This is a genomic window from Pseudodesulfovibrio piezophilus C1TLV30 (genome assembly GCF_000341895.1).
In the GTDB taxonomy this organism is placed as follows: Bacteria; Desulfobacterota; Desulfovibrionia; order Desulfovibrionales; family Desulfovibrionaceae; genus Pseudodesulfovibrio; species Pseudodesulfovibrio piezophilus.
Genome location: NC_020409.1, coordinates 1175073 through 1232743, shown reverse-complemented (window position 1 = coordinate 1232743; position 57671 = coordinate 1175073). Strand labels below are relative to the sequence as shown.

At 51.6% G+C, this 57671-nt stretch carries 54 protein-coding genes (1 of these 54 only partly in view); 21 read left to right on the top strand and 33 right to left on the bottom strand.

All coding sequences use genetic code 11. The features are described from left to right. Both BN4_RS05910 and BN4_RS05905 read left to right on the top strand, forming a co-directional pair. On the top strand, window positions 1-311 hold the 3' portion of the coding sequence (locus BN4_RS05910) for a 4Fe-4S dicluster domain-containing protein (RefSeq protein ID WP_015414460.1). It extends 250 nt beyond the left edge of the window; only the last 311 of its 561 coding nucleotides appear in the window; its start codon lies beyond the left edge, outside the window; the stop codon is at window positions 309-311. Between the two features lie 2 nt (window positions 312-313). After that, window positions 314-1105 carry a dimethyl sulfoxide reductase anchor subunit family protein gene (locus BN4_RS05905; RefSeq protein WP_015414459.1) on the top strand — a complete coding sequence of 264 codons (792 nt, stop codon included), beginning with the start codon at window positions 314-316 and terminating at the stop codon, window positions 1103-1105. Between the two features lie 316 nt (window positions 1106-1421). On the opposite strand, the gene BN4_RS05900 is transcribed toward BN4_RS05905, so the two are convergent. The 18 genes from BN4_RS05900 to BN4_RS05800 all read right to left on the bottom strand — a co-directional run bounded on the left by BN4_RS05900 (window position 1422) and on the right by BN4_RS05800 (window position 20455). After that, the gene (locus tag BN4_RS05900; protein ID WP_015414458.1) at window positions 1422-2318 is read right to left on the bottom strand and encodes a YitT family protein; all 897 of its coding nucleotides are present in this window, start codon (window positions 2316-2318) and stop codon (window positions 1422-1424) included. After that, complete coding sequence (ablB, locus tag BN4_RS05895) at window positions 2287-3126, bottom strand: putative beta-lysine N-acetyltransferase (RefSeq protein ID WP_041720152.1); 840 nt, start codon at window positions 3124-3126, stop codon at window positions 2287-2289. Before ablB ends, BN4_RS05900 begins: the two co-directional genes overlap by 32 nt. Then, window positions 3116-4429, bottom strand: coding sequence for a lysine 2,3-aminomutase (kamA, locus tag BN4_RS05890; RefSeq protein WP_015414456.1), 1314 nt, complete (start codon window positions 4427-4429; stop codon window positions 3116-3118). Before kamA ends, ablB begins: the two co-directional genes overlap by 11 nt. Window positions 4430-5279: 850 nt before the next feature. Further along, a complete protein-coding gene (locus tag BN4_RS05880) occupies window positions 5280-6494 on the bottom strand; it encodes a PAS and helix-turn-helix domain-containing protein (protein ID WP_015414453.1) in 1215 nt (404 codons plus the stop codon). A gap of 227 nt (window positions 6495-6721) precedes the next feature. Further along, window positions 6722-8884: a xanthine dehydrogenase family protein molybdopterin-binding subunit gene (locus BN4_RS05875; RefSeq protein WP_015414452.1), complete on the bottom strand. Its 2163-nt coding sequence runs from the start codon at window positions 8882-8884 to the stop codon at window positions 6722-6724. 9 nt (window positions 8885-8893) lie between these two features. After that, window positions 8894-9346 (bottom strand): (2Fe-2S)-binding protein, encoded by a 453-nt coding sequence (locus BN4_RS05870; RefSeq protein ID WP_015414451.1) that lies wholly within the window; start codon window positions 9344-9346, stop codon window positions 8894-8896. 593 nt (window positions 9347-9939) lie between these two features. Then, window positions 9940-10365 carry an arsenate reductase ArsC gene (locus BN4_RS05865; RefSeq protein WP_015414450.1) on the bottom strand — a complete coding sequence of 142 codons (426 nt, stop codon included), beginning with the start codon at window positions 10363-10365 and terminating at the stop codon, window positions 9940-9942. Window positions 10366-10386: 21 nt separating this feature from the next. After that, a complete protein-coding gene (locus tag BN4_RS05860) occupies window positions 10387-10845 on the bottom strand; it encodes an arsenate reductase ArsC (protein ID WP_015414449.1) in 459 nt (152 codons plus the stop codon). A 9-nt stretch (window positions 10846-10854) separates the two neighbouring features. After that, complete coding sequence (arsB, locus tag BN4_RS05855; RefSeq protein ID WP_015414448.1) at window positions 10855-11958, bottom strand: ACR3 family arsenite efflux transporter; 1104 nt, start codon at window positions 11956-11958, stop codon at window positions 10855-10857. Window positions 11959-11975: 17 nt separating this feature from the next. After that, window positions 11976-12323 carry an ArsR/SmtB family transcription factor gene (locus BN4_RS05850; protein ID WP_041720709.1) on the bottom strand — a complete coding sequence of 116 codons (348 nt, stop codon included), beginning with the start codon at window positions 12321-12323 and terminating at the stop codon, window positions 11976-11978. A 325-nt stretch (window positions 12324-12648) separates the two neighbouring features. Beyond that, entirely contained in the window at window positions 12649-13347 is a 699-nt protein-coding gene (locus BN4_RS05840; protein WP_015414446.1) for a cytochrome c biogenesis CcdA family protein, read from the bottom strand. A gap of 7 nt (window positions 13348-13354) precedes the next feature. Then, complete coding sequence (locus BN4_RS05835) at window positions 13355-13774, bottom strand: thioredoxin family protein (RefSeq protein WP_015414445.1); 420 nt, start codon at window positions 13772-13774, stop codon at window positions 13355-13357. 286 nt (window positions 13775-14060) lie between these two features. Next, window positions 14061-14291 (bottom strand): thioredoxin family protein, encoded by a 231-nt coding sequence (locus BN4_RS05830; RefSeq protein WP_015414444.1) that lies wholly within the window; start codon window positions 14289-14291, stop codon window positions 14061-14063. Between the two features lie 22 nt (window positions 14292-14313). Next, the gene (locus tag BN4_RS05825) at window positions 14314-15411 is read right to left on the bottom strand and encodes a permease (RefSeq protein ID WP_015414443.1); all 1098 of its coding nucleotides are present in this window, start codon (window positions 15409-15411) and stop codon (window positions 14314-14316) included. 33 nt (window positions 15412-15444) lie between these two features. Then, window positions 15445-15750 carry an ArsR/SmtB family transcription factor gene (locus BN4_RS05820; protein ID WP_015414442.1) on the bottom strand — a complete coding sequence of 102 codons (306 nt, stop codon included), beginning with the start codon at window positions 15748-15750 and terminating at the stop codon, window positions 15445-15447. 349 nt (window positions 15751-16099) lie between these two features. Next, a complete protein-coding gene (locus BN4_RS05810) occupies window positions 16100-17983 on the bottom strand; it encodes a TRAP transporter large permease (RefSeq protein ID WP_015414441.1) in 1884 nt (627 codons plus the stop codon). A gap of 30 nt (window positions 17984-18013) precedes the next feature. Continuing rightward, the gene (locus BN4_RS05805) at window positions 18014-19036 is read right to left on the bottom strand and encodes a TRAP transporter substrate-binding protein (RefSeq protein ID WP_041720146.1); all 1023 of its coding nucleotides are present in this window, start codon (window positions 19034-19036) and stop codon (window positions 18014-18016) included. 582 nt (window positions 19037-19618) lie between these two features. Further along, the gene (locus tag BN4_RS05800; RefSeq protein ID WP_015414439.1) at window positions 19619-20455 is read right to left on the bottom strand and encodes an amidohydrolase family protein; all 837 of its coding nucleotides are present in this window, start codon (window positions 20453-20455) and stop codon (window positions 19619-19621) included. A 143-nt stretch (window positions 20456-20598) separates the two neighbouring features. On the opposite strand from BN4_RS05800, the gene BN4_RS05795 reads away from it, so the two are divergent. The 4 genes from BN4_RS05795 to hpsH all read left to right on the top strand — a co-directional run bounded on the left by BN4_RS05795 (window position 20599) and on the right by hpsH (window position 26727). Beyond that, window positions 20599-21327 (top strand): sulfite exporter TauE/SafE family protein, encoded by a 729-nt coding sequence (locus tag BN4_RS05795; protein ID WP_015414438.1) that lies wholly within the window; start codon window positions 20599-20601, stop codon window positions 21325-21327. Between the two features lie 31 nt (window positions 21328-21358). After that, the gene (locus tag BN4_RS05790) at window positions 21359-22804 is read left to right on the top strand and encodes a sigma-54 interaction domain-containing protein (RefSeq protein WP_015414437.1); all 1446 of its coding nucleotides are present in this window, start codon (window positions 21359-21361) and stop codon (window positions 22802-22804) included. 395 nt (window positions 22805-23199) lie between these two features. Continuing rightward, window positions 23200-25695 carry a (2S)-3-sulfopropanediol dehydratase gene (gene hpsG / locus BN4_RS05785; RefSeq protein WP_015414435.1) on the top strand — a complete coding sequence of 832 codons (2496 nt, stop codon included), beginning with the start codon at window positions 23200-23202 and terminating at the stop codon, window positions 25693-25695. 102 nt (window positions 25696-25797) lie between these two features. After that, window positions 25798-26727, top strand: a complete 930-nt coding sequence (gene hpsH / locus BN4_RS05780; protein ID WP_015414434.1) for a (2S)-3-sulfopropanediol dehydratase activating enzyme — start codon at window positions 25798-25800, stop codon at window positions 26725-26727. A gap of 329 nt (window positions 26728-27056) precedes the next feature. On the opposite strand, the gene BN4_RS05775 is transcribed toward hpsH, so the two are convergent. The 5 genes from BN4_RS05775 to BN4_RS05755 are packed head-to-tail and all read right to left on the bottom strand — an operon-like array spanning window position 27057 to window position 32162. Further along, window positions 27057-27716: an ABC transporter ATP-binding protein gene (locus BN4_RS05775; RefSeq protein ID WP_051053231.1), complete on the bottom strand. Its 660-nt coding sequence runs from the start codon at window positions 27714-27716 to the stop codon at window positions 27057-27059. Further along, complete coding sequence (locus BN4_RS05770) at window positions 27709-28656, bottom strand: ATP-binding cassette domain-containing protein (RefSeq protein ID WP_015414432.1); 948 nt, start codon at window positions 28654-28656, stop codon at window positions 27709-27711. Before BN4_RS05770 ends, BN4_RS05775 begins: the two co-directional genes overlap by 8 nt. 7 nt (window positions 28657-28663) lie before the next feature. After that, a complete protein-coding gene (locus BN4_RS05765) occupies window positions 28664-29494 on the bottom strand; it encodes an ABC transporter permease (RefSeq protein WP_015414431.1) in 831 nt (276 codons plus the stop codon). After that, window positions 29494-30579 carry an ABC transporter permease gene (locus tag BN4_RS05760; protein WP_231856581.1) on the bottom strand — a complete coding sequence of 362 codons (1086 nt, stop codon included), beginning with the start codon at window positions 30577-30579 and terminating at the stop codon, window positions 29494-29496. The genes BN4_RS05765 and BN4_RS05760 overlap by 1 nt, the downstream gene beginning before the upstream one ends. Further along, window positions 30564-32162, bottom strand: a complete 1599-nt coding sequence (locus BN4_RS05755) for an ABC transporter substrate-binding protein (protein ID WP_015414429.1) — start codon at window positions 32160-32162, stop codon at window positions 30564-30566. Before BN4_RS05755 ends, BN4_RS05760 begins: the two co-directional genes overlap by 16 nt. A gap of 892 nt (window positions 32163-33054) precedes the next feature. Between BN4_RS05755 and BN4_RS17655 the strand changes: the two genes are divergently transcribed. After that, entirely contained in the window at window positions 33055-33201 is a 147-nt protein-coding gene (locus tag BN4_RS17655) for a hypothetical protein (protein ID WP_157871274.1), read from the top strand. Between the two features lie 944 nt (window positions 33202-34145). Here BN4_RS17655 and BN4_RS17650 read toward each other — a convergent pair. Next, a protein-coding gene (locus BN4_RS17650) for an IS3 family transposase (RefSeq protein ID WP_407635864.1) occupies window positions 34146-35311 on the bottom strand; the annotation gives its coding sequence in 2 pieces (ribosomal slippage) (window positions 34146-35033 and window positions 35036-35311; 1164 coding nt in all). A gap of 839 nt (window positions 35312-36150) precedes the next feature. Between BN4_RS17650 and BN4_RS05735 the strand changes: the two genes are divergently transcribed. From BN4_RS05735 to BN4_RS05715, 5 genes are all read left to right on the top strand, one after another. Further along, window positions 36151-37209, top strand: coding sequence for an alpha/beta hydrolase (locus BN4_RS05735; RefSeq protein WP_015414423.1), 1059 nt, complete (start codon window positions 36151-36153; stop codon window positions 37207-37209). Window positions 37210-37475: 266 nt separating this feature from the next. After that, window positions 37476-37880 carry a carboxymuconolactone decarboxylase family protein gene (locus BN4_RS05730; RefSeq protein ID WP_015414422.1) on the top strand — a complete coding sequence of 135 codons (405 nt, stop codon included), beginning with the start codon at window positions 37476-37478 and terminating at the stop codon, window positions 37878-37880. Window positions 37881-37900: 20 nt separating this feature from the next. After that, on the top strand, window positions 37901-38392 hold the full coding sequence (locus BN4_RS05725; RefSeq protein WP_015414421.1) for a (R)-mandelonitrile lyase: 492 nt from the start codon (window positions 37901-37903) through the stop codon (window positions 38390-38392). An 11-nt stretch (window positions 38393-38403) separates the two neighbouring features. Then, window positions 38404-39588 carry an aldo/keto reductase gene (locus tag BN4_RS05720; RefSeq protein ID WP_015414420.1) on the top strand — a complete coding sequence of 395 codons (1185 nt, stop codon included), beginning with the start codon at window positions 38404-38406 and terminating at the stop codon, window positions 39586-39588. A gap of 33 nt (window positions 39589-39621) precedes the next feature. After that, the gene (locus BN4_RS05715) at window positions 39622-40314 is read left to right on the top strand and encodes a flavodoxin (RefSeq protein WP_015414419.1); all 693 of its coding nucleotides are present in this window, start codon (window positions 39622-39624) and stop codon (window positions 40312-40314) included. Between the two features lie 90 nt (window positions 40315-40404). Here BN4_RS05715 and BN4_RS05710 read toward each other — a convergent pair whose 3' ends face one another. Further along, on the bottom strand, window positions 40405-41343 hold the full coding sequence (locus BN4_RS05710) for an AraC family transcriptional regulator (RefSeq protein ID WP_015414418.1): 939 nt from the start codon (window positions 41341-41343) through the stop codon (window positions 40405-40407). A gap of 258 nt (window positions 41344-41601) precedes the next feature. Between BN4_RS05710 and BN4_RS05705 the strand changes: the two genes are divergently transcribed. The 6 genes from BN4_RS05705 to BN4_RS05680 all read left to right on the top strand — a co-directional run bounded on the left by BN4_RS05705 (window position 41602) and on the right by BN4_RS05680 (window position 46700). Next, on the top strand, window positions 41602-42453 hold the full coding sequence (locus BN4_RS05705) for an aldo/keto reductase (protein WP_015414417.1): 852 nt from the start codon (window positions 41602-41604) through the stop codon (window positions 42451-42453). 38 nt (window positions 42454-42491) lie between these two features. Next, on the top strand, window positions 42492-43574 hold the full coding sequence (locus tag BN4_RS18055) for an alpha/beta hydrolase (protein WP_015414416.1): 1083 nt from the start codon (window positions 42492-42494) through the stop codon (window positions 43572-43574). Window positions 43575-43627: 53 nt separating this feature from the next. After that, complete coding sequence (locus tag BN4_RS05695) at window positions 43628-44611, top strand: aldo/keto reductase (protein WP_015414415.1); 984 nt, start codon at window positions 43628-43630, stop codon at window positions 44609-44611. A 5-nt stretch (window positions 44612-44616) separates the two neighbouring features. Continuing rightward, window positions 44617-45615, top strand: a complete 999-nt coding sequence (locus tag BN4_RS05690; RefSeq protein WP_015414414.1) for an alpha/beta hydrolase — start codon at window positions 44617-44619, stop codon at window positions 45613-45615. 12 nt (window positions 45616-45627) lie between these two features. Next, window positions 45628-46260: a flavodoxin family protein gene (locus tag BN4_RS05685; RefSeq protein WP_015414413.1), complete on the top strand. Its 633-nt coding sequence runs from the start codon at window positions 45628-45630 to the stop codon at window positions 46258-46260. 230 nt (window positions 46261-46490) lie between these two features. Then, window positions 46491-46700 carry a hypothetical protein gene (locus tag BN4_RS05680; RefSeq protein ID WP_041720144.1) on the top strand — a complete coding sequence of 70 codons (210 nt, stop codon included), beginning with the start codon at window positions 46491-46493 and terminating at the stop codon, window positions 46698-46700. A gap of 146 nt (window positions 46701-46846) precedes the next feature. Here BN4_RS05680 and BN4_RS05675 read toward each other — a convergent pair whose 3' ends face one another. Next, window positions 46847-48055, bottom strand: coding sequence for a hypothetical protein (locus tag BN4_RS05675; protein WP_015414412.1), 1209 nt, complete (start codon window positions 48053-48055; stop codon window positions 46847-46849). A gap of 66 nt (window positions 48056-48121) precedes the next feature. Next, window positions 48122-49144 carry a tyrosine-type recombinase/integrase gene (locus BN4_RS05670; protein ID WP_015414410.1) on the bottom strand — a complete coding sequence of 341 codons (1023 nt, stop codon included), beginning with the start codon at window positions 49142-49144 and terminating at the stop codon, window positions 48122-48124. On the opposite strand from BN4_RS05670, the gene BN4_RS17915 reads away from it, so the two are divergent. Further along, on the top strand, window positions 49143-49388 hold the full coding sequence (locus BN4_RS17915) for a hypothetical protein (RefSeq protein WP_173399601.1): 246 nt from the start codon (window positions 49143-49145) through the stop codon (window positions 49386-49388). The genes BN4_RS05670 and BN4_RS17915 overlap by 2 nt on opposite strands. 99 nt (window positions 49389-49487) lie before the next feature. On the opposite strand, the gene BN4_RS05660 is transcribed toward BN4_RS17915, so the two are convergent. From BN4_RS05660 to BN4_RS05650, 3 genes are all read right to left on the bottom strand, one after another. Beyond that, window positions 49488-50087, bottom strand: coding sequence for a tyrosine-type recombinase/integrase (locus BN4_RS05660; RefSeq protein ID WP_015414408.1), 600 nt, complete (start codon window positions 50085-50087; stop codon window positions 49488-49490). 581 nt (window positions 50088-50668) lie between these two features. Continuing rightward, complete coding sequence (locus BN4_RS05655; RefSeq protein WP_015414406.1) at window positions 50669-51253, bottom strand: hypothetical protein; 585 nt, start codon at window positions 51251-51253, stop codon at window positions 50669-50671. Window positions 51254-51351: 98 nt separating this feature from the next. After that, on the bottom strand, window positions 51352-51678 hold the full coding sequence (locus BN4_RS05650; RefSeq protein ID WP_015414405.1) for a helix-turn-helix domain-containing protein: 327 nt from the start codon (window positions 51676-51678) through the stop codon (window positions 51352-51354). Between the two features lie 140 nt (window positions 51679-51818). Here BN4_RS05650 and BN4_RS05645 point away from each other — a divergent pair, with 140 nt between their 5' ends. Then, on the top strand, window positions 51819-52124 hold the full coding sequence (locus BN4_RS05645) for a TM2 domain-containing protein (protein ID WP_015414404.1): 306 nt from the start codon (window positions 51819-51821) through the stop codon (window positions 52122-52124). 110 nt (window positions 52125-52234) lie between these two features. After that, window positions 52235-53044 (top strand): hypothetical protein, encoded by an 810-nt coding sequence (locus BN4_RS05640; protein ID WP_015414403.1) that lies wholly within the window; start codon window positions 52235-52237, stop codon window positions 53042-53044. 61 nt (window positions 53045-53105) lie between these two features. On the opposite strand, the gene BN4_RS05635 is transcribed toward BN4_RS05640, so the two are convergent. From BN4_RS05635 to BN4_RS05625, 3 genes are all read right to left on the bottom strand, one after another. After that, complete coding sequence (locus tag BN4_RS05635; protein WP_015414402.1) at window positions 53106-54830, bottom strand: DUF5906 domain-containing protein; 1725 nt, start codon at window positions 54828-54830, stop codon at window positions 53106-53108. 99 nt (window positions 54831-54929) lie between these two features. Beyond that, window positions 54930-55886 carry a hypothetical protein gene (locus BN4_RS05630; protein ID WP_015414401.1) on the bottom strand — a complete coding sequence of 319 codons (957 nt, stop codon included), beginning with the start codon at window positions 55884-55886 and terminating at the stop codon, window positions 54930-54932. Window positions 55887-56063: 177 nt separating this feature from the next. Further along, window positions 56064-56960, bottom strand: coding sequence for a hypothetical protein (locus BN4_RS05625; RefSeq protein ID WP_015414400.1), 897 nt, complete (start codon window positions 56958-56960; stop codon window positions 56064-56066). Window positions 56961-57671 lie beyond the last annotated feature (711 nt).

Genomic DNA, 57671 nt, shown 5'->3' with positions numbered 1-57671 from the left:
TCGTCGTTCATCACCAGGACAAATGCATTGGCTGCGGCAACTGTATCCGCTCCTGTCCTTATGGAGCGCCCAAGTATAATCCGGTGGAAAAGCGGGCAGAAAAATGCAGTTTGTGTCATGAACGCCTGGACGCGGACTTGCAGCCCGCCTGCACACAGTCTTGTCCGACCGGCGCCTTGCAATTGGTTGATCTGTCCACCATGGAACAGACCAGTCAGGTACAGTTCCCGGCCGGGTATCCCAAGATGCCGAAATTGAATCCATCCACACGGTTCTTATTGCCCAAATTCCCAAAGATGGTGAGGAGATAGATATGCAATCATTTGAATTGCCTTTGGTCTTTTTCACAGTGCTTTCTCAGGCGGCCATAGGAATTGCCCTTACGGCTGCCGTGCGTGCGAGAGGCGGAGTAGACAGTGACAATGCCCAGCGCCAGTGGCGTATGACAGCCGGTTTGATGGTTGTGGGACTCATCGCTTCACTCTTTCATCTCGGGCATCCTACTGGTGCTCCCAATGCATTGAAGCATCTTTCCACGGCGTGGCTGAGCCGGGAGGTTCTGTCTGCCGGGTTGTTTGTCGGTCTGGCTATTCTCGCTGCGTTCAGCGTTGGCAAAAAAGGAAATCCAGTGCTTGCCCTGCTTGGCGCGGTCCTCGGGCTCGTGGTTATTTTTTCTACTGGAATGACCTATGCGCCACCGGCATATCCCGCAGTGAACAATGCATTACCTGCCACCTTTTTCCTGACGACTGCCGTAATTCTGGGCGCGGGATTCGCCAGCTGGTTTGCCGGGGGAGAGCGTCAGCCGCTTCTGGCGCGTATTTTTACGACAGGGCTTGTTGTCGGGGTGGTTTTGTATCTTGTCGCGCCGTGTGTCTGGCTTTCTGGTGGAAAAGTCATGCGTTTGACCGGGCAGGCCTGGTTTGCATCGGGCCTGTATTGGACCCATGTGGGTGTGCTGGTGGTTTCTCTTGCCGTGATGGTGAAAACCAGAACCATTCCTGTGTGGCTCCCTATCCTTGTCCTCTTTGGCGAACTGGCGGGGCGGGCCGGATTCTTTGTCGATACTATCCATACTGCGGCCAACATGGGTGCTCTGTATTGACGACTCAAATTCTGTCATAAAAAAGGGGGGGGCATCCGCTCCTCCCCCTTTTGTCAATGCTGATTCGGAACGAGTTGCATTGGGTGTATTGCCAGCGACCCGGTAATATTGCTCTGTAAAAAAGATGATAAAAGTTCTCGCGAATTATCGCTGTCCATTCATATGGTGTCAGGGATCTCACCTCTTACCGTGCACCTCCTTCCGTGGGGTCCATGTGGAGAGTTTGGTGGAACATGCATGGTCAGTTGATGTTTTGTCGGGTGTGTGGTGCTTTCTGTGAGATGATCTTTGTTGATTGCAATCATTCGTCTGTTTCTCAGTATATCTTTCTGCGCGAGAAGCTTGAGCCGGTAACAGAGAAGGTGTTTTCAACTATGAAGAGTGCCTCGTCATCATGGGTAAATGTTATCTCTTCCAATTTTTTGAGCTGGACGTTGTTGACAACTGTCATCAGAACGTTTTTTTCCTTTCTCGAATATGCGCCAAAGCCCTTGAGGAATGTCGCGCTCTGTTTGAGTTGAGTCAGGATGTCGTTGCTTATCTCATTGGCAAAATTCGAAATGATAAAGACGACTTTGCGTTGGCTGAACAAGGAGAGGGTCTGGTCAATGATCATTCCGGTAATGAAGACCATGATGAGTGAAGCGATGATGACATCAAGTTGAAGTCGCATGAGGCTGCCGAAATAGAGAAGTGTGTTGAAGACGAGATACACCCTCCCTATTCCCATGTTGAATCGTTGGAAGAGGTAGACGGCTACAACGTCCAACCCTCCATTGGAGCCGAGGGATCGAAGAACAATCCCTGCTCCGAATCCCGTGACTACTCCACTGGCGACAGCTGCGTAAAGTTGGTTCTGAATCGGAATAGAAATTGATATGAATTCATAAAACAGGGTGGTGATAAGTGTTGCATAGAGGCTGTATAGGAAGAACCTGCGGCTGACTTTGAACCATGCGAACAGGAAGAGTGGAATATTCAACAAGAGGTTTATCCAGCCGGGATTCAGTTTCCCGGTCGTATAATACAGCAGCGAACTCAACCCGAAGATTCCGCCGGGAACAAGCTCGTGTGGAACCGCAATGCTTTTTATACCGATGGTGGCAATGAAGCCACCTACGGTTATGAGCAACAGGTTCCACCAGACAGTGTATGCTATATTAACTGTAAAGGTTGGTCCTTTACCGAGGTAGGATCTGCTTGTGCCAGACATTCATGCTCTCCAACTTGCCTGCTATTTGTGTGTTGTTGTGCAGGGTTCCGCCAAAGAGGTAGCCTGCACGGGCAAAAACTATGTTCATGCCAAAACTTTCAGCTCTCGCTATGGTGAAGAGTGTTTTGAGGGTGAGATCTTTGGCCGCATATTCCATGGCAAGCAAGAGTGCCCCCGCTGCTCCTGTGCCTCTGTGTTGCGGGAGCGTTGCGAAATCTGTCATTTCCGCACACTGCCACTCTGTGTCAATCTCCATGGAAGCGGCAGCCACCAGCCGCCCCTGTGAGATGATGCCGAAGAAGACAGTGTTCTCCTTCATGGATTCTTCAATGAAAGCAGCATCACTGACAGGGAACGGGTAGGTTGTGAAAACCTTGCCATAGAGTTCGGCCAGCTCGTCAGCATGTTCAAGACGGAGTCGAATGATCCTGTTGTCTGAAATATGACTTGAGTGTGTCCCTGCCTTTTGGTCCGCCAGCTCCAGCACCTCGGAGATTCGTTCGATATTTTGCGGTATGCCACGACGCTGATCCATGTACTTGCTCATGAAATATCCGGCAGTTTCCCCCTTATGCATGAAGGGAACCCGTGCTTCATCGATAAAGCCCAGTGCGGCAAAGTGAGCAACATCCTGGGCAGGAACTTTGGCAAACAGTTTGGTGTAGCCGTGTTGTCTCCCCAGTTCATAGATGTCGTTGACGATGTTGGGCAGGTCTGCCGAAGCGAGTTTCATCAGATAAACTCGATCATTGGCAGGCCCGTGTTGAATTGTTGATTCTCCCAGGTGTATGATTTCATCAGGCTGCATCGTCTCTCCTCTTGATGCGTTCATTGTTCTTCGGGGTGAGGCTTGTGGTATCATCCCAGTCTGATAGGAGCTTTTCGATCCCGATCGCCTTTTCTTCCGCATCATCTTCCATGAGCTGAAGATTGCAGTTGGAACATTCACGGTCACAGAAATTCGATTCGTATGAAGTCGGTTCATTATATGTCGTGATAACACCTTCATAGTTTCTGAGCACCACTTTGTTTGGTCCCCAGGAAACTATATAATTGGGCATGACCGGGATTTTCCCTCCACCGCCCGGTGCATCCACCACGTACGTGGGGACGGAAAATCCGCTGGTGTGTCCCCGGAGGCTTTCTATGATTTCGATTCCCTTTCCGATGGGTGTCCGAAAATGTGTCAGTCCTTCGGAGAGATCGCACTGGTAAAGATAGTATGGACGAACCCTGTTTTTCACGAGCTTGTGGTTGAGCGTTTTGATGAGGCGCTGGCAGTCGTTCACTCCGGCCAGGAGGACACTCTGGTTACCGAGTGGAATACCTGCGTCAGCCATTTTTTGCAGTGCGCGGCGTGAAGATGTGGTTAACTCGCGGGGGTGGTTGAAATGGGTGTTGATCCAAATCGGATGATGCTTCTTCAGCATGTTCACGAGTTCATCCGTAATGCGGTACGGGAGAACAACAGGCATGCGAGTTCCTATGCGAACGACCTCAACATGCTCAATCTCTTGGACTTTGGTGAGTATCCAGTCCAGCTTTTTGTCGGAGAGCATAAATGGATCACCGCCAGACAACAGGACATCTCGAATTTGCGGCGTCTTGCGGATGTATTCCAGAGCCTGTTCCAAATCATCTGAGCAGGGAATGGAATCAACATCGCCGACCTTGCGCTTTCGCGTACAGTGTCGGCAGTACATGGAGCAGGTGTTACTGATGTGAAAGAGAACCCGATCGGGGTAGCGGTGAGTAATTCCGGGAGCAGGACTATCTTCATCTTCGTGTAGTGGGTCTGCCATGTCATGCCTTTCAATTCTCAGTTCCTCGGGTGAAGGGACGGATTGTAGGAAGACCGGATCGTTTTCATAGTCCTCAACATCAATGAGAGAAAGATAATAAGGAGTTACAGACATAGGGAATTTGTTGATTGTCTGCTCAAGGGTTTTCTTCTTTTCTTCAGAAAAATTGATTCCGAGAACTCGTTCGATTTCATTGACGGATTTGATTGAATTGCGGATGTGCCATTTCCAATCAGTCCAATCCGACTTGGATGCGGATTCACGTAAGGTCTCTGCGACTTCCCGTTGGTGTTCGTTGAATATTTGCAATGTATCTCCTTGGTTAAAATATCTGGCTCAGGAATTTACGAGTCCGGGCTTGAGTTCGTTCGATGGGATCTCCTTCTTCAGGATTACTCCTTCGTTCATGAAGGGCACAGTCTCAGCGATTTTGCAGGCAAATCCCATTTCATGTGTGAATAAGCACGGTCTTAGGGGCCAAGACAGGGGGGGACTTTCCCCTTCTTCAGTCTTTTTTTGTCCCGAGCTTTTTGTATCGGATTGAGTCTCCCCAGTTGAACGACAGTTTCCTCGACATTGAGCCATGATTTGACAGGGCGAAAATTGTTGCCGGATGTTGCACTGCAAAGCAGGAGTAAGAGAACCGGTCTGAAGAACGTTAGAACTCCATTAACTCATTGCTGCTGTTGTAAAAAATGAATGAATGAGAGCTTTCACTCGTACCGAGGTTGATTTTTCCCGCTTCTTTGACTCGGACAAGTGAGTCCGTGCTCTCTTCAGAACGGCCAGCCGCACAATCAAGAAGAGCGTGACCGCGAGAACGGCCAGGAGTATATGAATCCGGTTTGTTCTGACTCCTAGGGGACTTTGAGGTAGCAGTTTCTCGGCATAATTATGAACTGCGCATTTTCCAGTTGGGAATTTGCACTGAGAGTCTCATTATGAAGTGAGACAATGAATGCTAGAAATAAGACTGCTAGAATTGGTACAATGAAAATGACTTTCTTCGTTGTACTGCATTTGTGTTTCATGGATAAAAATTGCATTGTTGATGCACGAGCAAGGTTAGAATTTGCTTTACGGCATCATTCAAACAGCTTCCAATACTCTCAACAAGGGGGGAAGACGGGTATGTTTCGGGTATTCAGGTATGCCTGATTTAGGAGAGGGAAGGTTTCTGGCGTAGGTATGTATAAAGGGAGGCTTTTCTTCCTCGAAGGCCCACTTTTTTGCGTATGTTTTTTCTGTGCGTTTGCACTGTTTCAAAGGCCATGTTGAGGAGGTGTGCTATTTCCTTTCCACTCCGTCCCAGTTGAATGAGTTGGCATACTTCCATTTCCCGTGGGGAGAGGCGCAACAGTTCGGAGTCGAATTCGCCGGAGGAGTCGTTGGCCAGGTCGACAAGTTGGTCTTCAATTAGGTTTTTGTATCCTTCGCGAATTTCCGGTGTATTTGAAGTGGTAATGCGTTCCAAAGCTGGGAGCATCTGTTTCTTGACTTGACTGGTCAATTGTTTCTGCATTTTTTTGCGATCTTCTTCGACTGATTTGATGACCTGCCTGAGTGCTATTTCTTTTTCTTTTACCTCGTCTTTTTGATCCTGGAGGTCCTCTTTGAGTTCCTCCTGCTCCGTCAGGTCATGGAGAATGAGTTGGTAAAGCGAGTATTCGGTAAAAGTGATTTTCCGCAGCGTGGCCTCTGCGGGAAAACCTTCATTCTCACCATCAATAGCAACGACATTCTGCTTCCATTCCTCTTTATTCTGAATGGTATACATGGCGTTGCGAAGTCCAGAGTGAAACCGCTTCCCGAGCAGGCACTGGAAGTTTTCCCCGGCAAGGTTATTCTCTGATCGGGTATGTTGTTTTTGAGCAGCCGTATTGGCTGCGATGATGATACCATGATCATCGATCAGGAATGTTGCATTGAGCGATGTGTCGAAAAAAGCATTGAACAAGGTTATGGAGTCTGCCCATGCTGTGATGTTATCTTCGAGTCGTTCTTCATAGCTTTCATAAAGCGCTTCCATGGGGCGGTTGTCAGTGGCGATGACAATATACCCTGTCTGTGAACCGTGTGTGAAAGGAAGAGGGATGATTCTGAGTAAAAAACTATTGCCCTCACAAGCGGTTATTTCGTGGATTTTGAGCGGTGGGTATTTGTGCAGGGCGTCGGCAAGCGAAGTTGCTTTTATGTCCAGAATTTTCCAGAAAGGAATACCTTTTGGCTCTATTGCGGGGAGATAGCTGATTCGGGCACCTGTGGCTTCAAGGACTTTTCCGCAGGTGTCGGTATAATAAATGGTATCCCTGAATGCTTCAACCACGCCCCCCGGATCAGAAGGTGGGGAAGTCCTTGTCATCGTATCATTCATGAACGAGAGATATCATGGAGGGTGATCAATGAAAACCTCACATGAGCAATGAAAGATCGTTGAGGTCTTCTTTATGAAATTTTTAATTCCTCGTCCTCTGTTTGGCCATGCTTGTGACGGTGTCCGTGCAATTTGAAAAATCCCCGGTTTGAGGGGGGCTACAAGGAGTCGGAACCAGTCCCCCCTCCAAGAGGCTCGGAGGGGGGCGAGAGATGTGGTTGGGCGGATCAGGACATGGATGCATCTGTCTTTTTTAGGATGTCTGTCTTGAACGGGAGGTCTCGCAAACGAATACCCGTGGCCGCAAAGATCGCATTGGCGATAGCTGGGGCTACGGAAGGAACGGAAGGCTCGCCTATGCCACCAGCTTTGGCTCCGCTATCCTCAATGAATATTTCAATTTCAGGTACTTGGGTCATGCTGAGTAATGGGTAATCGCTGTAGTTATATGTGCCGACTCCACCGTCAGCGAATCGCATGGCTTCGTTGAATGCCAGGCTCATGCCGATGACTGCTCCGCCTTCCATCTGGGCCGTGATGCCATCGGGATAAACCGAAGTGCCACAGTCGACGACGGCGACCAGTCGATGGACGGTTACCTGCCCATTGACGGGGTCAACAGAAACCTCGGCCATATGTGCAGCCACGCTTTCGAAGCAGCTGCATAAAGCCACGCCACGCCCCCGGTTTGCGGGGAGTGGGCTTTCCCAGCCACCTTTTTCAGTGAGGGTCATCAGAGCATTGTATGGCCGTGACCCTTTTTCCAGTCGGGCCAGGCGAAACTCAACCGGGTCCTTGCCTGCCTTCAGGGCCAGTTCATCCATGAAACTTTCGACAAAGAAGGTATTGTAGGAATAAGCCACGGATCGAAACCAACCCACACGCATGGGGAGGTCGATGAGGGAGTATTCAATTAAACGGTTAGGCAGGCTGTAGGGCATGTCCGGGAGTCCCTGTAGAGATGAGCTGTCTATGCCATCCTTCACGGAATCCGGCTGTACTCTTGAAAAGATGGATTGCGACGCAATCTTGTGACGCCAGGCAACGAGGTTGCCGTCTGCATCCAGACCTCCCTTGATTTCGCAGGTGCTGGCCGGGCGATACACGTCATCTGCGAAGTCGTCCTCACGGGTCCACATGACTTTGACCGGCCTGTTGGCGGCCTTGGACAGGGCGACCGCCTCCGTGACATAGTCTGCTTCAATTCTGCGCCCAAAACCACCGCCACAATAGGTGGTCATCAGCTCTATTTTGCTCAGGGGGAGTCCTGTCACCTCTCTGGCAGCATCCAAGGCAGCCGTCTGCCCTTGGGTTGGGGCCCAGATGCGGCAACGGTCTGCTTCCACATGGGCAGTACAGTTATTCGGCTCCAATTGGGCGTGAGCGACCCAGGGGACGGAATACGCAGCCTCTACTGTCGCGGCAGCCCCGGACAAAGCTTTTTCCGTATCGCCGAGGGCTTCGGCAATGGCTCCGGGAGAGGCCATCTTTTGGCGGAACAGAGCTGCAATGGATGCATCGTTTAGGTCCGGGTGAGAGCCTCGTGACCATTGGACGGCCAAGGCATCACGTCCCTTGATTGCGGCATAGGTCGTGGTTGCAAAAACCGCGACCTTGTCATCCAATGGCAGGACTTTTTCCACACCTTTGACTGCCATGGCCGCTTTTTCATCAAAGGATTCAGGCGTTGCTCCATATCTGGGAGGGCGAGCCAGGACAGCAATGAGCATGTCCGGGATCTGAATGTCCAACCCGAAAATCGTTCGCCCCTGCACCTTGTCTTCCATATCGAGACGTTGGCGATAGGTGCCCATGATGGAGTACTCGTCAACGGTCTTGAAGGCCGGTTTGGCTGGAATATCAAGTTTGGCGGCTTCTTCGGTCAACTCGCCGTATCCGAGAATGCGGCCGTCAGGAGCGACGATTTTACCTGAGCGAGCCGTGCAGTCCTGAGCCGGAATTCCCCATTTGGTCGCCGCAGCCTGAATGAGCATGAGCCGGGCAGCCGCTCCAACAGTGCGAAGTAGGTCCCAACGGTTTCGAATACTGGTACTTCCGGCAGTTAACTGAATACCCCACAGTGGGTCTTTGAAGGCGTCCGAGGCCAAAGCCATGCGGACTTTGACATCAGCCCAGTCCGCATCCAACTCATCTGCAATGATCATGGCGATTCCGGTGTGTGTACCTTGTCCCAGATTGGTTTGGCCCACCCAGATTGTTATACCGCCGTCCGGTGCTATTTCGAGAAAGGCATGGGGTTTGAATGGTGTGGCATCCTTGGCAAATGCAGGAGAAAGATTCATGAGGGCCATGGCACCCGGTGTGGCTGCAACGGCCAAGACAAGGAAACTTTTCTTCAGAAAATTCCGTCTGGTTATATTTTCTGTCATGATTTTCTCCTATTTTTTCATAGACTTGGCAGCCTGTTTCATGGCTGGGACTACCCTCGGATGGGAGCCACAGCGACAGGTGAAGTCGTCCATGGCCAAGGCCATTTCCTTTTCTGATATGGCCGTGTTTTTCGAGAGTATGTCTACCGCTTGCAGCATCATACCCGGTTGACAGTAGCCGCACTGTGGGACTTGCTTTTCAGTCCAGGCTACCTTGACAGGATGGTCTTCGGGCAGGCCTTCTATGGTCAGAATCTTGCTCCCTGCCGCGCTTTCCACGGAGATGGAGCATGACCGCTCGGCCGCATCATCGATGAGAACCGTGCATATACCACATATTCCCTCGCCGCAGCCATACTTGACGCTGGTGATGCCCAGGTTATCGCGCAGAACCCACAACAGAGGGGTATCAGGCTCGACGTCTACTTCATGGACTTTCCCATTGACATGTAATGAAATCATCAGACCTCCCTTATGCTATTCATTGATAAATATGACAATTCGACAAGCGGTTGCCATGCGTTTTATGCCGAGAGGACTCCTGTTACTCCTGGAAGTCCTATTCATGAAAGAGATCAACTGATTCTAACTCTCTTGTTTTATTACCTATCCGATGATGCCTATGACATGTTAAGCATACAATAAACTCTCTGGATTTGAGCACTATTATAAACAGCCTTTTTATGGGGGCTTCGGCTGTGGAGAGAGTCTCAGGGAGAATGCATCTGCAGGGAAGAAAAGTGTTGGGGCTTGTTGGCTGATACGTTTTGGAAGGGTGGGGAAAGAGAAAAAACATTTGCCATTTGGACAAATGTTTTTTCTCAGAGTGGGTAATGTTGATGATTTTTTGAATGTAAAGAGAATATCAAAGAGGAGGGCTGAATTTTATGAATACATTCGTGGGGCTTTGTATGTCTCAATATAGTGAGGTCTTCAGCCGGACAATTATGTTTTGAGCAATATTCTCCCATTCTCAGAGTGTGCGATGAAAAGCAGGGCCGTTTTGTTGACTGTGAGTCCGTGAGTATGGGCCCCTTGCGAGGGCAGCTTTTTTCTTATTCCATGAGTGCACTGGGCAATGTCAGGATGAACTCCTTGATTTCGTCACGAACACGGCGGTAAACATCGAGAATCTCATTTTCGTTCTTCATGCTTTTGGTCTGTGAAGGCGGATCGTCAAAACCGACATGAACAACCTTGCTCTTGGCCGGAAAGAATGGGCATGTCTCCTTGGCATTCCCGCAGACAGTCACAACGTAGTCAAATTCGATATCGTTCGGCAGGTCGGAGACCAGCTTGGACTTGTTGTCGGATATATCGACCCCACTTTCCTTCATGACAGTAACAGCTCTTTCATTCAGGCCGTGCGTTTCGACTCCGGCTGAATAAGCATGAAAGCTCTCGTCCTTGAGTTTCTTTGCCCAACCTTCAGCCATCTGGCTTCTGCATGAATTGCCAGTGCATAAAAAGAGAATATTCATGGTATGTCCTTTTTCGGCTTTTTAATTCCCGACAAGGTCCAAAGGATTCTGCATCCCAGACCTGCTCCATTCAATAAAGTGGATAATATTTCGTTCAATATCATCTCGAATGAGTCGAATTTGTGCCAGCTTTTCCTCTTTCGTCCCCTCGACTGCGGCAGGATCAGGGAAGGGGAGATGCAGTCTGTGAACCATTCCGGGAAAAACAGGGCATTGACCGTCTCCTTCACCGCAAACCGTCATCACAAAAGAGTAGATTTTGCCTGCTTTGAACAAGTCGAAAACCGACTGTGTCTTCTTTTCGGAGAGGTCTATTCCGACCTCTTGCATGACTTCGACGACAAAAGGGTTGATCTCTGTGGGTTCAAAGCCGGCGCTTTCAACTTCGATTTCGTCTTTGTTTGCATGCTTTTTGAGAAATGCCTCCGCCATTTGGCTGCGTGCGCTGTTGTGGACGCAAATGAACAATACCTTTTCCATGACAGGCTCCTATTTTATGACCGAGGTTTCGCATTTGACATGACACACGCCATTGATCGTTTCAATTGCATGAGGGAAGAATTTCTTCTTGAAGTAGATGGCGACATTAACCAAGGCGATCAGGACCGGGACTTCGACAAGTGGTCCTATCACGGCCGCGAATGCCTCACCCGAGTTGATGCCAAAGACGGCAATGGCGACAGCAATGGCGAGTTCGAAGTTGTTGGATGCAGCCGTGAAACTCAGCGTCGTGGCCTGCTCATAGGTCGCGTCCGCCTTGTAGGACAGATAGAAGGAAACAAGGAACATGAGCAGGAAGTAGATTGCCAGAGGCAGCGCGATACGGATTACGTCGAACGGCAGTTGGACGACTTTATCTCCCTTGAGAGAAAACATTACGAAGATGGTAAAAAGCAGGAAAACGAGCGTCAGCGGGCTAATCTTCGGGATAAAGACTGTTTCATACCATTCCCTGCCTTTGAGCTTGATGCCGATGAACCGGGAGATCATGCCAGCAAGGAAGGGAATGCCAAGATAAATAAAAACACTTTCGGCTATTTGGACCATTGATATGTCTACCACAACACCTTTGAGGCCGAACCAGCCTGGGAGGATAGTGATGAAAACATAGGCGTAGAGAGAGAAAAACAGAACCTGGAAAATTGAGTTGAATGCGACCAAGCCTGCGCAGTATTCGCTGTCGCCTTTGGCAAGGTCGTTCCAGACAATGACCATGGCGATGCACCGTGCGAGACCGATGAGAATCAGGCCAACCATATATTCATGGTACCCCGAGAGGAGCGTTATGGCGAGACCGAACATGAGCACCGGACCTATGATCCAGTTTTGGACCAGGGAGAGAGCCAGGACTTTGTAATTTCGGAAGACCTTTCCCAACTGTTCGTACTTTACCTTGGCCAGTGGTGGGTACATCATCAGGATGAGACCGATGGCTATGGGGATATTGGTTGTACCGATCTGGAATGAGTTGATAACATTTTTGATGTCAGGATAAAGAAAGCCGCCTCCAACGCCGATGAACATTGCCAAAAATATCCAGAGTGTCAGATAACGATCCAAAAAGGAAAGCCGTTTTACAACCGATTCGGACATGATTTTTCCTTGATTGGTTAGCCGCACGAGTCGGCGTTCTTGATTTTTAAGTATTGTTTCAGGCGTTCATGGTCTTCAGCCCCTACCGCAAGGTTGGGAAGGTATTCTCGCAGAGTCGTCAATATGGCGACTTGAAGTTGGTCGTCAGGATCGGCGAGTGTGTAATATACCCACTTTCCTTTTCGATGACTGGTCACCCATCCACTTTTTTTCAGAAATGACATATGCCTCGACACCTTGGATTGCGGGAGGCTCAAGGCTTCCATCAGGTCGCATATGCAGAGTTCTCCACAATCAAGCAGAGCCAGTAAACGAAGACGGGTTGGGTCGGAAAGACCTTTGAGGCGTTCAGCAAGTTGTTCCATGAGATGCATCGTATCCGCATATGCGGATATGTCAATAGGTAAAATGTTGAGTGGTTGATATTTTCAGAAACGAAAGGGAAGCGAGTATGATTTTATTCTGTTTTCAAGAAATATTCATATGGAGGGCCGGTCATGGCCTGCTGCTTTGGCAGGTGAAAGCCATGGGGCGGTGGCCTGTTGCATTTATGAAGACGGAGCTTGTCGCGTGAGCATGAAAGATGTTTTGGGAGCGATTTTTTCCCCTTTCCTTGACAATTTATTCATTGAATCAAAAATGTTGTTGTCTGAAATATACTCCCAGAATCAAAAGGTTCGCTCGTGACTCCTAGAAAAAAGGTTGGGCTATGAAATATATCCCCAAGAAGCCAATTGTCGTGCCTGCGATGCGTCGAAACAGCAAACCGCCTCGTTGCCATGCTGTATTGGCAAGGAGTTTTTTGACCATGGCTGTGGAACTTCCCGCCACAGCAATAGGGATGCAATGGCCTATGCCGAAGAGAAGAATAAAGGTGAGTCCCGTAAGAATCTTTCCCTGTACCGTGATGACAGCCAGGATAGGGGCGATGAAGCCGAATGTGCATGAACCCGAAAGGATTCCGTAGGCGAGTCCGATGATGAAAGCGCCAAGCATTCCCTTCACTTTCAACTTGGACATCATTCCGCCGGACATGGAGCACTTGGACACGCCAAGCATGTCCAGAGATACCCACAGGAGTATCAGGCCGACGACGAGAGTCCAGGAGGACCCCACATCACCCAGCATACGACCAAGGAGGGAGCAGATTATGCCTATGGACGCGATTGTGATGAACAGGCCGCTGGTGAAGAGGAGAGCGTACATTGTGGCCTGGCGTCCCTCAATGACCTTGTCTTGTCCTGCCACATAGCTGACGATAAGTGGAATTGAAGCCAGATGACAGGGGCTGAACAGAACACTGACCATGCCCCAAAGAAAGCACCCCAATGCTCCGAGCAGAATCCCGGATGTCATCCATTGATTGATGAGAACGAATATATGATCCACTGTGGACCTACTTAACGCCCAGTTCAGCCAGTTTTTTCACGATACTGTCTTTATCCAGAAAGCCGACGTGGCGAAAGCGTTCTTTGCCTTGAGCATCATAGAATATTTGCGTGGGGATTGAGCTGATGCCGTACTTTGAGCCTTCCGTACGATGTTCCCAGACATCAATGAATGCGATTACCGCCTTTCCTTCATATTGCTGGGATAGCTCTTCGATTATCGGTGTCATCATCTTGCATGGGATACACTCATGAGCACCGATGTCTACCATGGTAACCATCCCTTGAACCGGCAGGTCCTGTGGTTTGCCCGAAATCAGGTCAGATGATGAGACCTCCTTTTCCGGTATGGGTGTTTCCTGGGAGCAGGCAACAAGAAATACTCCCAGCAGCATGAGGCTGAGAGTGAGAGAAATGATTTTTTGCAAAACGAATTGTCTCCTTGGAGATGGTAAAAGGTTCTCTGTGGGAGAGTTTTTCTGGCTATCAAGAATGGTTTTTTGTCACTCTTAATCCGACAGTTTTATTGTTTTTTTTAGATATTTCTCCAGCTCTGACGAAACCGGTCATCTGAGTGTGCTACCGAGTCGCCGCCAGTCGGTTCTCTCGGGAAGTTCGCTCATGTCGGCAGTCTTCGGAGAGGCGACGATGAACTTTGTGCAGGCATGAGCGCAGATTTTGTCCGAAAGAACACAAGTCTGTCTTGTTGATGAATTATTTCAGCCACTCCAGCACTTCTTTTTTACTGGGAGCTTTGCCAACGACCTTGACTTGACCATCGATTGCCACGGCAGGTGTGGAGAAGACGCCGAAGGAAGCTATTTCCTGAAAATCAGAGACCTTCACGACTTCTGCTTCAAGACCGCTTTCTGCGACAGCCTCTTTGACGTTCTTTTCCGCTTCAGCGCATTTCGGGCACCCTGGTCCCATGACTTGAATTTTCATAATAATCTCCTTTGTTCTTTATTTAAATTATAGCGTTGAACAGGTAGCCGACAAACAATATGCCACAGCCCACAACGCCAATGAAGATGGCGATGAGACGAGGTTTTAGTACCTTGCGAAGGATGACCATTTCCGGGAAAGACAGCGCAATGACGCTCATCATGAAGGCTAAGACAGTGCCGAGGGCCGCCCCCTTGCCGAGCAATGCTTCTACCACGGGAATGACTCCTGCGGCATTGGTGTACATCGGGATGCCTATGACGACTGAAAGTGGCACCGACCACCATGTTGAATCGCCCATGATACCTGCCAGATACCCTTCCGGTACATAGCCGTGGATACCAGCTCCAACGGCGATACCAATGACGACAAATTTCCACACTCGTCCGACGATGTCCCTGACCGAATCAAGCGCAGAATGAAATCGTTGCTTCCAAGTCATCTGTTGATCATCAAGGCCACTTTCTCCCGCACGGATAGCCATGACCCAATCTTCGACATGAGCTTCCAACTTCATGCGCCCCATCACCCAGCCAGCAACGATGGCCACGCTGATGCCTGTGACAAAATACAGCGCGGCAACCTTCCACCCAAGCAAACCATAAAGCAGGACAAGAGCAATTTCATTAACCATTGGAGCTGAGATGAGAAAGGAAAAGGTAACGCCAAGTGGCACTCCGGCAGTCATGAATCCGATGAACAGGGGGACAGCCGAGCAGGAACAAAATGGTGTGACAACCCCAAGGAGCGCTGCGAGAATATTACCAATAGATTTCTTCTTTCCTGCAAGTATCCGTCGCGTCCAGTCGACCGTCACAAATGAGCGCACAATGCCAACGAAAAAGACCACCAACAAAAGGAGCATGAGTACTTTTGGCGTGTCGTAAACGAAAAATTGAATAGCGGAGCCCAGATGGCTTTGGGGAGAAAGACCCAGGAGGGAATATGCGAACCAATTGGCAAAAGGCAGTAGTTGACTGTATATTCCATACCATACAGCAACTGCGATACCCCCGAGTGCAAGCTGGAGCATTATCCCGCTCCCTTTGATTGCTATTTCTGGTTCGACGTTTTGTTCCGCTTCATTTGTCTTGTTTGATGGAGTCTTCACATCTTTCATTTGGTTATTCCGCCAAGTGTTTAGCTAAAAAAATTATTGCTTATTTGCGTCCAGAACAGACTCAATACAATGGAAAAAATTTAAAATGCAGGGAACTCGTAGACGATAATAAACTTGCTTCCCGCGACGGTCATCCTCCACGATGCCAGCCTTTTTCAAGACAGAGAGATGCTTGGAGACGGTTGACATGTCCGATCCAACAAGTTCCCGCAGGTCACACACGCACTTTTCTCCGTGGGAGAGAGCATCAACCATCATGAGTCGTGAAGGGTGTGCCATGGCCTTCATGATCTTCGCGCGTTCCTTGAATTGTTTTGTTATGACAATATCCGTGTGCATTCATTTGGCAATACTGCCAAGTGTTTTGCTTGTCAAGAACGGAATATTTCTTTGTGGATAATTCAACTTCTTTCGAAGGAGGGCCTGTGTTGGAAAGAAGGTTGGACGAGGCAAGAGGTCTGTGGGAACTTATGTCCAATATATTGGGGAGGGCTGTCTGTTTTGGTTTTTTGGATATACGTTGCAATAAGGATTTTTTCTTGGAAAGGAACATGAGTTCTTGCTTGTTTCAGTTTTGCCATGACCTCCATTGAGATGGACAACGAGGTCCATCCTCCTTGACGTGGGGCCGCATAAGAAGCCCCCCGAACAGTTCCTGTACGGAGGGCATGAGTGAGTTTGTGAATCGCTAGTCGCCGACGAATATCAACGATATTTCCGGGATGTAGGTGACCGCCAGCAAGACAAGGATCATCAATCCGAGGATCGGCAGAATCTGTTTGGAGATATCCTCCAGCTTCACTTTGGCGACACTTGAGGCCACGAATAGGTTGACGCCGACTGGTGGGGTCACGAATCCAATGGCAAGGTTGACGACCATGATGATACCGAAGTGGACAGGATCGACACCGACCTTGGTCACGATTGGAAGCAGGATCGGTACGAGAATGACGATGGCGGCCAGAGCCTCCATGAAGGTGCCGATGATGAGCAGCAGGACGTTGATGAGCAGCAGGATGACGATCTTGCTTTCCGTGACACCAAGGATGAAGGATGCGATCTTGGCTGGAACCTGCTCAACGGTCATAACGTAGCCGAACACGGTTGCCATGGCCATGAGGATGATGACGATGGCCGAGGTTGAGCAGACTTCCATGAAGGCGTCCACTATGTTGCCCATGTTGAGCCCCTTGTAGACGAAGAGACCGACGATCAGGCCATAGAAGGCTGCAACGGCGGCAGCCTCGGTGGGAGTCATCAAGCCGCCATAGATGCCACCGAGAACGATGACCGGAACCATCAGCGCAAGTTTGGCATCCCAAAAAGCCTTGGAGATGGAGGTGACGGAACGTTCTTTGGCTTCGCCCATCCATCCTTTTTTCTTTGAGTACCAATAGCTGAAGCCCATCAGAACAAGTCCGGTGAGTACACCGGGAACGACACCGGCGATGAACAGTTTGCCGATGGAACTTTGGGAGGCGACACCGTAAATGACGAACGGATTGGAAGGCGGGATCATGACCCCGATAGCACCAGCTGCGGCAACAATCGCGCAGGCAAAGTACTTGTCATATCCACGCTCGATCATGGCCGGGATAGTCAGCGAACCGATGGCCGCGACAGTGGCCGGGCCGGAGCCGGATATGGCCGCGAAGAACATGCAGGTAGCGATGGTTGCGAGAGCCATGCCACCGGGCAGGGGGCCGAGCAATTCGTCGGCCAGATTCAGTAGTCTGGTGGACAGTCCTCCGGACCCCATGAAGATACCCGCGGCGATGAAGAACGGGATCGCCATGATCGGGAATGAATCAATCGAAGTAAAGGAAACCTGGGCTATGTAATCGATGGGCAGCGTGCCGGAGCCGATCAGGGTGACCAGGGAAGCCAAGCCGAGGCTGATGCCGATGGGGACGCCGACTACCAGGAAGAGGGCGAAGTAGCCGAAGAGAATGGTGGTGGTAGCGATGTCAATGCCGAGGATCACAGGGGCGAAGATGGCCGCAGTGATCACGATGGCAGCTCCGAGGGATTTGATGCCAGCAGTCTTGATCTCCTTCATGATATCCTGCACGAGCCGGATACTCATGAGACCAAACCCGATAGGCAGGATCATATAGGGGATGTAGTAGGGGATCTGAAGGGCCGGGGCGATCTGCGGGAAGCGGATTTGGAAGCTGACAAGGTCGGTTCCCATGACCAAAACCACGATGCCCAACACCAGATAGCAGAGGTCATTGACGATCCAGAACGTTGGCTGCCAGCTCTTGGGTAGCCTGTCATAAATGAAATCGACGCGGATATTCTCACGGCGTTTGATAGCAATGGAAGCTGCCAGATATGAGATCCAGATGAAAATGAACCGTGCAAGCTCTTCGGTCCAGACTGCGGACCCCGCGCCATCGGTGAATTGTGTGATGACGTAGCGGTAAAAGGTTTGAAAGGTGATGATCAGGATGATGGAGAGTAACCCGATAAAAAGGAAGGGCTTCTCGATATTCTCGTCGATCCAGCTGATTAGCCCTTTTTTTGGCGCTTCTTCGGTAGTATGTGTCGGCGGTATTACGTGTTCCATGAGATATTCCTTATGTCTTTCGGGACCAGCCTACTGCTGGATTTCCTGGACCATGGTGAAAAGTTCGGGCGGAATCCTGTCGGCAAACAGGTCCCAGACAGGACGGGTCTTGGCTTTGTACTCGGCGAGTTCGTCGGGCGTCAGCTTATGGACCTTGATGCCCTGATCAAGGAATTTCTGTTCCACCTTCCTTTCAAGGGAAGCTGTGATGGAGCGCTGATAAATAAGAGCCTCGTGAGCGGCTTCATTGATGATTTTCTTGGCGTTATCAGGAAGATCGTGCCAGTAATCTTTGTTCACCATGAGGATGTGCATGGAGTAGTTGTGTCGGGAGTCGACAGCATAGCGGATAACTTCATCATGCTTGGCATCAGATAAAAGGGAGAAAGTGTTGCCTTCTCCATCGACAGTGCCTTGTTGCATGGCTGTGTATGTTTCGCCCCAGGCGATGGGAGTCGGACTCATGCTGAGAGCGTTGGCAACCTCAATCTCGACCGGAGAAGCAGTGACACGCACTTTGAGCTTTTTGAGAGTATCGACCGTGGAGATGGGCTTATCAGTGGTTACGAAGTTACGGTAGCCATATTCGCTGAACATGATAGGTTTGAGATTGATTTCTTCGCCGAGACGATTGAAAAAGGAGCCTAGCGGGCCATCGTCCAGAGCATTATAAATCTTCTGCTGATATTTGATGTCTGTGATGTATGGCAGATCGAAGATCATGAAGTAAGGTGAAAAATTAGCCATATTGGGCGAGGAGCTGGATGCCATTTCCAGCGAACCGCGCTGGACGGATTCCATGGCCACGCGGTCGCTGCCCAGCATACTGCTGCCGTATACCTCGACCTTGATGGTTCCGCCCGATTTTTTGTTCACGAGTTCCGCAAATTTTTCATAGCCCAGGGTCACATTGTTGCCCGGAGCCATGGGGTGGGCCAGGCGAATTTTTATGACGCCGTCGTCATGGTTCCTGCCGAATTTGCACCCAGTCACCAGGAGCAAAAGACAGGTTGCCAGGAACACCCGCTTTATTGTTGTACTGTTAAACACCATTCCCCCAAAAGGATAAAATACTGAAAGAATAATAGAAAACCATTACCTAACCCCATTTGAGCAAATGATGTGCCAGCTTTGTGAAACAATTCATTATCAGTGAAAAAATCTGACTAAAACAGTCATGATTTTTTAGATGACGTATCAATACCGGGTAAAGTTAAATGAAAACAAGCGGTAGTAGGGAGAGGGCGATTGGTGAAGACTATGTGATCCCGGTGCAGTGGATAAGACGTATCAATAACCGTCGGACGTTGCAAACCTGCATTGGTCACGATACATTTTTGTAGCATCTCGATTAAATACTTTAATTTACACAAGTTTTAAACTTGATGCAAAGTTGCAACATGGTGCGTTTTTGCATCGTCTGTCTTTTGGTGGGTAAGAAAAATATTTTGTGGTCAGACAGGAAGGCACTAAGCTTTTTATTCGCTGGCGGCCATGGGAGAGGGAGTGGTTTAATGAGCTTTTACGAGTCAGGAAAACAAGGATATTGGCTCTTAAAAGATGCCTTGGCCGAGCCTTTCGACCAAGGCATTGGCCTAACTGCATATGCCGTTTAGCCTGAGGGCAAGCAAAGTTTTACAGTCCGAGAATTCTGGCAGCATTGCCGTACATCACTTTCTCTCTGACATCGTCCGCAAATGGGAGTGCCGCATACTTTCCCAACTGCTCACGGTAATCGATGAATGGGTGGGCGCTGGCATACATGATCTTGTCTGGAATGGTGGTATTAGCTGCTTCGACATAGACATGACCCATGGGCCACAGCTCATATTCGGAGAATTCAATGAACACGTTCTTGTTGCGCTGAGCCACGATAATGGATTCATTGACCCACGGATACCCTCCGTGGCTCATGATGATTTTGAGATCAGGGAAGTCGCGGGCAACAAAGTCGATGTAGCGTGGGGCCACATGGTCGATGACCGCGCCCGGTACGAAGCTGGCAGTACCGGTGGTGAAAATGATGGGAATGTCGAGTTCACAGCACTTGGCGTAGACGGGATAATATTTGGCGTCATTGGGATAAATCTTAGCCAGGTACGGGTCTATGGCAGCTCCGTTGATGGTTTCATTCTCGGTCACGGCCTGTTGCAGGTCGTAAATGGCGTCCATACCCTTGTGTGGATCAATACCCCAGAATCCAAAGTATTTTTCAGGTGCTTTCGTGCAGAAGTCGAGCACGGCACTATTGCCGTTGGCCATGGATGCGTATGTGGTCTCGCAATCGCGGCCGGTAATGACGGCTTTGACCACGTTATGTTTATCAAGTCCTTCGATAATCTGGTCAAACGGTTCTGCTTTTTGTTTGTGGAAATCGATAGCTTCACACAAGTCCTTGAACATGGCGCTGTTGGCGATGCCGGTGATGACTTCTGGGGTATTGGGCCTGAATCTGAAATCAATAACCTTCATTGAAATAACTCCTTATGGTTGGCTGCGCGTTTGCGCACCCAGATAAAGCAAGGTCCATACCATGCATTTGATTCGAAGCTCTTTCCTTTTATCCGATTGCATCGCGCAACAGAACATGGCAGGTAATTTGCTAGTTTAAAACCATGTTCGATACAGTCATCTTTTGTGCTGCCTGGTTCGCTGCCGGAGTGGTCAATAATCTTGCCGGATTCGGTGCTGCAATGGTCGCCATGCCCGTGGTGACAACAGTCCTTCCCATGGAGACGGCGGTGGTCAGCGCCATGCCCATTATCATTATGCTCAATCTCCAGATGGCCTGGGTGTACCGTCATCACATCCCATGGCGAGCCATGCGCTTTGTCGCTTCGGGTGGCGTGCTCGGTGTGGCGGCGGGGATGCTGATAATGCAGTCCATACCGGATGAATGGCTCCGATTAGCCATGGGCCTGTTTCTCGTGTTCTACGGCATTGATTCTTTGTTGCGACAACGCATTGTGGTTCAGGGGCGGTCGTATGGCCGATGGGGAGTCGTTGCGGGGTTTTTCTCTACCATGCTTGGAGCGTTGTTCAGCTTTAATGGCCCGCCGCTTGCGGTTTATGTTTCCATGGGCGGTTGGGAACAGAAAACAGCTAAAGGAATGTTGGGGGCTTGCTTTGTGTTATCAGGCATTACTCTATTGGTAGGGCAGATTCTCACCGGCTCAGAGACTATGGAGACTCTGAACTATTCGGCCATGGGAATTCCCGCAACCCTTGTGGGCGGGGGTGTGGGGATACTGGCTTCACGATGTGTCACACAGGCGGTATACCGAAAAATCATTCTGGTCGTGATCATGACCGCCGGGGTATCAGTGATACTCTCCTGTTTCTGATGAAAGAACTCCCGAGTCGGAAAGGACGCACATGAAGAATAATACGGGAAAGCGGTCTCGCCGCATTGCATCAAAGAACAAATATTTGATTTCCAGCTATCTGTGTCAGGTCTTTGATACTATGCGGGACGGTTTGTATATTACAGACAACAAAGGCGAAACCCTGACTGTCAACGAAATGTACGAAAATCTGACCGGCCTGAAGTCCGAGGATATTGTTGGCAAGAACGTCAAAGACCTTGTTGAGAGTGGGGTCTTTGATCTCGCTCTGAACGCCAAGGTGGTGCAGACCAAGAAGGCAGCCACCGCAGTGCAAATGACCAATAAAGGGCGCAAGGTCGTCCTCATGGCTCATCCCATTTTTGATTATGACGAGGATGTGGAGTTGGTTGTCACATTTGTGCGCGATATTGCGTTGATCTCCCAGCTCAAGGAGCAGGTGGTCGCCCAAAAACAGCTCATCAATAAGTATAAACATGAGATCCAACAGCATAATGAGAGTCTGTATCAGCCTTCCAGTTCCGTTATGGTGGACCTCTATGATCAGGTGAGACGGGTGGCAAGGACTGATGCCACCATTTTGTTTCTCGGCGAGACCGGCGTGGGAAAGGATGTCATGGCTCGCGAGGTGCATGAGAAGAGCACGCGCAAGGGACAACCATTTCTCAAGGTCGACTGTACATCAATCCCGGAGAATCTCATTGAATCAGAGCTGTTTGGTTATGCGCCCGGAGCATTTTCCGGCGCAGATTCTCGAGGCAAGGCCGGGATGTTTGAGATGGCGGATAAGGGGACTTTGTTCCTCGACGAGATAGGTGAGTTGCCACTCTCCATGCAGAGCAAGCTTCTTCGGGTGCTTCAGAATAGTGAAATACAGCGGGTCGGAGCAACGAGGGCACGCCAGATCGATGTGCGCATCATCGCGGCTACCAACAGAGATCTGGAGGAAGAGGTCCGGCAGGGAAATTTTCGGAGTGATCTTTTTTACCGTCTCCATGTGGCGGTTATACGTATACCCCCTTTGCGTGAGCGTGGTGAGGATATCCATGCCATGCTCTTCTACTTTCGCAAACAGTTCAATACCAAATACAAGCGTAACCTCAAGCTCTCGGCCAAGGTGGAGGAGGCCATGCTCAATTATCGCTGGGATGGGAATATCCGCGAGATGGAGAACTTGATGCATAGCCTGGCTGTCACCACCCATGATGAGCGTGTGGAGTTGCGGCACCTCCCTATGCGGATGCTTGATTCCTCTGCCATGCAGTGTGAACCGGGGCAGATCGGATTTGATATCGAGAATGAGCAGGGAAAGGATTTCAAAACGATTATGGCGGAGGTGGAAGCTCAGTATTTATTGCACGCCATTGAACGGTACGGTTCGATGACCGAAGCCGCTGAGCGGCTCAAAATCAATCGGACAACAATCTTTCGAAAACTCAAGAAGGTTGGTTTGTCCGGCGATGAGCGTGAAAACTGATTTTTGAGTTAACACTGTTGTGTTCGAAGGCCGCCCTGTTTGACAGGACGGCCTTTTCTTTTGGGTGAGAGATGGTGGGTGGTGCACAATTGCATCACGATGCAATTGTGCACCGTTTTTATACTAATCTGAAATTATTGGAAATCTCTATTGCTGAGGTGGCACGATGCAAAACTGCATCTTGAGGATGTGGTCCAGCCTTGACACATGATTTGGTTGTGTGGTGGCGATTTGATTTTAAGTTTTTGATTCTAGCTACTTATGTGGATTTTGTTGTATTTGTGGAGTTTGGCACACCCTTTGCCAGTAGAGAGTTGTCGCCGGATGGCGAAGGGTTGCAACAGAGCTTTCCCATCGTGAAAGCACCCACATAGAACACACAAGGAGTAGGATCAATGTTGAATGTGCATTGCTGCGAGACCATGACCCCGCATGAACAGCGCCTGCAGGATCGTATAGAGGGCAAAGAGGACAAGTTCCGCAAGAATCATGCCCGCGTCTTCAGGATTCTCGATCGTATCGAAAATCTGAAGCCGCAGATCGACGTTGAGCGCGCCCTGTATTTCACCCAGTCCATGAAGGAAACCGAAGGCGAATCGCTCATTCTTCGTTGGGCCAAGGCCATGGAGCACGTTGCCGCGAATATCACTGTCTACATTGATGATGATCAGCTGCTGGCCGGTCGCGCTGGTTACCAGGGGCGTTATGGTATTCTGTACCCCGAGCTGGACGGCGATTTTCTGGATATGGCAGTCGAAGAATTGCCCAAACGCGAAGGTTCTCCCTTCTCCATTACCGAAGAAGACACGCGCATTGTTGTTGAGGAGATTGCTCCATTCTGGAAGGGGAAGACATATCACGAAGCCCTCAATGTTGCGCTGCCGGAAGAAATTCACAAGTTGACCTACGATGACCCTGACGGGCTGAATTCCCGTTTCATCGTTAATGAGACATCTTCCTTCCGTTCCTCTTTGCAGTGGGTACACGATTACGAAAAGATTCTGAAGCGTGGCTTCGGTGGTATTCGTGATGAGGCCCAGGAACACCTGGATGCCCTTGATCCCATGTCTCCTACAGATAACGCAGAGAAAAAGCCTTTCTACGAGGCTATTGTTCGCGTTTGCAATGCCGTCATCCTGTGGGCGAACCGTCATGCCGATCTGGCTGAAAAACTGGCCTCCGAAGAATCTGACCCGACCCGCAAGGCCGAGTTGGAAATGATTGCTGCCAACTGCCGTCGCGTTCCCGAGCACCCCGCGTGTAACTTCCGCGAGGCTGTACAGTCTCAGTGGATCACCCAGATGTTTTCCCGCATTGAGCAAAAAACCGGTACCATTATTTCCAATGGACGAATGGACCAGTACTTCTATCCCTACTACGTGCAGGATGTTGAAGCCGGAATCCTGACCGATGACCAGGCCATTGAATTAATTGAGTGCATGTATGTTGGCATGGCTCAGTTCATAGACCTCTATATATCTCCTCAAGGTGGTGCCTTCAACGAAGGATACGCCCACTGGGAGGCTGTCACTGTCGGTGGACAGACCAAGGATGGCATCGACGCCACCAATGAACTGACCTACCTTTTCCTGCGGTCCAAGCGGGAGTTCCCACACCATTACCCGGACCTTGCCGCCCGTATTCATGCCCGCTCTCCTGAACGTTTTCTTGCCGAAGTTGCTGAAACCATCAAGGAAGGCTCTGGTTTCCCGAAACTTATTAACGATGAAGAGGTCATTCCCCTGCATCTGTCCAAGGGAGCCAAGTTCGAAGAGATTTATGATTACGCCGTTTCCGGTTGTGCCGAGATCCGTATGCCCAATCGCGATACTTATACATCCGGTAATGCATACATCAACTTTGCCGCAGCCCTGGAGATGGCCATGTATAATGGCCGGATGCAGAAGTACGGCGATCAACTCCTCTCCATCGAAACTGGGGACCCTACTTCCTTTGAAACGTGGGAAGAGTTTTATACTGCCTTCAAAACCCAGCAGATTCACTTCCTGAAGACTGCCTTTACTCAGCAGTATCATGTTATCAATAATCGCAAAAATCATTTTGCGACGCCATTTGGCTCCGCCATGCATGACCTGTGCATGAAACATGCTGTGGATTTGCACCAGCCCAAAGTCCCCGAAGGCATTGACCTCGGTTATTTTGAGTTCATGGGTGTCGGTACTGTTGTAGACTCCCTGTCTGCCATCAAGAAGTTGGTTTTTGAAGAAAAAAAGCTGACTATGGAAGAAGTTATCGAAGCTTGCCGGAATAACTTCGAGGGCAAGGAAGATGTTCGTGCCATGCTGCAAAATGTTCCTTGCTTCGGAAATAATGATCCATACGTCGATTCGATTGCCAAGGATCTTGACCATACCTGCGTGGACTTTGCCAACAAGTATCAGCAGGAATTGGGTGTTCACCTCGATGTTCGTTATGTGCCGTTCACATCGCATGTTCCCTTCGGTAAGGTCGTTTCCGCCACTCCGAATGGACGTCAGGCATGGACACCTCTGTCGGACGGTTCCTCCGCTTCCCATGGCGCAGACAAGAACGGTCCCACCGCAGTTATGCTGTCGAACTATACAACCAAGAACTTCAACTTCCGTGAGCGTGCCGCTCGTCTGGTAAACATCAAGTTTACCCCCAAGTGCGTGGAAGGCGCTGAAGGCACTAAGAAGCTTGTGGATTTTATCCGTACCTTCTGCGACCTGCGTCTCTGGCACATTCAGTTCAATGTTATTAACGCCGAGACATTGAAGGCTGCTCAGCAGGAGCCGGAGAAGTACCGTAACCTGATCGTGCGTATCGCTGGTTACTCCGCATACTTCTGCGATCTGTCCAAAGACCTGCAGGACGATCTGATCCGTCGGACCGCTCACGAAACAATCTAGTGCATAGCAAGGCCTCCTAATCCTTGATGAAGCCGACAGGGGCGGCTATAAAAGCCGCTCCTGTCCCTCTCTTTCCCGCTCCAACCGTGCAAAGGTAAATGAATGAGCTCCCTTATTGACAAGAAAACAACCGGTACTGTTTTTTCAATCCAGAAATATTCTGTCCATGACGGTCCAGGTATTCGCACCATCGTCTTTCTCAAAGGGTGTCCTTTGCGCTGTAAGTGGTGCAGTAATCCGGAATCCCAGGCGTTCAAGCCTGAACTAGCCTATAACCGTAATAAATGCCTCGGCTTGGATAAATGTGTTCGCTGTACAGAAGTGTGCGCCATCGGTGCGATTACTGAGGGTGAGGACGGTAAGATCGACATCGATCGAGAACTCTGCGCACAGTGCCTCGACTGTGCCGAAGCGTGTCCTGCGGGCGCATTGATCACCTACGGTGAAGAGATGACAGTGGATGCCGCTCTGAAGCGCGTGGAAGAGGATGAAATGTTTTATGCCCGATCGGGTGGTGGGCTGACTCTGTCCGGCGGAGAACCGTTTCAGCAGCCCGAGTTTGCCACGGCCCTGTTGCGTGAGGCACGGCATCGTCATTTGGACACCGCAGTCGAAACGTGCGGCGTGACTGACTATGACGAAATGAAGAAAGCACTCCCATTTGTTAACACCCTCATGTTCGACATCAAATCAATGAATCCGGAAAAGCATAAGGCTTACACCGGAATGTCCAATGAACGTCCTCTTGAAAATCTGAAGCGGATTCGAGAAGATTTTCCTTCTCTTCAGGTGCGGGTTCGCACACCGATCATCCCCGGATTCAACGATACTGAGGAGGATGTGCACGAAATCATTGATTTCCTCTCTGGCCTACCTGGCGATAAAGTTGAATTTGAAATTCTCGAGTATCACAGAATGGGGCAACCAAAGTATGAAAATACAGGACGAGAATATCCGCTTCCTCTCGACCTCAAGCTTGATACCGCCGTTTTCGGTGGTCTCAAAAAAATTGTCGAAGCCTTCAACGAATAAAACAAGTCCGATTTTTTCATTTTAAAGAAGCACATGACCCTTTTTTGAAAAGGAATATTCGACAGGCACTCATGCAGAGGCTGAAGACTTCGCATAACGAATAGTGGCTTGGATAGGCGGTTTTGGTTCTTGTGAACTGTTTATCTGAAAGTGTTCTTGAGCAGCTTTATGCGCTTTAAGCCTTTGTATATCATAGACAAAGGACCGAGTCGTTCTATCGTTTTCAAGACAGATGATGGCCATAGGTCCCTCAGTTCCTGGTCGTGTGCGATGTTGTGTTTCTGACATAAGGCAAGAAATGTTTTTTTGTATACATTCTGTTGGTCGGATTAATTTTCTTGCCGGTTGAAAGTTGGGAGATCGGATTTGATACATGACTCTTGGCATGCCATTTCGAAATACGAAAGAGAACGTTCACAGATTCGCTTGAGGAGTGATGTATCATGGCTGATGACCAATAAACCGAGATTTCTCGCTTCCGCGATATTCAGCACGGCCTTCCAGATGGATGCTTGGGTCAGTGCGTCAAGCATGGAGGTCATTTCATCGCAGAGAAGGTATTTTGTTCTTGAGTCCAGCGCCCGTACCAGACAAATTCGTTGTAGTTCACCGCCGGAAAGTTCATGGGGGTATCGATCAAGCCATGATTGGTCGACTTGCAGAGTGTGCATTATCTCGTCAGAAGGTGTACCGGTTTCTTTTAGGATATCACGTATCTTCCAGCGTGGGTTGACCGCCAATTCAGGGTGCTGGAAAAGTCTTTGTACAGGGTTAAATCTTTTGTCATTTTTAGGGTGGTCATCAATGGTGACAATGCCTTCTTGTGGTACAAGGTAACCGGCGAGAACCTTTGAAAGGGTTGATTTTCCTCGGCCGCTGGGACCGGGGAGGCCTACTCGCTCCCCCGGAGCAATACATATATCCAGGGCTTGAAAAATCCATTCTTGCCGCTTGCCATATCGAAATGACAGATTCTTGCCCTCAAGCACGCCAACACCGTACCTTTCCCGAGTTGAGCGGAGTGAGCCTGGGAAGGTTGCATCGACAGTTGTCATCTGCGCGGTCGCAAAAGGCGTTGAACGTGCATCCTTTGTGAGATAAATGTGCGCCGTGGTCGAGAGCAACCTGGGTAAATTGGTTTTGGGGAAGCGCCATCCAGAGTGTCTGGGAATATGGATGACGCAGGCCACTTGAGCCAGTGTTCATATCCTGGACGGAGTTACTGAAGTCGCAGACATGTGCCTCTTCCACCGTCACTCCGCCACAAAATATCGATACCTTGTCAGCGACTTCCAGCGCTAATTCTATATCATGTGTGATGAGAACCACGGCCTTTCCTGTGTCCGCCAGTTCTCTTAGGTGACGCAAGGTCTCCCGTGCGGTCTGCATGTCCAACCCGTTGGTTGGTTCATCCGCCAGCAGAAGGTCTGCGGTTCCGATGGTCGCTGTCGCTGTGAGTACTCGTCGTGTCATACCGCCGGAAAGTTGGAACGGAAACCAACGGGAGACCTTGGGTGGCAATCCGTATCGATGAAGAGCTTTTCGCGATGTTTCACGGGCTTTTTGAAGGGAAAGTCCATTGAGTCGACCCGCACGGGCGATCTGCGTGCCAACCTTCAAAAGTGGGTTCAGAAAGGAAACAGATTGGGGAATGAGAGCTATTTCCCGGCCCCGAAGCTGACGAATTCGTTTTGGAGTCAATTCTGCACCCTTGAAATGGATTTCGCCGGAAAGATTCGAGTTTCTGGGGAGTATCCCCAGGACGGCATGTGCCAATAGGCTCTTGCCTGCTCCTGATTGCCCGACGATGGCGACGATCTCTCCAGCGTGAGCAGAGAGATCCAGACTCCGAATAACGGGAACGGTTCGTCGTTTTAGTCCCTTTGAGTAGCTGCTGAATTTTACTGACATGTTGGAGATTTCAAGCATGGTTACCTCATTCCCTGCATGTTCGGGGGTCAAGTATAGTGCGAACATTCATACCGAGTATATCGAAAGCCTTGACCGTGATCACCAAAGCTATGCCAGGCGCTACAGCAAGCCACCAGAGGCCCATGGAGAGAGAGCGCATGGATTCGGCCAGAAGCACCCCGACCGCCGGAGTGTGCGGCGACATGCCAAACCCAAGAAAAGTCAGTGCGGCCGCATGCAGGATCGCATGCGGGAACAAAAGCAGTAGGCCAACGGTGAACTGGGGTATGACATGGGGCAGCATGTGATGACGGGCTATGAAAAGCGTTCCTTTGCCCAATTGTTGTGAAAGTTGCACATATTCAGCGGTTTGCAGTTGCATTACCTCTGCTCGGATAATGCGCGTCAGGGCGGGCCAGTGCGATACTGCCACAGCGATAATTACTCCTTTGATCCCTCCGCCCAAGGCAAAGGAAATGAGAATGAGCAGCACGAGATGCGGAGTGGCGATGGTCACATCCACCAGCCATGTGACAACGGTGTCGACGGTTTTTCCCATGGTGGCGGCAGCGAGTCCCAGAAGCAAGGCGATGATCGAAGAGCAGCCGGCGGCAGAGAGGCCGACGAAAAGGCTGATTCGAAGTCCTTTTAGGGTTCTGGCAAGCATGTCACGGCCCAGCCAGTCCGTACCGAAGGGATGGTCGAAGGACGGTGGTAATTTGCGGAGCATAAGGTGTGTCAGTTCTCCTTGTTCGCCGTAGAGCCACGCACCGATAAATATCGCGCTGAAAAGCAGCAGGCAGCCGGTTATGGTCAGCAGCGTTGTAGATCTTCTGTCGAGATGTGGAATGGGCATCAGTGAGACCTCCTCATGTGACTTTTGCCGTGGCTTTGGCGCATGCGAGGATCGATCAGCAGATAAAGAAGGTCGGCAGTTGTATTGCCTATGTAGACGAAGATTGTGCTGAACAGTACAATACCAAGCAGCAATGGGATATCTCCCCGGAATCCAGCCTCAACGGTCGCCTTGCCCAGACCTGGGTATGCAAAGACCTGTTCTGCCAGCACGGCACCACCGAAGAGTTCTCCCAGTGAAGCGAACTGGAGTGTAATGGCAGGGAGGGCCACATTACGAAGAGCGCTTCGGAAGGCGACACCCAGACGAGACTCTCCCTGAGCCATGGCAAAAACAGCATAATCGCTGTTTAATGCGTCAACGGTTTTTTCTCTGGTATGCAGGGTTATTTGCGCAACACCGACGAGTGAGAGGGTGAGGGCGGGCAGGACGAGGTGATGCAGTCGTTGCAGAAGACTCACTTGTCCCGGCTCCATGCCTATGGGCCCCGCGCAACAGACAGGGGTCCAGCCCAACTGGATTGAAAAGACCGTGAGCATGACCATGCCGACCCAGAATGTTGGCGTGGATGCCATGGTGTATGCATAGGTGCTGATACTGCGGTCCACGATGGTAGATTTGCATGCCCCGGCAAAAACTCCCATGGCAAAGCCCAGAATTCCGGATAAAGTCCATGCCAACACCATCAACCAGAATGAAGTTGCGAAGCGTTTCCCGATAACCGAAAGAACCGGTTCGTTATAGATGGTGGAGATGCCGAAGTCGCCTGAGAGCAAATTCCCCGCCCACTTGCCGAATCTTTCGACAGGTGGCTTGTCCAATCCCCAGCGATGGGCGATGACCTCTCGTTGCTCTGGAGATACCTTGAGGATGGCTGGTCCCAAATAGGCATCGATCGGATCAACAGGGGAAAGGCTTACCAACACGAACGAAATAGTCGCGACCGAGACCATCAGCAGTATGAGTCGGGTGGTTTTGCGTCCAAGGAATTTTATCATGGTCAGCAGGAGTGAATACGATGAAGGTGGCCGAGGGCTGGATGAGCTCTCGGTCCCATCATAGGTGGAATCTATTTGCAAATCCACTTCCACTCCTGAATGTTGGCGGTGATGGGCCAGCCATGTCCATGCGGCTCCATCTGGGAAGTGCCGACATCAAGGCAATTGTTCAGGAAGTAGGTATGATCGAGGTTGACCATCCAGGCCCAGGCTGCATCGCCGGATGTGGTGAACCCTGTTTTTCCATCCCACTGGGCTTTTTTCCAGAAGGGAAGTGAGGCTTCAATGGATTTGGCAGCCTTGGCTTTGTCAAGGTATTCATCAACAACGGGGTTGGAATAAAAGCCTGCATTCCAGTACAGAGGCTCGGAACCGGGGGTGTGGTAGAGCTTATACATTTCCAGGGGGCTGTGGTCTCCAAAACCATATACAACGACGTTGGTATGTGTAAGCTGTGTCTTGATGCGATCCCAGTTTTCTCCACGTGGAATGGCGTTGATGCCGACAGGTTTCAGCATGTCGGAAACTGCTAGAGCCAGTCCCTGCCTTAGAGAGTCTTTTGCATTGTATACAATGGAGAATTCGGCCTTTAAACCGTTCTTCTCGCGTACGCCGTCTCCATCAGTATCGACCCAACCTGCTTCCTTGAGGATTGTTTTGGCCTTCTGGAGGGCATTGTCCTTGAATCGGATTGCCGGATTATCCCAGGGAAGATCGTCCACCACGCCAAAAGCCGGGCGCCCATACCCATCAAGTACTCCGGCAACAAGAGCCTTGCGATCGATGGCGTAGTTAATTGCCTTTCGGAGAGCGATATCCGCAGTGACGGTGTTGCCAATAGGCACGCCATGAGGTGTTGTCTTCCCTTCGCTCGGAACGGTTGGAAACATGAGCCCTCGATTATCAACGCTTTTAACCACATGCAATTTCATCCCTGGGATGTCCTGCCTGGCGAGATTGGATGGAACGCCGAGTACGTCAACCTCTCCAGCTCGGGCTGCGGCCAGTGCGGCATCTTCATCTGAGAAAAGGAAGACCAGTCTTTTGATCTGAGGTTGAGCGCCATAATACAATTCATTGGCTTCCACGACCATTTGCTGGCCTTCATCCCAGCGTATGAGTTTGTATGGCCCCGAACCTATCGGATGCCGGCCGTAATTCGGGCCATAGAGATTTTCTGGGACAATACCTTGTGTAATAAGGTGTTGGATAAATGTGATATCCGGTTTCTTGAGCGTCAACTTGACTGTGGTCGCGTTTGGAGCTTCTGCTTTTTCAAGAGGAGTCAGGTCGATTTTTCCCCCGGCCTTCAGCCCCTTGTTAAAAGTAAAGGCCACATCCTTAGCGGTCAGGGAGGAGCCATCCGAAAAGAGAGCGTCACTTCTGATGGTCACAGTCCACACGGTACGATCTTTGGAGAGTGTCCAGTTTGTGGCCAGGTCTGGAATGATGTTCAGATTTGCGTCACGTTTCAGCAGTGTACTCTGGAACAAGGGGTTGCCGTATGTTCCCCAGCCAAGCAAGGGGTCGTAGCCTTCTTCGTTTTCGCCTCCCACGGCGAGTACAAGCGTCTCTTTTGCTGCAAAGGCAGGAACAGCCCCTGTCACGAGTACCAATGTAGCGATGATAGCCGAATACACAATGGATGAATACATTTTCTTAGTTGGCATGGCTTCTCCGAGTATTATTTTTCGATTGATTCTCATAGTGTGCTACTAAAGTCAAATAAATGCTACTTAAAGGGTGTGTGTTGTGAATCTGTAGCATTGATGAATTGGCTCAAAGTATGGCTTCGGTCATGGGACGTGTGCTCAGGTGGGTATCAAGAGAGGGGGCTTTTCTATTTCAGAATATTTAACATGCTTGATTTGTTGATATTCTAGTAGGCTGATTCCATAAAACAATATTGAGTAGAAAAATTAGACAATTGTGGCCTCGGTCATCAAAGCTGATGGATCGGTAACCGCCTAAGCTGGTGGCTTGTTCGGGACAAATCAAATACCAGACTGGCTTCATACGGGTTGGATATTGGCTTAGTTTGGCGAAACCCGAAAGACACCGCAAAGAGAATACCGAAATTTTGCGTACGCTAGGATCGGGGCGGAGCCGCCTTGAAGTAACTTGCGTGGCAATTCTTTCTTGGTGACCATGCATTTGTCGTGAAACTTCTGCCTCATTTGAGAGGCAAAAAAGTTTTTAAAGAGCCTTCTACAGCGAGTCGCTTTCTTCACCGCTCACTGCTTGAGACTTTTTTCCGAGGACTCCCAATGAATAAGATAACCCACAACAGTCTCATTGCTAAGTCCCATTTCGAATTTGGTTAGAAGTGATCGGAGAGTGCAAATCGTGCTGGGCTTCACGACATAGCCGTGGTTAATATTACCCGAAAAGGCTAAAATAAAAAAACTGTTTAAGAATGTTTTAAACCAGAATGAATATTGTATATACTATGTCGATGGCGCGTTAGATGAACATTTATGGCGTCCGGGAAGTGCATATTCAGCTGCCACTGGTTGTCCACGAGTGAAAAACGCTGTAGGGCAACAGCTCGTTGAGAGTATAATGAATAATCCTGATACTATGGTTAAAAACAGTCAGACAAATCGTTATGGTGAAAGAGTGGGTTTGATTGTTCCTGGTGGTAGGGCTACGTTTCGGGGCGGATGGACGTTTCGTCGGAATACTGAAGGCAAAGAAGATAGAGAATAATGGGGTGATTTGCACGAGGAACATGGATCAAAATTCTTAAAGGACCGGGTTCTGACGTCTTTTGGCATCTAGAGAATTGTGTTGGGCTGAGAATAAAGATCTCTGGTGAATCCGGACTGAAAGATATAGCCCAAAATATGTGGTTTGGGCGGTGTATTGATTTTCTCGAAAGACACGGTATGCCCTTTGATTTCCTTCCTGAAAACTTACGCCCTGCAGTTTTAGACACAGCGCCTCCTTCCTATTCTTTTAAAGTAAACAAGCGCGAGGTCTTTCAGGAGAAACAAGTGAAATGATTTCAATCCTTAGTCCTTACTATATTCTTTTTGGTGTCATGGATAAGTGGAGCCAATGCTCTTGCAAGCGAGCTACCCGAAGTCAAGACCATTACACAGACTATTAAACTTTACCAAGGCGTCCTCAGTTATCCTCCACCCATGAGGATGAGCCGAGTCAAGGACCTTGGCAATTCAAAATTCTTTCGAGACCAACAGCGCAATCTCTTCACCCTAGAGCAAATCCCCAAAGCGCAGGAATTCGAAAATTGGACCCAACTTTACGGGGCCTATGGCTTTTATCTCCCAGAATACGACATGAAGCGATTCGTCGACGAATCACTCAATGCTTTGGCACTCGGTTGCAAAGAGCAGACAAAGTCTAAAGTTGTCTCTGCACAGAATGTGCAAAATCATTATGACTTACTTTTGCAAAGATCTCGTCGATCCTTTCGTCAAGGATGGCTACAACACAGAGAGCGGTTTCCTCTACATGAGCCAGGTCGAGCAATCATTTGCCAAAGTCTATATGGCTTGGGGGGCAAAAAAAGAAGTCATGAAAACTGACAAATGGCCCATGAATAAAGAAACTGTGACTGAAGCACTCCAGAAGTGGGTTCACTTTATCGGACCACTGAGCGGCGAATTTAAGGTGGACAGTTTTACGTGTTACGCCGCCTTGTGGGTCCATCCCAGAGGGGGTACCCCCTCTGGGATGGGACCGCTTTGATATATCTCCATCGGCTTGCGTCCGTCAAAGGTCTTATGAGGACGCCGATTATTGTAGAAGTTAAACCACCAGGCCAAGGCACTCCGCAGCTCACTTCCTGTCTCCAGTTCCCGCAAGTAGACACATTCGTATTTCAAAGACTTCCAGAGTCGTTCGATCATGACGTTATCCATCCAGCGTCCTCGGCCATCCATTGAAATGCGGATGCCAGCATCCCGCAGAGTCTTTGTGAATTCATAGCTGGTGAACTGGCTCCCCTGGTCTGTGTTGAATATCTCAGGTTCTCCATAACGGTTGATCGCATCCTCCAAAGCTACGACACAAAAGTCGGCCTCCATCGTATTCGACAAACGCCACGACAATACTGCCCGGCTATGCCAATCCATGATTGCCACGAGATACAAGAAGCCTCGTTTCATCGGAATGTAAGTAATGTCGGTACACCAAACTTGATTTGGCTTTGTGATCTTCATGTTCCGCAACAAATACGGATATATTTTGTGCTGTGGATGAGGATCACTCGTCCTCGGTTTTTGGTAAATCGCCATCAAGCCCATCTTGCGCATAAGTCGTCTCACACGACCACGGCCAACCAGATGCCCTTCATCCCGCAGAATGTTGCGCATCTGGCGTGAGCCGAAAAATGGTAGCTCCATGAACAACTCGTCGATGCGTTTCATCAACTCCAAGTTATACGATGATTCGCCAATCGGCTGATAATAGTATGTTGAGCGTTGCAGTTTGAGGATTCTGCATTGTCGCCGGACGCTGAGTTGTGGATGCTCTTTGTCGACGACTTCACGCCTTCGCTCGCAGCTCAGATTTTGGCGAAGGCTTGTTGCAAAAAATCCTTCTCGATCAGAAGTTGGCCGATCTTAGCGTGCAGATCCTTGATATGTGCATCGTCCATTTGCTGGCTCTTCTCTGCCTTGCCAGAAAATGACGCGACAATACCTTCTTTGGCTTGTCGTTTCCACGTGGATATCTGGTTGGTGTGAACTCCATACTTGCTGGCCAGCTCGGAAAGTGTGTGCTCGCCAGACAAAGCGTCGAGGGCTACACGGGCTTTGAATTCAGCAGTAAATCTTCTTCTCTTCTTGGACATCGAAAAGCCTCCTTCGGCTATCATATGTCCACCTTATACTGTGGTCCAGTTTCTTAGACCCACTTCTCTCCAAAGATTTGGCCGTATCAAGTATTTGAGCGCGCAAGAGTAAGTCTGTATCAAATTCAGGAATATAGCGCCCGGCAAACCTGTTTCTTGTGATGAGTCAATTGAATATAAGATATCGATTTAAAAGGATATACACCCCGGCCACCCAGGGCATCCCCTTGCACTCAAATGTATACCAGCGTGTATATCAAGGCACAAAAAAAGCACTTACGACATGTCGTAAGTGCTTGATTTCGTTGGAGCCAGAAATCGGAGTTGAACCGACGACCTACTGATTACGAAGAAAATGTCTGGAAAATAAGTGTTGAAATAATTGAACTTATTTTGCAAATTTTTGTATACCGGGGTAGAAAGGCGTATCCTGGTATACACTCAGTATACCAAGGAAAAATACATGATTTTTGGACGTTTACTTTTGATTTTCTGATTTGTTATACTTGAAGGTTTATCCAGAATTTGTGTGTTTCCAGGCGGTTGGAAGGACGACTTACTGATTGTTTATCAGTTGGTGCAAGTTTTGGGTGAATCCAGTCTATTTGATTATGGCCGTCTCTGGAAGCGTTGAGCTGTTAAGTCGCAACCTGTCATCGAATTAGGCAAAAATTTCATAGAATCAATCTACCGCCATTTTCTTTTGCTGCTATTTTTATTTCTCGAAGGACAACGTCCCAATCGTGGGGGTGTTCTTGCGTAATTAGGTCGTGACCATTGGCGTTCATTATAAACATGAACAGATACAGTGGGAAAATAGTAGGATAAGGAGATCGGCAATGAATCGAGTGAAAGTTATGTCACTGTTTTTCGCAGTGAGTGTTTTTTTGACAACAGGGGTAGCTATGGCCGCGGATTACAGAAACAATCCGTTCACATTGGTTTATGAAGGGGCGATTACCGAGAACGTAAATGGCAAGGTGAATATTCACCCCGTTACTTACAAGCTGAACGGCATCGACATCTCGGCGAACGTCTACACCCCGGCCAATTATGACTCGAATAAGAAGTACCCGGCAATCGTCGTCGCCCATCCCAACGGTGGTGTGAAGGAACAGGTCGCCGGTTTGTATGCACAGCACCTGGCTGAACAGGGCTACATCACCATCGCAGCCGATGCGGCGTATCAAGGCGCAAGCGGCGGCACTCCGCGCAATGTGGATAAGCCCGCTAATCGAATTGAAGACATCCATGGCATGGCCGATTTTATAAGCCAGTATCCCGGTGTCGACGGCAAGCGCATCGGTCTGCTCGGTGTTTGCGGTGGCGGCGGCTATGCTCTGAAGGCGGCACAGACTGACAAGCGTTTCATTGCCGTCGCGACCCTGAGCATGTTCAACTCCGGTCGGGTTCGTCGTAACGGCTTCATGGATTCGCAGCTCGACACTATCCAGCAGCGGCTTCAGCAGGCATCCGATGCTCGCGCGCAGGAAGCGGCTGGCGGCAAGATCGTCTATGCTGCTGAAGCAAGGCCAACTGAGGAGCAAATCGCAAAGCTGCCTTTTGAGCTCTACCGCGAAGGTTTTGCCTACTATTACGGAACTCACGCCCATCCGAATTCCACCTTCCGGTACACGATGAGCAGTCTGCTGGCTCTCATGAACTTCGATGCCGCAACCAATATGGATTTGATCAACCAGCCCCTGCTCATGATGGCCGGGAGCAAGGCAGATACCCTGTACATGACGAAAGAGGCCTACAAGGAAGCCACTACTGCGAAGGACAAGGAGCTGTTCCTGATCGAAGGAGCCACCCACATCCAGACATATTGGAAGCCGGAATACGTCAAGCAGGCCATGACCAAGTTGGTCCAGTTCTTCGGAAATAATCTGAAGTAGCCTGATGGCTTACGTCTGACTCTTCAAGGCGGCCATTGCGGCCGCCTTTTTTTGTTTCCATCGGTCAATCCGTCTCATCCGCCATCCTCCTCAGATTTTCCCTTTTCGTATGATCGTGCAAGAAATCCGTAGAAACAATCTATTCACGGCTTCCGTCGCTTCATATGAATAATAAAAAGGATAACCGGCGGTTTTCGCCGGGACATTCGATGAATGAAATGGCCCTTTTCATCGGGCCGTCAACCGAGAAATTTCAGGAGAACACAATGAAAGCGAAAGGAATGATTGCTGTTGTCTTCATGTTAGTCGTCTGTCTTATGGGAACCGCTGCCCAGGCTCAGGAAGAAGCTCCTGCCAAGAAGCAGACGCGCGCCCAGGAACTGTTCGGCGATATCGCTCCCAAAATGGCCCAGCTTACTGATGATGTGCTGTACGGCGATGTCTGGGCGCGGCCTGAATTGTCCAAGCGGGATCGGAGTCTGGTGACCGTCAGCGCCTTGGTGGCCATGAACCGGCCTGACCAACTTCGTTCGCATATCCGGCTCGCCTTGCGCAACGGCGTTACCAAAGAGGAGATCGTCGAGACCATCATCCATTTGGCATTCTATGCCGGTTGGCCCAATTCGGTGACCGCCATTAAGGTCGCCAAAGAAGTCTTCAACGAAAAATAAGCCCCGGCAAAGGAGCTTTTATGAGATTGTCCGTACTTGTTTTCCTTGTGTTGATGCTGTTCGCCACCAGTGTGTCGGCCCAATCTGATCAGGCGATCGTGGTTACCAGGCTTGGTTCCGCGCCAGCTGTTAAAGCCAGCAATGACTATTTCACCGGCACCGCATACGTCGATTCCAGGTTCAAAGCTGATGCTCCCGCCCGCATGGCGGGAGGTACAGTTGTCTTCGAGCCCGGAGCCCGCACCAATTGGCATACTCATCCGCTTGGTCAGACGTTGTTCGTGACCGAGGGCGTTGGCTGGGTGCAACATTGGGGAGGTTCTATTCAGGAAATCCGTGTCGGTGACATCGTACGCATTCCTCCGGGAGTGAAACATTGGCATGGGGCGTGTCCGACCTTCGGTATGACGCATATCGCCATAACGGAGTTATTGGATGGGAAATCCGTTGAATGGATGGAAAAGGTGAGCGACCAGCAATACAGCCAGGGTAATACCCCGGCGGAAAAGTAGGAGCTGAAAGTATGCATAGCAAACAGTTTGATCATGCTCAGGAAGGCCCTGCCACGTTGAACCGGCGTAGATTCATTCTCGCCGGAGCGGGAGTGGCCGCAGCCGCGTTGCTGCCGCATGTCGCCTCCGCAGCCCAGACTCAGGACAAAAGTAGGGCCGACAGTGCTGCTCATTCTCCTTCAAGTCTGGAGAAGCGCAAGCTCGGAAAGCTCGAAGTGTCGACCGTCGGCCTTGGCGTCCAGAACATGAGCCGCAAGTACGAGACCACCGTGCCGTACCGGCCTGAAATGATCGACGTCATCCGTACCGCTTTCGATAATGGCGTCACCTTTTTCGATGCGGCTGAAGCGTATGGCCCCTTTGAAGTGGAGCGCATTCTCGGCGAAGGCGTGGCTCCCTTCCGAGACAAGATCGTGATCGCGACCAAGTTCGGCTGGAATATCGACCAGGAAACAGGAAAGCGCCTTCCTGGGCTCAATAGTCGGCCTGAACATATCGAGCGGGTGGTCGAGGCGATGCTGAAACGCCTTCGGACCGATCGTATCGACCTCCTGTATCAACATCGGGTCGACCCTGAAGTCCCGATCGAAGACGTCGCAGGGGCGGTAAAGAAACTGATGGACAAGGGCAAGGTGCTGCACTGGGGACTCTCGGAGATGGGGCTCAAAACCTTGCGGCGCGCTCATGCGGAACTGCCTGTCACTGCCGTCCAGAGCGAATACTCCATGCTCTGGCGCGGACCGGAGAAGGAAGTGCTCCCGACGTGTGAGGAGCTGGGGATCGGTTTTGTGCCGTGGAGCCCCCTCGGCGTGCAGTTCCTGACGGGTTGGATCGGTGCGAACACCGTGTTCGCTCCCGGTGACTTCCGAAGCACGGAGACCCGGTTCTCGCCGGAGAATCTGCCGCATAATCTCGCGCTCGTGGAATTGATCAAGGAATGGGCCGAACGCAAGTCTGCTGCGCCCGGGCAAATCGCACTGGCTTGGCTCATGGCGCAGCAACCTTGGATCGTTCCCATTCCCGGCACGACGAATAAGGCGCACATGCTCCAGAACACTGGGGCAGCAGCCGTTAGCTTCTCTCCCGCCGAATTGGCCGAACTGAATGCGTCGGTTGCTTCGATCAAGATCGTGGGCAAGCGCCTCCCCGACAGAGTCCAGGCCTTCTCGGATGTAGAAGCTCCCCCGAAGAAATAAGGATTTCCTCACGGAACAAGAATAGGAACACAAATGAATCGAAAAGATTATATGATCCCTGCAAAATATTCCCGCAGGCAGATGCTGAAATTGGCTGGTGCCGCCACCATGCTGGGAGCTCTTGGCCCCATAGCCTTAGCTGCTCCATCGCGTGCGGCTGCGTCGCAAGGAGGAAGAATACTTGTTGTCTATTTTTCCATGCCTGAAACGGACAACCCCAAGAATATGACCCGTGACGAAGACAACAGTACAGTCGTCATCAACGGGAAAGTGCTGGGGAACACGCAATACGTCGCCCAGCTGATCCAGGAAAAGACCGAGGCCGACATCTTCCGCATTGAGCCGCTGAAGCCATACCCGACCGACCACCGGACATTGGTACAACTGGCTAAAGAAGAGAAGAAAAGAAAGGAGAGGCCCGCTTTAGCCGGTCAGATTGAGAACATAGATGCGTATGAAACGGTATTCATCGGATACCCCAATTGGTGGGCCGACTTGCCGATGGCTCTGTACACCTTCCTTGAAACCTATGATCTCTCCGGCAAAACCGTCATCCCATTCAACACGCACGGTGGGAGCGGTTTTTCGAACACCATCAGTACGATCGCCGAATTACAGCCCAATGCACGAGTCGAGAGAAACGGTTTCACCGTTTCCAGAAACGTCGTGGCTCGGGCGGAACCGGATGTCGAGGAATGGCTGGTTGAGATCGGTTACAAAAGCTAGGTGAACAGCCAGTATCGGAACAAACACAAAAAGGGGCGTCACATCTGACGCCCCTTTCTTATATCGACAATCGGAGTGGCGGAGGGAGGCCTACGCCGATCCTGACAAAACTTCCGTTTGCCCCATCTCGTGCAGGGCTTTGATGTCCCGAAGAGGGGGAGCACCAAACTGGCGCTTGTATTCACGGCTGAACTGGGATGGGCTGTCATATCCGACCTGCAATGCGGCTGTGGTAGCGTCCTGTTGTTCCACCAACATGAGGCGGCGGGCTTCGTGAAGCCGGAGCCATTTCTGGTATTGCAGTGGACTCATGGCCGTCGTCGCGCGGAAATGTTGATGGAAGGTGGATATGCTCATGCCAGTTTCTTTTGCCAATCCATCGACCTTGAGTTGCTTGACATAATTTACTCGCAACCAATCGATGGCTTTGGCGATTTGATGTCCCTGGGTTCCCTTGGTGGCGATGTGCCTGATGCGCTGTCCTTGTTCTTCCATGAGCAGGCGGTACAGGATTTCCTTCTGAACCAGCGGCGCGAGAATCGGTATGTCTTCCGGGGAGTCCAGCAGGTCGAGCAAGTGGCTGAAGTTGTTGAGTAGTTGTGCGGACACTTCGCTGACGGCCATGCCTGTTCCCGTATTGGGAGAGCGTGAGACAGGGAGTTTGCTGTCCACCATGAGTTGCGACACCACGTTCAGGTCGAGCTTAAAGACCAAGCCGAGCAATGGCTCTTCCTCACTGGCCATAATGATGCTCGCAACAACGGGCAACCCCACAGAGGTTATCAAGTATTGGTTGGCGTCATAGACATATTCTTCCTCCCCGAGCCTGACTCGTTTCGCCCCCTGGACGACAAGGCAGATGCTGGGTTCATACATGGCGCTAATAGGTTCAGTGGGTGCCTCGTATCTGAACAGCAGCAATCCCGGAATATCTGATTCCAGCCGATTCTGTTTTTCGGTCAAGCGGACAATTTGCTGTGCCAAGGCCGAACGTGCGGTACTGATGTCATTTCTTGAGTTTTTGCTCATTGAAAGCCTCCTTTCCACTTACAGATAACAGTTTCAATTCTTTTTGGGCAATAGCTCCGGAGCTCGTCCCGGATAATTGTGCAAAAAATTGATAGAATCAGTCTATTCGTCTCCAACTCGCGGCAGTAGAAATAAAACATGAGTTGGTCGGCGCGAAAATCCTGACAAGATCGCCTCTGTTCTTTGACGAGCGGTTTGACTCTCGGAGAATGCAGTGAAAAGCTTTAACGGTGGGGATGCCCACGTGAGGATATGAATATGCAAACAGTCACTTTGAACAATGGCTTGGAGATGCCCATATTGGGATTCGGCGTGTTTCAGATAACCGACCCCGAAGAATGCGAACGGGCCGTGTCACAGGCTCTGGAAACGGGCTACCGCCTGATCGATACTGCCGCTTCCTATTTGAATGAAACTGCCGTGGGAAAGGGCATTATCGGGAGCGGAGTGGCGCGGGAAGACATCTTCCTTACCACTAAGCTGTGGCTGGAGGATGCCGGGTATGAAAAGACCCTGAAGGCGTTCGACAAGTCGCTTGCCAAGTTGCAAACGGACTATCTCGATCTGTATCTGATCCACCAGCCGTACGGCGATGTGTATGGCGCTTGGCGGGCGATGGAAAAGCTGTATCGTGATGGTCGGGTCAAGGCCATCGGCGTGTGCAATTTCCACCCTGACCGACTCATGGACCTCATGATCCACAATGAAATCGCTCCCGCCATCAACCAGATCGAAACCCACCCATTCTGCCAGCAGATCGAGACCCAGAAGTTTCTTCAGGAGAATAACGTCCAGGTTCAGTCCTGGGGTCCGTTCGCCGAAGGCAGAAACGGCCTCTTTTCCAATGAGGTCCTGCAAGCCATCGGCGACAAGTACGGCAAGAGCGTGGCCCAGGTAGTGCTTCGCTGGCTGATCCAGTGCGGCGTCGTGGTCATTCCCAAGTCCGTCCGTCAGGAAAGGATGAAGGAGAACTTCGATGTTTTCGGGTTCAAGCTTGCTGACGCGGACATGGCCCGTATCGCTGAATTGGATATGGGCGTGAGCAGCTTCTTCGACCACCGCGATCCGGCGATCGTTAAGTGGCTCGGTAAAAGGAAGCTGGAACTCTAATTTACGATACTCAGGCGGAAGCCTGAAAGGAGACACCAATGCAGAAAGTATTTCGTTTACCGCTGTTGCTGCTTTTCGCGGCAATGTTCCTCATGACCGCGTGTTCCACGGCCGCCGTCAACGGCGGTCGTGGAGCCCTGACCCTCAAGGACCAGGGCAGTTTCGCTGTCGGCGGAGAGGTTATCACCGCTCCCGGCACGTATACCCCGTACACTACCGCGCCTGAGGGGCAGACCTACCATGGCGACCATGCCTACGTTTTCTATCAGATTCCGGAGAACGCCCGGAAGCTCCCCATGGTCATGTGGCACGGCTTTGGCCAGTTCTCCAAGACCTGGGAAAGCACTCCGGATGGTCGCGAGGGATATCAGAACATCTTCCTGCGCCGTGGTTTCGGCGTGTACGTGTTGGATCAGCCGCGACGCGGCAATTCCGGACGCACCATCGAAGCTGCGCCCATCTCGACCGCTCCCAACGAGCAGTTCTGGTTCAATATGTTCCGCGTAGGTGTGTGGCCTGACTTCTACCCGGGCGTGCAGTTCGCGCAGACGCCCGAGGCGATCGACCAGTACTTCCGCCAGATGACGCCCGACACCGGCCCCATCGACATCAACGTCAACTCGGATGCGGTGGACGCCCTGTTCAATAAGATCGGCGACGGCATCCTGATCACCCATTCGCACAGCGGCGGCATGGGCTGGGAAACCGTCCTCAAGAGCCCCAAGATTCGTGCGGTGGCTTCCTATGAGCCGGGCAGTAACTTCATCTTCCCGGAAGGCGAAGTGCCTGAACCCGTCAAGAGCGAGTTCGGCGACCTCAAGCCCGCGAGCGTTCCCCTGTCAGAGTTCATGAAACTGACAAGAATCCCCATCGTTATCTACTATGGCGACAATATCCCGGATGAGCCGTCCAAGGATTTGGGCAAGGACCAGTGGCGTATACGCCTCATCATGGCCCGTAAGTGGGCAGAGGCGGTGAACAGGCACGGCGGCGACGCGACCGTGGTGCACCTGCCCGAGGTCGGCGTGTACGGCAACACCCACTTCCCGTTCTCGGATACAAACAATCTGGAAGTGGCCGATCTGCTGTCCGCATGGTTGCACGAAAAGGGACTGGATTAAATCGGCATCAGCGGTGACGTTCATCGCAAACATAATCACAGAAAGAAGGAAATATGCAGAAAAGATACTTAGGTACAAGCGGACTGGAAGTCTCAGCTCTTGGCCTCGGATGTATGGGCATGAGCCATGGCTACGGCCCGGCGGCTGACAAACAGGAAATGATCGCCCTGATCCGGGCTGCCGTAGAAAAAGGCGTTACTTTCTTTGACACGGCTGAGGTCTACGGCCCCTATGTAAACGAGGAACTGGTGGGTGAGGCCTTGGCTCCCTTCAAGGGGGAGGTGGTCATCGCCACCAAGTTCGGGATCAAGATTGTAGATTGGAAGCAGGCTTTGGACAGCAAGCCCGAATCCATCCGAAATGCAGTGGAAGGATCGCTCAAGCGTTTGCGCGTGGAAGCTCTGGACCTCTACTACCTGCACCGCATAGATCCCGAGGTGACCATTGAGGATGTTGCCGGAACGATGAAGGAGTTGGTAGATCAGGGCAAGGTCAAGCACTGGGGCCTGTCCGAGGCTGGTGTCGAGACCATCCGCCGCGCCCATGCCGTGTTGCCTGTCACCGCCATCCAGAGCGAGTACTCCATGATGTGGCGACAGCCTGAAGAGGATTTGCTGCCGGTACTGGAAGAACTCGGCATCGGATTTGTTCCGTTCAGTCCGCTTGGCAAGGGGTTCCTTACTGGCCGTTTCGATAAGACCGCTACTTTCGGCAAGGACGATTTCCGCAGCCTTGTACCTCGTTTTTCGGCGGAAAATCTGGATGCAAACCAAGTGTTGGTCGATTTGGTAAAGAGTATCGCGGCGGACAAGGCGGTTACTCCGGCGCAGATCGCGCTAGCTTGGGTGTTGGCTCAGAAACCCTGGATAGCGCCCATTCCCGGCACCACCAAAATGCACCGCATGGAGGAAAACGTGGGTGCGGCGTACGTCGAGCTGACCGCTGCCGATCTGGCCGATCTGAATGAGGCCCTGGCCCGCATTGAGGTCTCAGGAGATCGGTACCCGGCGGAATACGCCAAGCGCGTGGGCAAGTAGGCGCAATGCGCACCGCGCAACGGTTGCTGAGACGGGTGGTCTCACTGGCGGTGGTTCTCTTCTGCTGCCTCGCGGCCTCCGTCGCCGCATCGGAGAATTACGTGCCGACATTCAAACGCATCAAGGCCGGGGATTCCGTGGCCGTCGTCCTGAACCATCCGGCGTTCAAGGGATTCTCACAATTTCTCCTGCCCGGCGAAATGCGCCGGATCGATAACCGGATGGGGCTGGGCGATATCGACTACCTGCTGCCGTACCACAGTCATATCCGGGTGGAGACGACGGTGACGGTGCTGAATCATCTGATCGACGAAGTCGCGGCGGGTGTTCCCGTGTTCCACGCCTTCTACACGGATGCGCAGAAGGCGGCTGATCCTACAAAGGCGAATACCGGGCTGTTCTTCTTCAAGGGAAAGCCCGGCGAGCCCTTTGCCATCGTCTGTCCTGGCGGCGGATTCTCCTATGTGGGCTCCATCCATGAGGGAATCCCCCACGCGCTAGAACTGAGCAAACGGGGCTACAACGCCTTCGTCATCCAGTACCGCGTGGGCAGCGGTCAGCGTGCCACCGAAGACCTTGCGGCGGCCATGTCATACGTCTTCAGGAACGCAGCCACCCTTGAGATCGGCACCGACAGCTATTCGTTGTGGGGCGGCTCGGCCGGAGCGAGAATGGTCGCGTACATGGGATCGCACGGCGCAGCCGCTTTCGGCGGTGACGACCTACCGCAGCCCGCAGCCATCATCATGGCCTACACCGGGCATTCCGAGCTCACCAGGACCGACCCGCCCACCTTCGTCATGGTCAGCGACGATGATCCCATCGTCAGCGTATCCGTGGTGGAGCGCCGGGTGCAGGCCATGCAGAACGCGGGAATCGACGTGGAATACCACATGTATCATGGTGCGGGCCACGGATTCGGCCTGGGCATCGGCACCGACGCTGAGGGGTGGGTCCGAGACGCTACCATATTCTGGGAAAAACATATTAAGCCACAGCCATAACGGAGTAGAGAAATGAAAGTTCTATTGGTTAACGGCAGCCCGCACCCGAGGGGCTGCACCTATACCGCCCTGAAAATCGTGGAGGAAGCCTTGAACAATGAAGGCATCGAGACCGAGATTTTTCAGGTTGGCATCAAGCCCATGACCGGGTGCATCGCGTGTATGAAATGCGCCGAGGACGGCAAGTGCGTGTTCAAGGACAAGGTCAACGAGTTCGCGGAGCTCGCCAAGGACGCAGACGGTTTCGTTTTCGGCTCGCCCGTCCATTACGCTGCCGCCTCCGGCTCGATGACGTCATTCATGGACAGGCTGTTCTATTCCACCTATGTCTCCGGCCAAAGGCTTTTCCGGCTCAAGCCCGGCGCGGCCATCGCCTCTGCCAGAAGGGCAGGCACCACCGCGACCCTTGATCAGCTGAATAAATACATGACTTGGGGTGAAATGCCCGTGGTCTCGTCCCAATACTGGAACATGGTTCATGGTCGCACGCCGGAGGACGTTATGAAGGACGAGGAAGGCGTGCAAATCATGCGTGTGCTCGGCAAGAACATGGCCTGGGTGCTCAAATGCAAGGAAGCGGGTCTGAAAGCGGGCATCGCCTTACCTGAAGAAGAAGCACGGTCCCTAACCGACTTCATCCGTTAACCACGCCTCCCCCCGACATGAAGCCCTGCCTTGATGGGAGCACAAATCTGTGTCTCCCGGAGAATAAGGCAGGGTTATTCTTTTATTGCCGCCTATTCCCACATTCTTTCGGAGAATCAGACAAGAATTTAGAAGGAATCATCTACTTGCCTCAGCAACAATTTCATACAGTGTGGTTGTAGATTCAGGACAAAGAATGTGCCTTAGCGAGCAAGACAAGGAGAAAGACAATGAACTTCATCAATATATTCCAGCTACCTAACGAGTTCAGCCAGACTACATCAGCCATCAGCAACGGCTTTTCGGCAGGGCTGATCTGTTCTGCGACCGTCAATATGGCGCTCCTCACCATTATATTGCTTGGAGCAGTTTGGCTGGTAGCCCCGTACGAACTGAGGGGGCACAGGCCTTCCCGCAAGGACGACCCTAATAACTCTTAAGCCGAGGCCCGCCGATTAAGGCTTAAGTCTGGGGAATGAATCATAGTCGGAATTTGTGTTGTGCCCGTATCTCGAAGCTCTTTTGTTTAAAACGACAAATCAAGCCCCAGAAGTGGGCCGCTTTGTTGGACCACTGAGCGAAGTTGCTATGCGTCTGACAAAAAATGAGACAGAACATCTGTCTGGATACCCATCTCTACATTGCCAGCGTAGCCACTTGCGGCAGCATACGCCATTTGCTCCAAGCTAAGCTTCTTCCTGGCAGCTAGGGCGACGATCTTGGCTATCTCATTCGCTTTGGCGTTGATCGGGTGAATCTTGTAAAAGCTCCCCTCGTGGAGGTCGTGCAGGGCGTGGCAGATGGCGAACGCCTCGTGGTCCTCGAAGTCGTGGCAGGCTGTCGCGATTGCCGTCCTGCCGATAGCTAGCTGCTCGTACATGTCGGGATCGGAGCAGGCGTCTCTGAACACTCCCTGAGCGGCGTCTCGCGCTAAATCCCTCGCTTCATCAAACGATCCGGCAGCCATTGCCGTGTCGATCACGAGCCTTGCTCCCTTGTGCAATACTTCGTGTGCGATGTCCTCGCCCGCTGATGCCAGGGCCTCCATGAGGAAGCTCCTCATCTCCTTTTGGGTGATACCAACGTTCTCGTAGCCGACGAATCCGAGCAGCTCGTCGGCGATGGTGTAGGCGACGTGCCATATCTCTGCCTCGACAGCGGCCAGGACGTGCTTTGACGTGACGGCGAACGTTGCGCCGAACGAGATCGGGCCTCCGTGCTCCCAGGCGGAGCGCAGGGCGTGTTCCTGGTCGGCCTTGTAGCTGTACGCGCAGCCCCTCGCGATGCCTCCGTGGTGGCTCTGCACGGCCTCTATGGCTCTGTTCAGGGCCGGGATGAGGCTGTGTGACGCGGAGAGCAGGGCGCAGTCCCTTGCCGTCTGAGCAGCGGTGATGCTGGAGTGAGACTTGTCCTCGCGCATGATCGGCTGGGCGACCTCCCACATGCGTTCCTGGTACTCCTCGTGCTCAACCTCGCCGTGTGCGTAAAGGTGTGCCAGTTGCAGGAGGTCCTTGAGGCCGTCCTGGCTGACTTCTGTGTTCTCCCAGAGGGGCATGACGCGGTATGCGGCGTCGATGGCGAGCAGCCTGAGCGTAGTCTCTACGAAATCTTCGTGCTGGTAAGGCACGGCGTCCATGGCATCCAGGCAGGCGTGAAGGCCGAGGCTTTCGAGTATGAACGGGAACGTGGGCTGGGCGTCCTCGGAGTCCGTCAGAAGCTCGAGCTTGGCCTTGGCGGTCGGCTGCATCCCGTCGTTGACGAGCTTGCCTTCCGCGATGGAAAGAAATTTTTTCATGGTCGTGTCCTGGATTGGAAGGATGGAGCTCGGGGCAACAAAACAGCACCCAAGCTGTTGGTGGGCTTAGACGTCAGACAGCTTTTCGATTGCTTCTTTCTCGCCGTCGCCGATCAGGTGGTAGTACACCTTGAACAGCATCGCCGGGCCGGAGTGGCCCATGAGGGAGGCGACAGCCTTGATGTCGGCCTTGTTGGCGATCAGGCTGGAGGCGAAGAAGTGACGGAGCTTGTAGGGGGTCACCTCCTTGCCGATGTCGGACTTCTTCACGGCGGTCCTGAACGCCTTGGTGTAGCTCTTCACGGGCTTGCCTCTGTACTCGACGATGTGGTCGCACTCCGCCGTGGCCTGCCAGCCCTTGATTTCCTCAAGGAACTCGTCGCGCAGGGGGACGTAATGGTCGCTCCTGGCCGTCTTGGAGCCGCGAATCCTTACGCGCTTGTTGTGGAAGTCCACGTCGCTGTACTTGATCTTGAGCAGCTCACTCTTGCCGGGGCGGCAGCCTGTGTTCAGGATCAGCTTGATCGCTTTGTAAACGTGGAGCGGCGAGTGATCCTGGATGGCTTTGATGTCTTCCGCGTCGATGTTCAGGTCACGGGGCTTCTCTCGCTTCATCACGCGCTTTCGCCAAGCCGCCATCGGGTTCTTTTCGATGTACTCGAACTCCACGCCGAAGTTGAACATGATGTTGAGGTACGTGATGTAGCGGTTAAACGAACTGGGCGACAGGTCGGCGTACTCAAGTGCCAGCACGTTGAAGTCCTCGGCCTTGAGCTTGTGGATCGGCGCGTGGTTGAGGGCTGGCAGGTAGGACTTGTTCAGCCTGTTCGCCATCTCCTTGAGGAACTTCCGTTCGCGGCCACGGGCCTTCTCGTGGTCGAGATATATTTGGCCGAGCTCGTCGAGGTAGATGTGTCCCGCCCTGATCTCCTCGCCGCGTTTCTTCATCAGGTTGATCTCTGCGTTACGCTCGTGGGCCGCCTTCTTGGCCTCGGTCCCTTTGCCGAAGTATTCCTTCTTCGGGCTCTTGCGGTGGGCGACGCGGTACTGGGCGTACCAGCGTCCGTCCTTGGTGACTCCGACTGACATGCTACACCTCCACCGGGACGAACCCGGCCTTGCGCACGCGCAGGGGATTGAAGAAGTCGCCGGGGCAGGCCATGAAGCTGTCGAGGTCCACCTTGCGGTACCTGTCCCTGTTCGGGCCGCACTTGGGGATGTCGTACTCCTTGGCAAACTGCCTGAATTTCGCGGTGCTGTAGCCGCAGTACTCGGCTGCCTCGCGCTGGTTGAAGAAGTGCCTTTCGACACGGAGCGGTCTGCTCATTGCTGATAACCTCCGGTTTAATGGTTGATGAAAAACGGGGAGAGTCGCTCTCTCCATTATCTAAACTCTAGATCGAGACCCCAAAAGTAAACGCGCCTCCTGAAATTAGATCGAATTTTTCAGGATGCTGACCACTTCCGTGTCGCTGATGCCGAGGTAGCGCATGGTGACGGCTGGCGAGGCGTGGTTGAACCTCTTGCACAGCACCTCGAAGCCGACGCCGAAGTGAACGCGCTGCACGTAGCCGAACGTCTTTCGCAGGCTGTGGGCTCCGTAGTTGCCGTCGAGGCCAGCCTCGCGGCACCACGCCTTCACCATGCGGTTGACGGACTGGATCGTGAGCGGCTTGTTGTCTCCTTTCTGGGATCGGAACAAGTATGCGTCGTCGCAGAACGAGCCTGACGCGAGGAACCGCGTCAGTGCTGAGTGGACTGAATCGTTGACCGCAAGGACGTTGGCCTTGCCCGTCTTGGACTCCTTCACGGCGATGGTGTCGTCGACGCTCTTGCCGCGCAGGTCGCCGACCTTGAGCCGCAGGAGGTCTCCGCATCGGATGCCGTTGTTGGTCGCCATGACGAAGAGCAAAAGGTCACGCGGCTTGTCGTGGAGCATCGCTTTGATGGCCGAGATCGCTTTCAGGGAGCGGATGGGCTCCACTGTGATGGAACTTCCCTTGGGTGGATGATTGTCGTTTCTAGGGCTCATTTTTGAATGTTAAGTATCTGCTTGGTTTTGCGTGCTTTTTTAACATTCTCAGGACGGGCGATTTCGAGAGGTCGATAAGTCTTCAAAATCACAGTAGCTTTTTGGAGAATGTTAACTTTTGGCAAAAACTTAACATTGTCGGCGTGTTATCGTGAACGTGGCTCATGAAGAAAAAAATCGGAAAAATGAATTTTTTTCGGGAAAAGTGCGGAAAAGCACCCCTGCGGACACAGTGTTCCGATAAATAGTAGCAAGCAGAAGGTGAAGCGGCGGGAGCGATTCAGCCTGGTGGATTTCTTCCAAGAAATGCAGCAATGAGCATCGCTCATCGGTTGGGTGGGCGTTGCCCACCTCTTCCGGTGAGCGTGGTCATGCGCGAAGCGCACAATGCGTCGTCTAATGAATTCTGATTTGCAATTTGGGAATTTTGCTGAACGAGAGTTCGAACAAGCAAGCCCATGCTCATCACGTGTGACCCAAGCTGTGCTCCACTCATGGGCTTTGCCGTCCATAACGCAAGAAGGGCGTTCGCAGGTCATGCCCACAAACGCCCGTTCTCGATTTTTAGTCTAAAAAGCTGGCTACCTGAATTTGTCCACGCTCTCCCTCAGCAGAGCCTTGTCCTTGATGGTCTCCTTCCAATATTTCGAGCCCATCATCATGTCTTTCCTGAGCTGGCCGACGTTGATCGCCTTCCTCAAGAACGCCACGATCTCTTTCCACGACTTCGCCGAGACCTTGTCGAGGTTCCCGTTGAGGACCTTCGCGAAGTAGGATCGGCTGTATCCCGACTGCTGCTGGTAGTATGGCGCGCCCATTCGATCTGACTTGTAGAAGGCAAAGTAGGCGCGGACCTGGGCAAGGAAGTCGAGGTCGTCGGCGAGCTTGCGGAACGCCTCGTTCCAGGAGCGTTGCTTGCTGTGTTCGATGTCGCAGAGGTGCATGCGCGTTGCGAGAATCTTGATCTCGTCTACGCCTTCCACTTGGTCGACGAGGTTGATGGCGTTGCCAGCCCAATTGCAGGCGTGGCACCGAGCGACGCCGTTGTCGCGGTACTCCCTGAACGCGTGCTTGCCGCAGAACGGGCAGACGAGGTTGCCGCCCTTGGTGGTCGAGTCGAGGCCGAGGTCGGCGAAGAGTGCCTTGAAGTCGATGCTTTCTAACATTGCATCCTCCCTTATTACATATAGTTATAGAGCCAGAGCTGGGCTCGCGGGCGGTCCGCAAACCTCTCTAGTTCTATTTATGTAGACAGACAGGATGTTCAGTTCACGATGTCAGAAGCGAAGCCATAGATGGCGCAGAGCTCCTCATCAGACGCTGATTCGATGATTTTGTGGAGCTTCTGGACGAGTTCCTTGCGGTCGACTTCATATTCGTGGGAGCCGTCGAGCAGCTCGAAGGTCTCGACCTCCAGGGCTGCCGCGATCTGGCCGAGGTTCTTGATCGAGATGTTGTTCGATCCCCTCTCGACCTCGCCGAGGTACTTGTCGTTAAGGCCAGCCTTTTCCGCGAGCTGGCTCTGTGACAGGCCGTTTTCTTTTCGAAACTCCCGAATGCGTTTTCCGAGCTTGAGCAGGATATCGTCCATAATCTTCCTCCAAACTATGGATATATCCGGCTTACTCGAATGTGGACCTGATATATATTTACTTTTCTAAATAGGGTGGATATATCGGTGTTTGGTCTTGATAGTTGCAACTTTCGAACAGAAGACAAGGAGAACTCGACATGACGCAAGACACCACGGAGCAGGCAGCAGGCCAGGGGCAGCAGAACATCAACGTCAACGTGAACGCAGGCGGCGGCAGCCGATACACGACGATGTCGTCGGACAAGAGCCGAAAGACGGCTCTCATCCTGTGCGCCGTCGGCGGCATGTTCGGCGTTCACCAGTTCTACGTCGGCAGGATCGGCATGGGCATCACCTACGCGCTGACGTGCGGCCTGTTCGGCATCGGCTGGTTCCTGGACTCCATCAAGATATGGACGGGAAGCTTCAAGGACAACGCGGGGGCACCGCTCCGTGAGTGGTAGCTCTCGATGTGCTGGCTAAAGACGATGGGCCGAGGGCGTCGCCCTCGGCCTTTTTCGTGCGACGAAGGCGGGAGCATTGAGCCTGCCTGTATCATAGGAGACAGATTTATATGCGGAAATTCGTGATGGCGTTGGCTTTGGTGCTGATGATAAGCGGAGTGGCTGCTGCGGAGACGTTCACAGGCCCGATCACTTCGGAGTTCAAGGGCGGCGACAACTTTCAGCAGATCGAGATCGACGGGAAGTGGCACATCGTAGGCTGCGGCCCGGACTCAGGCTTGAGCGACGAGCTCAGGGCGTACCTCGACGACCACTGGGACAAGACGGGTAGCGTCAAGGGCGACGCTGTGGACGATCCCCATTGGGGACTTTGCATCGACAATGCTGCCCTGGCTGATGTCGAGCCGGAGGCTGCGCAGCCTCCGGCAGCCTCTAAACTGGCCGAGTACGATTGGATCAAGCTGCCGGACGGGCTGACGCCCGATGAGACGGAAGTCGTAGAGACAACCCTCACGAGCGTCTTCTGGGACCCCGTTTACCAAGTTCCAATGCGCACCTTCGCTGATGCTTGTCGTTACTATCACGACAGAGGCTTTTCCGTGGACGTAGACCTCAAGTTCGTGAAGTTTGAGCAACCAAAAGGCAGCACTGAGGGCTACTACAAGGTCATCGTGACGGCGGTGAACGCTAGCGAGGACATGGCGATCCAGATGCCGTTGCTCGTCCTCTACAACTGCCCTCCGCTCCACGCCGCCATGGCGAAGCAGAACGGCGACAACGGCTCCAAGTCGTTCGTCTACATGAACGAGACGTACCAGACCGACCGATACTCCCAGGAGGATTGGCGCATGGTGACGCCCGCTGACTGGCTCGTCATCATGAAGGCCATTATTAAGAATGGATACGTGCAGGAAGGTTGATTAGCTAGTATTTGAAGGTGGATAGGGCGTCCAGGTGAAGACCTGGACGCCCTTTTTGTTGCTAGTCGTCTGTATGCACGGAGGCAATCTCGTTCTGGAAGAACCAGTCGTTGCTGCTGATGTTGAAGTGCTGGCTAGGAGCAGGCTTCATTTCTTCTTCATAAAACCAATCAACTGCGTCCTTGTCGTGGACCTGACTGGCAGAAGGAGCCAAACGGTTGCCGGGGATGCGTTCATTGCCCATTTCGTCACGCCACATGACCACGGCCTTGACCTTGGATTCGAAAATCTTGCGAGCATTCTTCATGGTCGGCATCTCCAGGTGAGACTGCCCGCCGATTTTTCTGTGAGAGGCGGAGAAGAACGCTTCGGCCACCGACCGCATCTTACCCTGGCCGGAGATCTGTCCTCCCTTGAGGAAGCTGCCAAGCCCACAAGCTTCCTCGTACCATCCTTTGTAGTTGTCGTAGAGGTCCTTGGTTCGAACGGGTTTTCCCCAGTCAATGGCATCTTCGTCGTGGAGCAACTCGTACACCCATTTTTCGAATGCGCTGAAAGACTCGTAGATATCCTCGAACAGGGCTTCGGTCAGAGGCGGGTTCAACAGTTCCACTTTATCCACGTTCCAGTTCAGCAGGTGGTACATGAAGGCTTCCACGCCGCCGTTTTCGATTTCCTCCCACAGGTCACGGAAGTAGTCGATGTTCATGGCCTTGTCGCCGGATACGGACAGGGCGAAGTATCGCCGCTCGTCAGCAGTAGCGGGGACGGCTCGACGCTCGTTGGAGACGAAAGCCAGACGGAAGTAGGAGTCCTCCTGGTAGGCGTCAACGCCCTTGGGTTCGATCATGGTCTTTCTATCGGTGATCATGCTCTTGAGTGCGCCTTCTGCTGCCTTGTCTCCGGCCCAGACAGCCTCTTCAAGGACCAGCAGGAGCTTGCCGCGCTGGTGGGCGTTAAACTTTCCCGTGACCTGTTCGGGCCTGTCTACCTTGCAGTATGCGGCTCCCAGGATTCGCTCGAAGATACCTTCAAAGATGGTGGATTTACCCGAGCCCTTGCCGCCCTTGATCACGAGTGCGACTTTGGCCTTGTCCATGGGGAACTGGAGCAGGTGGGCGAACCAGTTGGTGAGGTACCTGTAGTGCCGCCAGTTTCCCTTGCACCATACTTCCTTGAGGTGGTGTTCGATCTTCGGGAACTTACCTTTAACAGGCGTCACCTCAAAGCCGCGAAACAGGTTGTAGAACCGCTTGGCTTCCTCCTCGTTCAAGCCACCGGGACGGAAAACCGTAGAGTCATATGTGCGTCGGTATTTCCAGTTGAGCCATGCTTCCGCAATCCGTACATTTTTATACTTAGGCATGTGGTTTTTGTCGTAGCCCTTCACCTGTCTGACAGTCTCATGAGATTTGAGCAGCATCAGCTCGCGGTCGGTCAGCGGGACGATTTCGGTCTGGCTGTTCTCGTTGGTGGTTTCCTGTATGACTCCCACTTTACCATTGTGCCGGGCAACAAAAAACTCGTGGTTCATTTCTTCAAGCCTCACGATGTCCTTGGGGTGCGTAAGGCCGTCGTCAAAGATGGTCTGTACGAATTTATCTGCGTCAGCATTGGTCTTAGCCGGATTACCAGAGTCGGACGAGGTCGGGGCCGCTTCAAGAGAAGCTTTTTTCGTAGCGATTTTGGAAGTTGGTAAAGTTGGTAAAAGCGGTTTGTCGTTTGCCGCGTATTGGGTTGGGTGGGGTTGGCTTTCGTTGGATATATCTTTATAATTATTCTTCATTTTCTTGTCTCCAATTCTGTTCGAGTGAATTGAGGTAGGTTTTCCTTGTCCTGCGGAGTACCAGGAGAAGCTTGGAAAGCCTCTCCTGGCGCTCGTTGATTATGCGGCCCTGCCGAACAGTTTGCCTTCAGAGTCCATACGCTCAAAGGTGTCGATAGCTCCATCCCAGGCAATGAAAGCCGAGAACTCTCGCGCAGGGAAGAAGAGTGCCTTTTCCTGGACCATGGCAACTATGCCAGATACGAAATCGGCCCGAACGACGCTGCTTTCAAAGTATGTCTCATCGAAGAAAGACAGGAGGATTTTCGCTCCGGCTCTCCACTTTGTGGAGATGTGATCTGCGTTTTTAAGAACGGTGAGAGCATTATCCAAAGCGAGCTGTTCGTAGTAGCCTCTGTTACGGGCAGCCTGAGTTTGCACCCTGTCGAGTATGTACTGGTTGGTGATGCCAAGAATTCCATTAAAAGAATCTTCACCTGTGCCGATCCAAGCCTGCATGGCGGCTCTGGCACCCCTGATCAAAATGTCACTCACGATCTGGTCTGCGGTGGGCTTGAGCATCTCGGCGATAAATGCATAGAGATCCTCTTCAGAACCTTTCCAGTTAGTGTCTGTGGCTGTAAGCCCAATCAGGTGCGCAATCGGCTCGGTTACATATCGAATAGCTTCATGTGTGTATGTGAGCAAGTCGGGGCTATTGGCGGCAACGGTGGCAGCCAGTGCAATGACGTCTCCCTTTTCCCATGCTTTCCGATACGCCCTCAACTCGTCATGGGGGATGAGATCGGTTGCCTCTGCTGCAGCCAGAGCGAACGGCGTCTGCGCGAATCCCTCTCTGCTGATCCTGTCAAGTTCTACGTAGAACCGACCAGAGTCGTTCAGCTCTCGTTCAATGTCAGTCAAAAGTGCTGTGGACTGCTGCTGTCGGTGCAATGCCTGCTCAATGTCGCTTTTCCTCTGGGCGTCACGTTTCTTGTTACGGGCCAGATTCTTGGCTGCGGTTCGTTTTGCGTTGGCTTTCAAGCGCTTGGTGTTTTTCTTGGATTTCTTGGGCATTGTGTATTCCTTACTCCGCTGTGTTCGCGGCTTAATTCTGTTAGGGGGGACTTGCATTCACAATCACTTGTTTCTGCTGTATAGAGTCCTCTGCGTACAACATGTTGGAGTTTCATTTGCCAGGGGGCAGGTACCAGCTGTCCCCCTGGCTTCGTTATGATCCCTCCGTGTTAGCGTTTACGCAGCCAGGCCGTCAGGGGTTTCGTCATAAGCGTTCTCCTGGTGGTCTTCTGCTTCGATGTCTTTGATGTCGATATCGAAGAAATCAACGATTCGATCGCCATACTCGGTGTAGAGGTAGATGGCCGACAGCCAGGCAACGGTGATGGCGATGTTGTGCGGGGCAGCATCATCCAATATGCCCGCCACCAGCTCTTCAGTCATCAGTTCGTTTTCATCCGTCAGGTGAATCTCGGACTCGAAGTCGATGCTGAAGAGGGCTTCAATCGCTTTTTCCTTCCACCCATCGGCAAACGTCTCACCAGCTTCAATGATGTTGATGGCCTCTCTCCTCATTACGATCATGTTCACGAAGTAGTTATTGTCGAATTTGGAGCATGCCACTTCATCCATGTGCTTCAAGGCGAATTTGACAGCCTCCGGCGAAGTCTCCTCGAAGTTCTCAAGGGTGTTGACCATGGAGCTAAGGGCTGCTTCAATGAAAAGCGGTGTGCAAAAGCTCAGTCCCGGAACAAAGGCAATCGTCTCTATGATCTCCCGGTAAGAGACCTCGCCCTCCCAGAGTTCAGCTAACTCCTCCGTGTCGAGTGCGCTGATGGTCCGAGCAGTGATTTCGCGCATCAGAGCGTAAACTTTGTCGTGGAACTTCTTGCGGAGGGTCAGGACGGCTGTAAACCGAGAGAGTGTCGGACATGTTCCCTCAGTGGATTCAAGCCCATCTTCAGAGATGGCGTCAACGGCACCTCCTGCTTTGCGGCCAAAGAACATGAGGTCCATCACAGGGCTGGGGATGTCCAACTTCCTGTTGATGTCTCTGGAGGCGAATTCGTAAGATTCGTTGTCAGAAGTCAACATTTCAATCGTCCACAGCATCTCGTTTCCAAATTCGTACATGTCGGTTCCTCCTTGGAACTCGTTTGCGCTTTCGCGCTGTTTAAAAGAAATCGTCTTTCCCGGTGAGAGACGCCCCTAAATTGTATCAATTACGCTCCTGCTCTGATCTGCACTTGAGATAAAAAATGAGTTTTTGTGTGTGGAATTCAGAAAAAAGGATTAATAACAGCAGGTTGAACTGCTGTAGTAAGTGTTGACGGTTCATGTATAAGGAAGGGGCAAGAATGGTTGGCGAGGTCGCAATGTACCGAATCTGCCATTTGTTTTTCTATATCAGATGTCGAAGTGAGGTGTCTTGGACGAGAATAAAGTAGGCTTCAGCTAGAGGAAAGGCTCTGTCATCTTAGCTGTCTGATCTGTTTTATCAGTAATTCAAGCTGTGTAGATGTGGTGCCGACTGGTGGCTCGAAGACGCTTGTGCCCGCTGTGGCAGATAGCTATGTCAGATGGGGGGTAGTACCTGGCGATGAGTTGACAGATCGCAAGGGGCTATCGCCAAGGAGTTGAGGTGGGACTGCTTGTGATAGGCTTGTAGGCCGCGTGCTTACTTCTTGTCGGATCGAATTTTTCGAAGCATGCGTCTTTCGCACAGGAGTGAAATTGAGAGAGCTATTTCACATGCTAGGTCACCGGGTGGAACCAGGTCGATCCACCTGGCAATCCTTCTCCGGGTGTTTGCTCTTTCTGTCGGAGTGAGGCAATGAAAGTTCT

Excerpts from the sequence above, each read along its gene's own strand:
- BN4_RS05675 (WP_015414412.1), bottom strand. The coding sequence starts at position 48,055 with ATGAAAAAATTTCTTTCCATCGCGGAAGGCAAGCTCGTCAACGACGGG.
- hpsH (WP_015414434.1), top strand. The coding sequence starts at position 25,798 with ATGAGCTCCCTTATTGACAAGAAAACAACCGGTACTGTTTTTTCAATC.
- BN4_RS05655 (WP_015414406.1), bottom strand. The coding sequence starts at position 51,253 with ATGTTAGAAAGCATCGACTTCAAGGCACTCTTCGCCGACCTCGGCCTC.
- BN4_RS05860 (WP_015414449.1), bottom strand. The coding sequence starts at position 10,845 with ATGGAAAAGGTATTGTTCATTTGCGTCCACAACAGCGCACGCAGCCAA.
- BN4_RS05770 (WP_015414432.1), bottom strand. The coding sequence starts at position 28,656 with ATGCTTGAAATCTCCAACATGTCAGTAAAATTCAGCAGCTACTCAAAG.
- BN4_RS05795 (WP_015414438.1), top strand. The coding sequence starts at position 20,599 with ATGTTCGATACAGTCATCTTTTGTGCTGCCTGGTTCGCTGCCGGAGTG.
- BN4_RS05730 (WP_015414422.1), top strand. The coding sequence starts at position 37,476 with ATGAAAGCGAAAGGAATGATTGCTGTTGTCTTCATGTTAGTCGTCTGT.
- BN4_RS05850 (WP_041720709.1), bottom strand. The coding sequence starts at position 12,323 with ATGGAACAACTTGCTGAACGCCTCAAAGGTCTTTCCGACCCAACCCGT.
- BN4_RS05825 (WP_015414443.1), bottom strand. The coding sequence starts at position 15,411 with ATGAAAGATGTGAAGACTCCATCAAACAAGACAAATGAAGCGGAACAA.
- BN4_RS05685 (WP_015414413.1), top strand. The coding sequence starts at position 45,628 with ATGAAAGTTCTATTGGTTAACGGCAGCCCGCACCCGAGGGGCTGCACC.
- BN4_RS05640 (WP_015414403.1), top strand. The coding sequence starts at position 52,235 with ATGCGGAAATTCGTGATGGCGTTGGCTTTGGTGCTGATGATAAGCGGA.
- BN4_RS05670 (WP_015414410.1), bottom strand. The coding sequence starts at position 49,144 with ATGTCAGTCGGAGTCACCAAGGACGGACGCTGGTACGCCCAGTACCGC.
- BN4_RS05630 (WP_015414401.1), bottom strand. The coding sequence starts at position 55,886 with ATGCCCAAGAAATCCAAGAAAAACACCAAGCGCTTGAAAGCCAACGCA.
- BN4_RS05805 (WP_041720146.1), bottom strand. The coding sequence starts at position 19,036 with ATGGTGTTTAACAGTACAACAATAAAGCGGGTGTTCCTGGCAACCTGT.
- BN4_RS05755 (WP_015414429.1), bottom strand. The coding sequence starts at position 32,162 with ATGCCAACTAAGAAAATGTATTCATCCATTGTGTATTCGGCTATCATC.
- BN4_RS05710 (WP_015414418.1), bottom strand. The coding sequence starts at position 41,343 with ATGAGCAAAAACTCAAGAAATGACATCAGTACCGCACGTTCGGCCTTG.
- BN4_RS05900 (WP_015414458.1), bottom strand. The coding sequence starts at position 2,318 with ATGTCTGGCACAAGCAGATCCTACCTCGGTAAAGGACCAACCTTTACA.
- BN4_RS05870 (WP_015414451.1), bottom strand. The coding sequence starts at position 9,346 with ATGATTTCATTACATGTCAATGGGAAAGTCCATGAAGTAGACGTCGAG.
- BN4_RS05905 (WP_015414459.1), top strand. The coding sequence starts at position 314 with ATGCAATCATTTGAATTGCCTTTGGTCTTTTTCACAGTGCTTTCTCAG.
- BN4_RS05660 (WP_015414408.1), bottom strand. The coding sequence starts at position 50,087 with ATGAGCCCTAGAAACGACAATCATCCACCCAAGGGAAGTTCCATCACA.
- BN4_RS05765 (WP_015414431.1), bottom strand. The coding sequence starts at position 29,494 with ATGCCCATTCCACATCTCGACAGAAGATCTACAACGCTGCTGACCATA.
- ablB (WP_041720152.1), bottom strand. The coding sequence starts at position 3,126 with ATGCAGCCTGATGAAATCATACACCTGGGAGAATCAACAATTCAACAC.
- BN4_RS18055 (WP_015414416.1), top strand. The coding sequence starts at position 42,492 with ATGCAGAAAGTATTTCGTTTACCGCTGTTGCTGCTTTTCGCGGCAATG.
- BN4_RS05875 (WP_015414452.1), bottom strand. The coding sequence starts at position 8,884 with ATGACAGAAAATATAACCAGACGGAATTTTCTGAAGAAAAGTTTCCTT.
- BN4_RS05695 (WP_015414415.1), top strand. The coding sequence starts at position 43,628 with ATGCAGAAAAGATACTTAGGTACAAGCGGACTGGAAGTCTCAGCTCTT.
- BN4_RS05715 (WP_015414419.1), top strand. The coding sequence starts at position 39,622 with ATGAATCGAAAAGATTATATGATCCCTGCAAAATATTCCCGCAGGCAG.
- BN4_RS05725 (WP_015414421.1), top strand. The coding sequence starts at position 37,901 with ATGAGATTGTCCGTACTTGTTTTCCTTGTGTTGATGCTGTTCGCCACC.
- BN4_RS05790 (WP_015414437.1), top strand. The coding sequence starts at position 21,359 with ATGAAGAATAATACGGGAAAGCGGTCTCGCCGCATTGCATCAAAGAAC.
- BN4_RS05625 (WP_015414400.1), bottom strand. The coding sequence starts at position 56,960 with ATGTACGAATTTGGAAACGAGATGCTGTGGACGATTGAAATGTTGACT.
- BN4_RS05880 (WP_015414453.1), bottom strand. The coding sequence starts at position 6,494 with ATGAATGATACGATGACAAGGACTTCCCCACCTTCTGATCCGGGGGGC.
- BN4_RS05810 (WP_015414441.1), bottom strand. The coding sequence starts at position 17,983 with ATGGAACACGTAATACCGCCGACACATACTACCGAAGAAGCGCCAAAA.
- BN4_RS05705 (WP_015414417.1), top strand. The coding sequence starts at position 41,602 with ATGCAAACAGTCACTTTGAACAATGGCTTGGAGATGCCCATATTGGGA.
- BN4_RS05830 (WP_015414444.1), bottom strand. The coding sequence starts at position 14,291 with ATGAAAATTCAAGTCATGGGACCAGGGTGCCCGAAATGCGCTGAAGCG.
- BN4_RS05690 (WP_015414414.1), top strand. The coding sequence starts at position 44,617 with ATGCGCACCGCGCAACGGTTGCTGAGACGGGTGGTCTCACTGGCGGTG.
- BN4_RS05720 (WP_015414420.1), top strand. The coding sequence starts at position 38,404 with ATGCATAGCAAACAGTTTGATCATGCTCAGGAAGGCCCTGCCACGTTG.
- BN4_RS05735 (WP_015414423.1), top strand. The coding sequence starts at position 36,151 with ATGAATCGAGTGAAAGTTATGTCACTGTTTTTCGCAGTGAGTGTTTTT.
- BN4_RS05680 (WP_041720144.1), top strand. The coding sequence starts at position 46,491 with ATGAACTTCATCAATATATTCCAGCTACCTAACGAGTTCAGCCAGACT.
- BN4_RS05645 (WP_015414404.1), top strand. The coding sequence starts at position 51,819 with ATGACGCAAGACACCACGGAGCAGGCAGCAGGCCAGGGGCAGCAGAAC.
- BN4_RS17915 (WP_173399601.1), top strand. The coding sequence starts at position 49,143 with ATGCTACACCTCCACCGGGACGAACCCGGCCTTGCGCACGCGCAGGGG.
- BN4_RS05820 (WP_015414442.1), bottom strand. The coding sequence starts at position 15,750 with ATGCACACGGATATTGTCATAACAAAACAATTCAAGGAACGCGCGAAG.
- BN4_RS05635 (WP_015414402.1), bottom strand. The coding sequence starts at position 54,830 with ATGAAGAATAATTATAAAGATATATCCAACGAAAGCCAACCCCACCCA.
- hpsG (WP_015414435.1), top strand. The coding sequence starts at position 23,200 with ATGTTGAATGTGCATTGCTGCGAGACCATGACCCCGCATGAACAGCGC.
- BN4_RS05865 (WP_015414450.1), bottom strand. The coding sequence starts at position 10,365 with ATGAATATTCTCTTTTTATGCACTGGCAATTCATGCAGAAGCCAGATG.
- BN4_RS05800 (WP_015414439.1), bottom strand. The coding sequence starts at position 20,455 with ATGAAGGTTATTGATTTCAGATTCAGGCCCAATACCCCAGAAGTCATC.
- BN4_RS05650 (WP_015414405.1), bottom strand. The coding sequence starts at position 51,678 with ATGGACGATATCCTGCTCAAGCTCGGAAAACGCATTCGGGAGTTTCGA.
- arsB (WP_015414448.1), bottom strand. The coding sequence starts at position 11,958 with ATGTCCGAATCGGTTGTAAAACGGCTTTCCTTTTTGGATCGTTATCTG.
- BN4_RS17655 (WP_157871274.1), top strand. The coding sequence starts at position 33,055 with ATGAATAATCCTGATACTATGGTTAAAAACAGTCAGACAAATCGTTAT.